Source organism: Stenotrophomonas sp. STK17_22, assembly GCF_051983905.1.
Taxonomy (GTDB): domain Bacteria; phylum Pseudomonadota; class Gammaproteobacteria; order Xanthomonadales; family Xanthomonadaceae; genus Stenotrophomonas; species Stenotrophomonas maltophilia_A.
The window spans coordinates 3,265,691-3,319,974 of record NZ_CP197010.1 but is presented as its reverse complement, the minus strand read 5'-3'; the positions used below and the strand labels follow the sequence as shown (position 1 = coordinate 3,319,974).

60 protein-coding genes, 1 tRNA gene and 1 pseudogene (2 of these 62 running past the window's edge) are annotated in these 54,284 nt (G+C 63.5%); 46 read left to right on the top strand and 16 right to left on the bottom strand.

Annotated elements, in window-relative coordinates:
• The 3 genes in view from hutG to hutI are tightly spaced (each overlapping or abutting the next) and all read right to left on the bottom strand, a layout consistent with a single transcriptional unit that may run on beyond the window.
• Positions 1 to 753: the 5' portion of an N-formylglutamate deformylase gene (gene hutG / locus ACSYS9_RS15590; RefSeq protein ID WP_071227496.1), read on the bottom strand. 102 nt of this gene lie to the left of the window's left edge; the window shows 753 of its 855 coding nt (coding positions 1–753); it begins with the start codon at positions 751 to 753; its stop codon lies beyond the left edge, outside the window.
• Positions 750 to 2,291: a histidine ammonia-lyase gene (gene hutH / locus ACSYS9_RS15585; protein ID WP_071227497.1), complete on the bottom strand. Its 1,542-nt coding sequence runs from the start codon at positions 2,289 to 2,291 to the stop codon at positions 750 to 752. The genes hutG and hutH overlap by 4 nt, the downstream gene beginning before the upstream one ends.
• Entirely contained in the window at positions 2,288 to 3,511 is a 1,224-nt protein-coding gene (gene hutI / locus ACSYS9_RS15580; protein WP_071227619.1) for an imidazolonepropionase, read from the bottom strand. Before hutI ends, hutH begins: the two co-directional genes overlap by 4 nt.
• Positions 3,512 to 3,578: 67 nt before the next feature.
• Between hutI and ACSYS9_RS15575 the strand changes: the two genes are divergently transcribed.
• From ACSYS9_RS15575 to ACSYS9_RS15560, 4 genes are all read left to right on the top strand, one after another.
• The gene (locus tag ACSYS9_RS15575; protein ID WP_071227498.1) at positions 3,579 to 4,949 is read left to right on the top strand and encodes a formimidoylglutamate deiminase; all 1,371 of its coding nucleotides are present in this window, start codon (positions 3,579 to 3,581) and stop codon (positions 4,947 to 4,949) included.
• Between the two features lie 28 nt (positions 4,950 to 4,977).
• Positions 4,978 to 5,706 carry a histidine utilization repressor gene (gene hutC, locus ACSYS9_RS15570; protein WP_071227499.1) on the top strand — a complete coding sequence of 243 codons (729 nt, stop codon included), beginning with the start codon at positions 4,978 to 4,980 and terminating at the stop codon, positions 5,704 to 5,706.
• A gap of 94 nt (positions 5,707 to 5,800) precedes the next feature.
• Positions 5,801 to 5,977, top strand: coding sequence for a type II toxin-antitoxin system HicA family toxin (locus tag ACSYS9_RS15565; RefSeq protein ID WP_081352248.1), 177 nt, complete (start codon positions 5,801 to 5,803; stop codon positions 5,975 to 5,977).
• Between the two features lie 13 nt (positions 5,978 to 5,990).
• Positions 5,991 to 6,383: a type II toxin-antitoxin system HicB family antitoxin gene (locus tag ACSYS9_RS15560; RefSeq protein WP_005410188.1), complete on the top strand. Its 393-nt coding sequence runs from the start codon at positions 5,991 to 5,993 to the stop codon at positions 6,381 to 6,383.
• A gap of 110 nt (positions 6,384 to 6,493) precedes the next feature.
• On the opposite strand, the gene ACSYS9_RS15555 is transcribed toward ACSYS9_RS15560, so the two are convergent.
• The 3 genes from ACSYS9_RS15555 to ACSYS9_RS15545 all read right to left on the bottom strand — a co-directional run bounded on the left by ACSYS9_RS15555 (position 6,494) and on the right by ACSYS9_RS15545 (position 8,587).
• Positions 6,494 to 7,504 carry a restriction endonuclease gene (locus tag ACSYS9_RS15555; protein ID WP_071227500.1) on the bottom strand — a complete coding sequence of 337 codons (1,011 nt, stop codon included), beginning with the start codon at positions 7,502 to 7,504 and terminating at the stop codon, positions 6,494 to 6,496.
• A 235-nt stretch (positions 7,505 to 7,739) separates the two neighbouring features.
• Positions 7,740 to 8,231: a phasin family protein gene (locus tag ACSYS9_RS15550; protein ID WP_071227501.1), complete on the bottom strand. Its 492-nt coding sequence runs from the start codon at positions 8,229 to 8,231 to the stop codon at positions 7,740 to 7,742.
• A gap of 80 nt (positions 8,232 to 8,311) precedes the next feature.
• The gene (locus tag ACSYS9_RS15545; protein WP_005417302.1) at positions 8,312 to 8,587 is read right to left on the bottom strand and encodes a polyhydroxyalkanoic acid system family protein; all 276 of its coding nucleotides are present in this window, start codon (positions 8,585 to 8,587) and stop codon (positions 8,312 to 8,314) included.
• Positions 8,588 to 8,712: 125 nt separating this feature from the next.
• Between ACSYS9_RS15545 and ACSYS9_RS15540 the strand changes: the two genes are divergently transcribed.
• The 4 genes from ACSYS9_RS15540 (at position 8,713) to aroA (ending at position 13,457) form a co-directional block, all read left to right on the top strand.
• Entirely contained in the window at positions 8,713 to 9,519 is an 807-nt protein-coding gene (locus ACSYS9_RS15540) for an FHA domain-containing protein (RefSeq protein WP_032127717.1), read from the top strand.
• Positions 9,520 to 9,736: 217 nt separating this feature from the next.
• Entirely contained in the window at positions 9,737 to 10,822 is a 1,086-nt protein-coding gene (gene serC / locus ACSYS9_RS15535) for a 3-phosphoserine/phosphohydroxythreonine transaminase (protein WP_071227502.1), read from the top strand.
• Between the two features lie 51 nt (positions 10,823 to 10,873).
• On the top strand, positions 10,874 to 12,073 hold the full coding sequence (gene pheA, locus ACSYS9_RS15530; protein WP_014037689.1) for a prephenate dehydratase: 1,200 nt from the start codon (positions 10,874 to 10,876) through the stop codon (positions 12,071 to 12,073).
• Between the two features lie 76 nt (positions 12,074 to 12,149).
• Complete coding sequence (aroA, locus tag ACSYS9_RS15525; RefSeq protein WP_071227503.1) at positions 12,150 to 13,457, top strand: 3-phosphoshikimate 1-carboxyvinyltransferase; 1,308 nt, start codon at positions 12,150 to 12,152, stop codon at positions 13,455 to 13,457.
• Between the two features lie 234 nt (positions 13,458 to 13,691).
• On the opposite strand, the gene ACSYS9_RS15520 is transcribed toward aroA, so the two are convergent.
• Both ACSYS9_RS15520 and ACSYS9_RS15515 read right to left on the bottom strand, forming a co-directional pair.
• On the bottom strand, positions 13,692 to 14,264 hold the full coding sequence (locus ACSYS9_RS15520) for an energy transducer TonB (protein WP_071227504.1): 573 nt from the start codon (positions 14,262 to 14,264) through the stop codon (positions 13,692 to 13,694).
• Between the two features lie 119 nt (positions 14,265 to 14,383).
• Positions 14,384 to 15,022 (bottom strand): energy transducer TonB, encoded by a 639-nt coding sequence (locus ACSYS9_RS15515; RefSeq protein ID WP_071227505.1) that lies wholly within the window; start codon positions 15,020 to 15,022, stop codon positions 14,384 to 14,386.
• A gap of 113 nt (positions 15,023 to 15,135) precedes the next feature.
• Between ACSYS9_RS15515 and serS the strand changes: the two genes are divergently transcribed.
• Positions 15,136 to 16,416 carry a serine--tRNA ligase gene (serS, locus tag ACSYS9_RS15510; protein WP_032129791.1) on the top strand — a complete coding sequence of 427 codons (1,281 nt, stop codon included), beginning with the start codon at positions 15,136 to 15,138 and terminating at the stop codon, positions 16,414 to 16,416.
• A 216-nt stretch (positions 16,417 to 16,632) separates the two neighbouring features.
• Here serS and ACSYS9_RS15505 read toward each other — a convergent pair whose 3' ends face one another.
• Positions 16,633 to 16,983 carry a ligand-binding protein SH3 gene (locus ACSYS9_RS15505; protein ID WP_071227506.1) on the bottom strand — a complete coding sequence of 117 codons (351 nt, stop codon included), beginning with the start codon at positions 16,981 to 16,983 and terminating at the stop codon, positions 16,633 to 16,635.
• Between the two features lie 222 nt (positions 16,984 to 17,205).
• The gene (locus ACSYS9_RS15500; RefSeq protein ID WP_071227507.1) at positions 17,206 to 17,793 is read right to left on the bottom strand and encodes an FMN-dependent NADH-azoreductase; all 588 of its coding nucleotides are present in this window, start codon (positions 17,791 to 17,793) and stop codon (positions 17,206 to 17,208) included.
• A 122-nt stretch (positions 17,794 to 17,915) separates the two neighbouring features.
• Between ACSYS9_RS15500 and ACSYS9_RS15495 the strand changes: the two genes are divergently transcribed.
• Positions 17,916 to 18,908, top strand: a complete 993-nt coding sequence (locus ACSYS9_RS15495) for a LysR family transcriptional regulator (RefSeq protein ID WP_005410175.1) — start codon at positions 17,916 to 17,918, stop codon at positions 18,906 to 18,908.
• A gap of 81 nt (positions 18,909 to 18,989) precedes the next feature.
• Here ACSYS9_RS15495 and ACSYS9_RS15490 read toward each other — a convergent pair whose 3' ends face one another.
• A complete protein-coding gene (locus ACSYS9_RS15490) occupies positions 18,990 to 20,060 on the bottom strand; it encodes a DUF4241 domain-containing protein (RefSeq protein WP_071227508.1) in 1,071 nt (356 codons plus the stop codon).
• 124 nt (positions 20,061 to 20,184) lie between these two features.
• Between ACSYS9_RS15490 and ACSYS9_RS15485 the strand changes: the two genes are divergently transcribed.
• The 11 genes from ACSYS9_RS15485 (at position 20,185) to ACSYS9_RS15435 (ending at position 28,779) form a co-directional block, all read left to right on the top strand.
• A tRNA-Ser gene (locus tag ACSYS9_RS15485) sits at positions 20,185 to 20,274 on the top strand.
• 137 nt (positions 20,275 to 20,411) lie between these two features.
• Positions 20,412 to 21,881, top strand: coding sequence for a site-specific integrase (locus tag ACSYS9_RS15480; protein ID WP_071227509.1), 1,470 nt, complete (start codon positions 20,412 to 20,414; stop codon positions 21,879 to 21,881).
• A complete protein-coding gene (locus ACSYS9_RS15475; protein WP_049430787.1) occupies positions 21,881 to 22,612 on the top strand; it encodes a hypothetical protein in 732 nt (243 codons plus the stop codon). The genes ACSYS9_RS15480 and ACSYS9_RS15475 overlap by 1 nt, the downstream gene beginning before the upstream one ends.
• A 105-nt stretch (positions 22,613 to 22,717) precedes the next feature.
• Positions 22,718 to 23,071, top strand: a complete 354-nt coding sequence (locus tag ACSYS9_RS15470; RefSeq protein WP_049430786.1) for a hypothetical protein — start codon at positions 22,718 to 22,720, stop codon at positions 23,069 to 23,071.
• Between the two features lie 108 nt (positions 23,072 to 23,179).
• Complete coding sequence (locus tag ACSYS9_RS15465) at positions 23,180 to 23,839, top strand: DNA N-6-adenine-methyltransferase (RefSeq protein ID WP_049430782.1); 660 nt, start codon at positions 23,180 to 23,182, stop codon at positions 23,837 to 23,839.
• Positions 23,832 to 24,674, top strand: coding sequence for a hypothetical protein (locus tag ACSYS9_RS15460; RefSeq protein ID WP_049430779.1), 843 nt, complete (start codon positions 23,832 to 23,834; stop codon positions 24,672 to 24,674). Before ACSYS9_RS15465 ends, ACSYS9_RS15460 begins: the two co-directional genes overlap by 8 nt.
• A gap of 542 nt (positions 24,675 to 25,216) precedes the next feature.
• Positions 25,217 to 25,477, top strand: a complete 261-nt coding sequence (locus tag ACSYS9_RS15455) for a hypothetical protein (RefSeq protein WP_143048153.1) — start codon at positions 25,217 to 25,219, stop codon at positions 25,475 to 25,477.
• Entirely contained in the window at positions 25,422 to 25,556 is a 135-nt protein-coding gene (locus ACSYS9_RS15450; RefSeq protein ID WP_223224649.1) for a ribbon-helix-helix protein, CopG family, read from the top strand. The genes ACSYS9_RS15455 and ACSYS9_RS15450 overlap by 56 nt, the downstream gene beginning before the upstream one ends.
• Positions 25,557 to 25,607: 51 nt before the next feature.
• Positions 25,608 to 27,290, top strand: a complete 1,683-nt coding sequence (locus tag ACSYS9_RS15445; protein ID WP_143048154.1) for a DNA primase family protein — start codon at positions 25,608 to 25,610, stop codon at positions 27,288 to 27,290.
• On the top strand, positions 27,287 to 27,685 hold the full coding sequence (locus ACSYS9_RS15440; protein WP_071227510.1) for a hypothetical protein: 399 nt from the start codon (positions 27,287 to 27,289) through the stop codon (positions 27,683 to 27,685). Before ACSYS9_RS15445 ends, ACSYS9_RS15440 begins: the two co-directional genes overlap by 4 nt.
• A 68-nt stretch (positions 27,686 to 27,753) precedes the next feature.
• Positions 27,754 to 28,779: an ArdC family protein gene (locus ACSYS9_RS15435; protein ID WP_071227511.1), complete on the top strand. Its 1,026-nt coding sequence runs from the start codon at positions 27,754 to 27,756 to the stop codon at positions 28,777 to 28,779.
• Between the two features lie 74 nt (positions 28,780 to 28,853).
• On the opposite strand, the gene ACSYS9_RS15430 is transcribed toward ACSYS9_RS15435, so the two are convergent.
• The gene (locus ACSYS9_RS15430) at positions 28,854 to 29,573 is read right to left on the bottom strand and encodes a hypothetical protein (RefSeq protein WP_071227512.1); all 720 of its coding nucleotides are present in this window, start codon (positions 29,571 to 29,573) and stop codon (positions 28,854 to 28,856) included.
• 256 nt (positions 29,574 to 29,829) lie between these two features.
• Here ACSYS9_RS15430 and ACSYS9_RS15425 point away from each other — a divergent pair, with 256 nt between their 5' ends.
• From ACSYS9_RS15425 to ACSYS9_RS15415, 3 genes are all read left to right on the top strand, one after another.
• Positions 29,830 to 30,441, top strand: coding sequence for a glycine zipper 2TM domain-containing protein (locus ACSYS9_RS15425; protein WP_071227513.1), 612 nt, complete (start codon positions 29,830 to 29,832; stop codon positions 30,439 to 30,441).
• Positions 30,442 to 30,820: 379 nt separating this feature from the next.
• Complete coding sequence (locus ACSYS9_RS15420; RefSeq protein ID WP_071227515.1) at positions 30,821 to 31,159, top strand: hypothetical protein; 339 nt, start codon at positions 30,821 to 30,823, stop codon at positions 31,157 to 31,159.
• Complete coding sequence (locus ACSYS9_RS15415) at positions 31,156 to 31,635, top strand: hypothetical protein (protein ID WP_440568145.1); 480 nt, start codon at positions 31,156 to 31,158, stop codon at positions 31,633 to 31,635. The genes ACSYS9_RS15420 and ACSYS9_RS15415 overlap by 4 nt, the downstream gene beginning before the upstream one ends.
• A 1-nt stretch (position 31,636) precedes the next feature.
• Here ACSYS9_RS15415 and ACSYS9_RS15410 read toward each other — a convergent pair whose 3' ends face one another.
• Together ACSYS9_RS15410 and ACSYS9_RS15405 are read right to left on the bottom strand one after the other, a co-directional pair.
• Complete coding sequence (locus ACSYS9_RS15410) at positions 31,637 to 32,452, bottom strand: AbiJ-NTD4 domain-containing protein (RefSeq protein ID WP_071227518.1); 816 nt, start codon at positions 32,450 to 32,452, stop codon at positions 31,637 to 31,639.
• A gap of 50 nt (positions 32,453 to 32,502) precedes the next feature.
• Positions 32,503 to 32,985, bottom strand: a complete 483-nt coding sequence (locus tag ACSYS9_RS15405; RefSeq protein WP_143048157.1) for a GNAT family N-acetyltransferase — start codon at positions 32,983 to 32,985, stop codon at positions 32,503 to 32,505.
• A 152-nt stretch (positions 32,986 to 33,137) separates the two neighbouring features.
• On the opposite strand from ACSYS9_RS15405, the gene ACSYS9_RS15400 reads away from it, so the two are divergent.
• From ACSYS9_RS15400 to ACSYS9_RS15340, 13 genes and pseudogenes are all read left to right on the top strand, one after another.
• Positions 33,138 to 33,611: a hypothetical protein gene (locus ACSYS9_RS15400; RefSeq protein ID WP_071227519.1), complete on the top strand. Its 474-nt coding sequence runs from the start codon at positions 33,138 to 33,140 to the stop codon at positions 33,609 to 33,611.
• Positions 33,601 to 34,062, top strand: coding sequence for a hypothetical protein (locus tag ACSYS9_RS15395; RefSeq protein WP_440568142.1), 462 nt, complete (start codon positions 33,601 to 33,603; stop codon positions 34,060 to 34,062). Before ACSYS9_RS15400 ends, ACSYS9_RS15395 begins: the two co-directional genes overlap by 11 nt.
• Before the next feature lie 112 nt (positions 34,063 to 34,174).
• Positions 34,175 to 34,675 (top strand): Csu type fimbrial protein, encoded by a 501-nt coding sequence (locus ACSYS9_RS15390; protein WP_071227521.1) that lies wholly within the window; start codon positions 34,175 to 34,177, stop codon positions 34,673 to 34,675.
• A 129-nt stretch (positions 34,676 to 34,804) separates the two neighbouring features.
• Positions 34,805 to 35,464 (top strand): fimbrial biogenesis chaperone, encoded by a 660-nt coding sequence (locus tag ACSYS9_RS15385; protein ID WP_071227522.1) that lies wholly within the window; start codon positions 34,805 to 34,807, stop codon positions 35,462 to 35,464.
• Between the two features lie 3 nt (positions 35,465 to 35,467).
• A complete protein-coding gene (locus ACSYS9_RS15380) occupies positions 35,468 to 37,663 on the top strand; it encodes a fimbria/pilus outer membrane usher protein (RefSeq protein ID WP_071227523.1) in 2,196 nt (731 codons plus the stop codon).
• Between the two features lie 198 nt (positions 37,664 to 37,861).
• A pseudogene (locus tag ACSYS9_RS15375) lies at positions 37,862 to 39,400 on the top strand (DNA methyltransferase); the annotation flags it as partial.
• A gap of 60 nt (positions 39,401 to 39,460) precedes the next feature.
• The gene (locus ACSYS9_RS15370; protein ID WP_440569388.1) at positions 39,461 to 40,429 is read left to right on the top strand and encodes an IS5 family transposase; all 969 of its coding nucleotides are present in this window, start codon (positions 39,461 to 39,463) and stop codon (positions 40,427 to 40,429) included.
• A 153-nt stretch (positions 40,430 to 40,582) separates the two neighbouring features.
• The gene (locus ACSYS9_RS15365) at positions 40,583 to 41,776 is read left to right on the top strand and encodes a type IIL restriction-modification enzyme MmeI (protein WP_440568139.1); all 1,194 of its coding nucleotides are present in this window, start codon (positions 40,583 to 40,585) and stop codon (positions 41,774 to 41,776) included.
• Positions 41,773 to 43,878: a DEAD/DEAH box helicase gene (locus ACSYS9_RS15360; protein WP_177179482.1), complete on the top strand. Its 2,106-nt coding sequence runs from the start codon at positions 41,773 to 41,775 to the stop codon at positions 43,876 to 43,878. Before ACSYS9_RS15365 ends, ACSYS9_RS15360 begins: the two co-directional genes overlap by 4 nt.
• Positions 43,871 to 45,064: a GIY-YIG nuclease family protein gene (locus ACSYS9_RS15355; RefSeq protein WP_071227526.1), complete on the top strand. Its 1,194-nt coding sequence runs from the start codon at positions 43,871 to 43,873 to the stop codon at positions 45,062 to 45,064. Before ACSYS9_RS15360 ends, ACSYS9_RS15355 begins: the two co-directional genes overlap by 8 nt.
• A gap of 44 nt (positions 45,065 to 45,108) precedes the next feature.
• A complete protein-coding gene (locus tag ACSYS9_RS15350; protein ID WP_239591830.1) occupies positions 45,109 to 46,347 on the top strand; it encodes an abortive infection family protein in 1,239 nt (412 codons plus the stop codon).
• A 140-nt stretch (positions 46,348 to 46,487) separates the two neighbouring features.
• Entirely contained in the window at positions 46,488 to 46,889 is a 402-nt protein-coding gene (locus ACSYS9_RS15345) for a hypothetical protein (protein WP_143048160.1), read from the top strand.
• Positions 46,886 to 47,692 carry a hypothetical protein gene (locus ACSYS9_RS15340; RefSeq protein WP_071227527.1) on the top strand — a complete coding sequence of 269 codons (807 nt, stop codon included), beginning with the start codon at positions 46,886 to 46,888 and terminating at the stop codon, positions 47,690 to 47,692. Before ACSYS9_RS15345 ends, ACSYS9_RS15340 begins: the two co-directional genes overlap by 4 nt.
• 55 nt (positions 47,693 to 47,747) lie before the next feature.
• Here ACSYS9_RS15340 and ACSYS9_RS15335 read toward each other — a convergent pair whose 3' ends face one another.
• The gene (locus ACSYS9_RS15335; RefSeq protein ID WP_071227528.1) at positions 47,748 to 48,224 is read right to left on the bottom strand and encodes a hypothetical protein; all 477 of its coding nucleotides are present in this window, start codon (positions 48,222 to 48,224) and stop codon (positions 47,748 to 47,750) included.
• Between the two features lie 113 nt (positions 48,225 to 48,337).
• Here ACSYS9_RS15335 and ACSYS9_RS15330 point away from each other — a divergent pair, with 113 nt between their 5' ends.
• The 3 genes from ACSYS9_RS15330 to ACSYS9_RS15320 are packed head-to-tail and all read left to right on the top strand — an operon-like array spanning position 48,338 to position 49,870.
• Complete coding sequence (locus ACSYS9_RS15330; protein WP_081352236.1) at positions 48,338 to 48,934, top strand: ankyrin repeat domain-containing protein; 597 nt, start codon at positions 48,338 to 48,340, stop codon at positions 48,932 to 48,934.
• A gap of 10 nt (positions 48,935 to 48,944) precedes the next feature.
• Positions 48,945 to 49,559, top strand: a complete 615-nt coding sequence (locus tag ACSYS9_RS15325; protein ID WP_071227530.1) for a relaxase domain-containing protein — start codon at positions 48,945 to 48,947, stop codon at positions 49,557 to 49,559.
• A 41-nt stretch (positions 49,560 to 49,600) separates the two neighbouring features.
• Positions 49,601 to 49,870: a ribbon-helix-helix protein, CopG family gene (locus ACSYS9_RS15320; RefSeq protein WP_440568134.1), complete on the top strand. Its 270-nt coding sequence runs from the start codon at positions 49,601 to 49,603 to the stop codon at positions 49,868 to 49,870.
• Here the strand turns inward: ACSYS9_RS15320 and ACSYS9_RS15315 are convergent.
• On the bottom strand, positions 49,836 to 50,210 hold the full coding sequence (locus ACSYS9_RS15315) for an HNH endonuclease (protein WP_081352237.1): 375 nt from the start codon (positions 50,208 to 50,210) through the stop codon (positions 49,836 to 49,838). The two genes, ACSYS9_RS15320 and ACSYS9_RS15315, sit on opposite strands and share 35 nt — an antisense overlap.
• Positions 50,211 to 50,450: 240 nt before the next feature.
• Here ACSYS9_RS15315 and ACSYS9_RS15310 point away from each other — a divergent pair, with 240 nt between their 5' ends.
• From ACSYS9_RS15310 to ACSYS9_RS15285, 6 genes are all read left to right on the top strand, one after another.
• Positions 50,451 to 51,185, top strand: a complete 735-nt coding sequence (locus tag ACSYS9_RS15310) for a DUF6988 family protein (protein ID WP_158230139.1) — start codon at positions 50,451 to 50,453, stop codon at positions 51,183 to 51,185.
• Between the two features lie 289 nt (positions 51,186 to 51,474).
• Positions 51,475 to 51,930, top strand: coding sequence for an H-NS family nucleoid-associated regulatory protein (locus tag ACSYS9_RS15305; protein WP_239591829.1), 456 nt, complete (start codon positions 51,475 to 51,477; stop codon positions 51,928 to 51,930).
• 2 nt (positions 51,931 to 51,932) lie between these two features.
• A complete protein-coding gene (locus ACSYS9_RS15300; RefSeq protein ID WP_049430716.1) occupies positions 51,933 to 52,136 on the top strand; it encodes a hypothetical protein in 204 nt (67 codons plus the stop codon).
• Between the two features lie 1,013 nt (positions 52,137 to 53,149).
• Entirely contained in the window at positions 53,150 to 53,584 is a 435-nt protein-coding gene (locus ACSYS9_RS15295; RefSeq protein ID WP_049430714.1) for a BLUF domain-containing protein, read from the top strand.
• A gap of 187 nt (positions 53,585 to 53,771) precedes the next feature.
• The gene (locus ACSYS9_RS15290; protein ID WP_138927470.1) at positions 53,772 to 53,954 is read left to right on the top strand and encodes a hypothetical protein; all 183 of its coding nucleotides are present in this window, start codon (positions 53,772 to 53,774) and stop codon (positions 53,952 to 53,954) included.
• A gap of 61 nt (positions 53,955 to 54,015) precedes the next feature.
• Positions 54,016 to 54,284: the 5' portion of a BLUF domain-containing protein gene (locus ACSYS9_RS15285; RefSeq protein WP_049396662.1), read on the top strand. 205 nt of this gene lie beyond the right edge of the window; 269 of the gene's 474 nt are visible here — the first part of the coding sequence; it begins with the start codon at positions 54,016 to 54,018; the stop codon falls past the right edge of the window.

The following is a 54,284-nucleotide window of genomic DNA, read 5'->3' as shown; positions in this document are numbered from 1 at the left end:
CCAGCTGTGTTCGTCCACCTGGTCCGGCAGGGGTTCGTGCATGTAGCCGCGGCAGGCCAGCTCCATCTGCAGGCTGTGCACGCCGCCGGCGACGTTGCTGTAGTGGCGGGTGATCCAGCCGCCCTTGAAGCGGCCGTTACGCACCTGGCTCATGCCACTGATCTTCAGCAGGTTCTCCACCACATCGCTCAGCGCGTTGTCGCAGGAGGTGTCCGGCGCGCCGGAGGGGCCGGCGGTACCGAGATTGAACTGCGGCAGTTCACCGTCGAACAGGTGCGGGATATGCGAGCGGATCGAATGCGCGTCGTACACCACCACGGTGCCGTGGCGTTCACGCAGGCGCGTGATCTGCGAAGCCAGCGCATCGTGGTAAGGCAGGAAATACGTGTCGCGGCGACGGGCTATTTCCGTTTCATCCGGCTCGCGGCCCGCGTGGTACAGCGGCTGGTTGTCGAAGGTGGTCAGCGGGCACAGGCCGGTGGTGTTCTGGCCCGGGTACAGCGACACGCCGCTGGGATCGCGGTTGAGGTCGATCACCGAACGCGAGATCGCCGAACGCACCGTGGTCGCGCCCATGCCGCGCACGAAGTCGTACAGTTCGTGCACCCACCAGTCGGCGTCGCGACGGGCCAGCCACGGCGAGTGGTAGTCGCCGATCAGGTCGTGCGGCAGCTCGCTGCCGGTATGCGGAAAGCTGACGATCAGCGGGGCATCGCGTTCGTGCACCGTCAGCCATTCGGGATGGACATTCATGCCTGCGGTTCCACGGTTGGCAGAAGCCCGGCCAAGCCCTGCGCCAGCGCGCCACTGCGCACCAGGTTGGTGGCGGTCACCATGTCCGGGTGGAAGTAGCGGTCTTCTTCCAGCGTCGGCACCTGCGCACGCAGGGTGGCGCGCACGGATTCGAGCGCGGCACTGGAGCGCAGCGGCGCGTGGAAGTCGCAGCCCTGCGCGGCGGCCAGCAGCTCGATGCCGATCACGTTGGCGGCGTTCTCGGCCATCTGCATCAGGCGGCGCGCACCGTGTGCGGCCATCGACACATGGTCTTCCTGATTGGCCGAGGTCGGGATCGAATCGACGCTGGCCGGGTAGGCGCGCTGCTTGTTTTCCGAGACCAGCGCGGCGGCGGTCACCTGCGGAATCATGAAGCCGGAATTCAGGCCCGGGCGTGGGGTCAGGAACGCCGGCAGGCCGGACAGCGCCGGGTCGACCAGCATCGCCAGGCGGCGCTCGCTGATCGAGCCGATCTCGCACACCGCCATCGCCAGCATGTCGGCGGCGAAGGCCACCGGTTCGGCGTGGAAGTTGCCGCCTGACAGTGCCTCGCCGGTATCGGTGAACACCAGCGGATTGTCGGACACGCCGTTGGCTTCGATTTCCAGCGTGGTCGCGGCCTGGCGCAGGATGTCCAGCGCTGCGCCCATCACCTGCGGCTGGCAGCGCAGGCAATACGGGTCCTGCACGCGCACGTCGTTGTCACGATGCGATTCGCGGATGTCCGAGCCCTGCATCAGCGTGCGCAGGGTGGCGGCCGTGGCGATCTGCCCGCGCTGGCCGCGGATGGCATGGATGCGCGGGTCGAACGGGGTATCCGAGCCCTTGGCCGCTTCCACCGACAGCGCGCCGGTGACCAACGCGGCCTGGAACACGGTTTCGATCTCGAACAGGCCGGCCAGCGCATAGGCGGTGGAGAACTGGGTGCCGTTGAGCAGCGCCAGGCCTTCCTTCGCGCCCAGCTCGATCGGTTGCAGGCCGGCACGTGCCAGTGCGTCGACCGCCGGTAGGCGTTCGTCACCGATGAAGGCTTCGCCGACGCCCAGCATCACGCTGGCCAGGTGCGAGAGCGGCGCCAGGTCACCCGAGGCACCCACCGAGCCCTGTGCGGGCACCACCGGCAGCACACCCTTGACCAGCATTGCTTCCAGCAGCAGCAGGGTTTCCTCGCGCACGCCCGAAGCGCCCTGCGCCAGGCTGACCAGCTTCAGCGCCATCATCAGTCGCACCACATTCGCCGGCATCGGCTCGCCCACACCGGCCGCATGCGAGAGCACGATGTTCCGCTGCAGGGTAGCCAGGTCCTCGCGCTCGATGCGCACGCTGGCCAGCTTGCCGAAGCCGGTGTTGATGCCATAGACCGGCGCGCCCTTGGCGACGATGGCGGCCACGGTCGCGGCACTGGCACGCACCACCGGCAGCGCGGCCGGGTCCAGTGCAAGCGGCGCACCGCGATAGACCTGCCGCCACTGGGCGAGGGTGACATGGCCGGGGCGAAGAACCAGGGTGTTGCTCATGTGTTGCTCCAGGAGGCAGGCAGGTCGGGCTGTCCGCGCACCACGCGCGCGTGCAGCGGGTTGAATCCAATGCGATAGACCAGGTCGGCGGGGGCGTCGATGTCCCAGATCGCCAGGTCGCAGTCCATGCCCACGGCGAGGCGGCCGATGCGCTCGCCATGGCCCAGTGCGCGCGCCGCTTCACGGGTGAAGCCGGCGATGCATTCGTCCACGGTCAGGCGGAACAGGGTGGCGCCCATGTTCATCGCCAGCAGCGGGCTGGTCAGCGGCGAAGTGCCCGGATTGCTGTCGGTGGCCAGCGCCAGCGGCACGCCGGCCGCACGCAGCGCAGCGATCGGCGGCAGGGTGGTATCGCGGGTGAAATAGAAGGCACCGGGCAACAGCACGGCGACGGTGCCGGCGGCGGCCATCGCGGCGATGCCGGCCTCGTCCAGATGTTCGATATGGTCGGCCGAGAGGGCACCGAAGCTGGCGGCCAGTTCAGCACCATGCTGGTTGCTCAGCTGCTCGGCATGGATCTTTACCGCCAGCCCGTTAGCGCGCGCCGCTTCTAAGACCTGCCGCGCCTGTGCCGGCGAGAAGGCGATGTTCTCGCAGAACACGTCCACCGCTTCGGCCAGGCCTTCGGCGGCGATGGCCGGAATCATCACATTGCACACCTCGTCGGTGTATTCCTGTGCTTCGCGGCCCGGCGGAATCGCGTGTGCGCCGAGGAAGGTGGTCACCACGTTGACCCGGCATTCCTCGCCCAGCGCACGCGCCACCTGCAGCTGCTTGCGCTCGTCGGGCAGGGTCAGGCCGTAGCCGGACTTGATCTCGAGGGTGGTCACGCCCTCGGCGCGCATCGCCAGCAGGCGCGGCCGGCTTTCGTGCGCCAGCTGTTCCGGTGTGGCGGCGCGGGTGGCGCGCACGGTGGAGACGATGCCGCCGCCGGCACGGGCGATGTCGGCATAGCTGACGCCCTGCAGGCGCTGCTCGAATTCGTTGGCGCGGTTGCCGGCGTAGACCAGGTGGGTGTGGCAGTCGATCAGGCCGGGCGAAATCCAGCGGCCTTCGCCGTCGATGCGGGTGGTCGGCTGCAGGTGGGCATCGCTGCCGGCCGCGCCGACATGGACGATGCGGCCGTTGGCGCAGGCCAGTACGCCATCGCGGATGACACCCAGCCCCTCGCCATCGAGGGTGATCAGGTGAACGTTGGACCAGAGGGTATCGACGTGCATGGCATCCACAACGCGGCTGTGCTTATATGTCTATACAATATAGGCGTCCATTTCGGGTTGTCCAGCCATGTCCGATTCGCGTTCCCCGCACAGTTTCCATGCCGCCCACGCCCTGCTGGCCGACGGCTGGGCCCGTGATGTCCGCCTGCAGGTGCAGGACGGCCGCATCACGGCGATCCACATGGGGCAGGGCGCCCAGCACGGCGACACCTGCGTCGGCATCCTGGTGCCGGGCCTGCCCAACCTGCACAGCCACGCCTTCCAGCGCGGCATGGCCGGGCTGACCGAGATCGGCGGCGGCGACGGTGACAGCTTCTGGAGCTGGCGCGAGCTGATGTACCGCTTCCTGGCCCATCTGCGCCCGGACGCAGTGCAGGCCATCGCCGCCCAGGCCTACATGGAAATGCTGGAAAGCGGCTTCACCCGCGTCGGCGAATTCCACTACCTGCACCACGATGCTGACGGCCGGCCGTATGCCGACCGTGCCGAGATGAGCGCGCGGATTGCGGCGGCGGCCGACCAGACCGGCATCGGCCTGACCCTGCTGCCGGTGTTCTATGCGCACGCCGATTTCGGCGGTGCGGCGCCGAATCCCGCGCAGCGTCGCTTGATCCACGATGTGGACGGTTTCGCGCAGCTGTTGGATGCCGCCAGGCCGGCATTGGCCGCGCTGCCCGATGCGGTGCTCGGCATTGCCCCGCACAGCCTGCGTGCGGTCACCGGAGAGGAACTGAGTGCCCTGCTGCCGCTGACCGACGGCCCGGTGCACATCCACATCGCCGAACAGGTGCGCGAGGTGGAGGCCTGCCTGGCCTGGAGCGGCCAGCGCCCGGTGCAGTGGCTGTACAACCATGCGCCGGTGGATGCGCGCTGGTGCCTGGTGCATGCCACCCACATCACCGATGACGAGCGCGCGGCCATCGTCGCCAGCCACGCCGTGGCTGGCCTGTGCCCGATCACCGAGGCCAACCTGGGCGACGGCCTGTTCCCGATGCAGGCGTTCGCGCGCGAAGGCGGTCGCTTCGGTGTCGGCTCCGATTCCAATGTGCTGATCGACGCGGCTGAAGAACTGCGCCTGCTTGAATACGGTCAGCGCCTGACCCTGCGCGGGCGCAATGTGCTGGCTCCGGATGCCACCCGCAGCACCGGCCGCTTCCTGTTCGAGGGCGCACTGCAAGGCGGTGCACAGGCCCTGGGTGTGGCCGCCGGCCTGCAGGTCGGCGCCAGTGCCGACCTGGTCGAGCTGGATGCCGCACACCCCGCGCTACAGGCGCGGCAGGATGACGCATGGCTTGACAGCTGGGTGTTCGCCGCACGTAATGGCGCGCTGCGATCGGTCTGGCGTCATGGCCGCCAGTGCGTGGCCGACGGCCGCCACCTGCAGCGCGAGGCGATCACCACCGCCTTCGCTGCCGCCCTGCGTGGCGTGCTGGGCTGATCGCCTCCCGCCACCGAGACCCCATCACGTGAAGGCCAGCAAGTCCGCCACGCTCAACCAGCGTATCCGCAGCGATCTGGAAAGCCGCATCCTCAGCGGAGAGTGGGCGCCGGGCTTCCGTATTCCGTACGAGCACGAGCTGATGGAGCAGTACGGCTGCTCGCGGATGACGGTGAACAAGGTGCTGACCGCGCTGGCCGAGAGCGGCATGATCGAGCGGCGCCGCCGCGCCGGTTCGTTCGTGGCGCGGCAGCCCCCACACCTGGAGCAGGTGGCGCTGGAGATTCCCGATATCGCGATGGAGGTCGGCTCGCGCGGCCATCAGTACGCCTATCGTCTGCTGCAGCGCGAGCTACGCCTGGCCGACGCTGGCAATGCCGGTGAAGTGGAGCTGGCCGGCCAGGAGACGCTGCTGGCGATGCGCTGCCTGCACCTGGCCGATGGCCGTCCGTTGGCGCTGGAGCACCGCCTGATCAGCCCGGTGGGCGTGCCCGAGGTGCTGGAGGTCGATTTCAGTACCACCGCGCCGGGCAGCTGGCTGCTGCAGAACGTGTCGTGGACCCGTGCCCAGCACCGCATCAGTGCCTGGGGCGCGGACACCGCCACCGCCAAGCTGCTGGAGGTGAAGCCCGGCACCGCCTGTCTGGTGATCGAGCGCCTGACCTGGCGCGGCGAACAGCCGATCACCCGTGTGCGCCAGGTGTTCCTGGGGGATGCCTGGGATCTGGTGGCGCGCTTCGCGCCGGGCGCGCGATAGGGATTCCATCCACGCATGGCGTGGATCTACTGGGCCGGAACGACTGTCGCCTTGAACTCTGTCGGGGCGTGTGTGCGATGTGTATCGTCCCTGCATGAAGAGCAGGGACCCCATCCGGGATCTGGAAGCGGCAGGTTGGATCTGTCGTCGAATCCGCGGATCCCATAATGTATTCGTGCACCCGCAGCACCCTCACATCATCACCGTTCCTCACCCAAGGAAGGATCTGGGGAAGGGCTGGTGCAGGCGATGCGGATGCTCGCAGGACTGACGTAGGAGGGCCCATGCGATATCCAGTCTTGATCGAGGCAGGCGATGAGCGCACCGCGTGGGGTGTGGTCGTTCCGGATCTGCCGGGGTGCTTCTCGGCGGCCGATACGCTTGATGATGCGCTCAGCGCTGCCGAGGAAGCTGCACTCGCCTGGATTGATGCGGCCCTGGATGAGGGGCGTTCGATTCCGACACCTTCCGCGCCGCAGAAGATCGCCGCCGAGGCATCCAAGGACATCCGTTGGATTCTTGCGTACATCTGCATTGATCCGGCCCTGCTGGACGACACCATCGAGCGGGTCAACATCAGCCTGCCACGCCGGATCCTGGCGAGGCTGGATGCGCAGGCCAGAGCGGCAGGTGAATCGCGCTCCAGTTACATCGCCCATCTCGCGGCATTGGGCTGAGCAGGCGCCATGTAGAGCCGAGCCATGCTCGGCTGCTGTTGGCGCGATGCGCGATGAGTCGAGCGTGGCTCGACTCTACAAGGGCACCCACGCATCTACGGACATCCCAATCAATACGTGGCGCACTGCCGCCAGCGCACCGGCTCATCCACGCCGGGGCGGGCGTTGAGCTGGATGCGCACGTTGCGCAGGGCGGGGTAGTGCAGCACTTCCTCGCAGACCTGTGGCCACACCGCGTCCAGCTCGCCCGTGCGGTTGATCGCCAGCGTCTGCCGGGTCAGCCAGACCCCGCTGGCGATACCGGGCTTGCCGGCCAAGGCGCGGGAAAGATCGGCCTGGAAGCGCTCCAGCGTGGCGGCATCCGGGTTGGGGTTGCTGCGCGCGTCGGCTGAGGGCGCGGCCGGTGCAGGCGCAGCGGCCGGCGGCGTGGTGGCGGGGGCCGGCGCCGGTTCGGGCACCGCTTCAACCGCAGGCGCAACCGGCGCGGGGGTGTCCGCCACCTCGGCAACAGGCGCGGCGTCCTGCACATGCAGCCCTTGCAGGCTCAACCCCACCAGCAGGCCCAGCGTGACCGCGCCGAGCGCGGCAATGGCGATCCGGCGCAGGGCTTCATGGCGGGCGCTGGCGCGCACACGGGTTTCGATTTCCGCCGGCAGGTAGGGCTGCAGCAGCGGCCACAGGCGTGGACCGTCCAGCACCTCGACCGCCTGCTTCTCGGCAGCGCTGCGGCCGTCGCGTTCCATCCGGCCTTCGGTCAGCAGCACGCCGCCCTTGGCGCCGGCCAGGCGCGCAGCAGCCCCCAGCTCGTTCACTGCGGCGGTGCCGATACGGTAGGCAAGGCCATGCTTGCAGGACACCAGCCACTGGTTGGGGCCGTCGCTGAGCAGGAAGTCGCTGCTTGGCTCGCGGGACTCCTCCGCCGGGTCATTCAGTTCACGCAGGCCGCGCTGTTCGCGCAGCATGCGCTTGACCAGTACCGAGAACTCGCGCCAGTGCATGCCGGCCAGGGCTTGCAGGCCGAGTTGCATCTCCTTCTGCCGCCGCTTGATCCACCACAGATAGACAACAGCCAGGGAACAGGTAAGCAGGGCCGACAGCAGGGCCAGGATCCAAGGGAGCATGCAGGAGGTGCGCGGAAGGGGCGAATGCGAGGACGACAGTGTAAAGGTCGTGCCGCATCGCTGGGTCAGGAGGTTCCTGACAGGAAACGTGATGGCGCGCGCAGATCGGTATACGGCGGACACGAAAAACCCGCCAATCCTGAAGCCGTGAGGGGAGGGAACAAACGGCAGCCGAAGCGATTGGCGGGTTGCTCGCGATTGTCAATCAAAATTTATTGCATTGCAACAATGGCATTCAGGGCACGCTGTCGGGCGACTGATGGCTGCCCGGGACGGGAGCATCGGCGCCCGAAGCGGCACGGTTCTCCAGCTTGGCCAGGCGCGCATGCAGGGCGTCGATGCGGGCTTCCAGCGCGGTCACCTCGTCCGCAGTGGGGACATGCAGGCGCTTGAGCACGCCCTGCACTTGGTCATCGAAGGCCTTTTCGACCTTGTTCCAGGTGCCAGAGGCCTTCTCGCGGGCCTCATCCAGCGAGGATTCCACGTTGTCGCGCCAGCCCGGGCCCTGTTCGCCGTGGCGTTCACGGCGGCGGGCCTCCCAGGCTTCGCCTTCCTTCACCAGGCCGTCGAAGAAGCGGCTGCCTTCGGCCTGTGCACGGCCCAGGGCGCCCAGGCCGGCCAGCCAGACCTGCTGCGCCGAGTCACTCAGCTTGCGCGAGAAGCGCTCGGCCTGGTCACCGAACGAGGCGTCGTCGTTGCGGCGGTCATCGTTTTCGTACTGGTTCATCGCACTTCCCGTGGGAGTTGGGCCTGCCCCGAGAGTAGCGCGCGATGGCGTTGCACGGCCGTGACGGCCGCCGCCGGGGTTCAGCCCAGCTTTTCCTTCAGCACGCGCTGGATCTCGCCCTCGACCATGCCCTTCATCGCCGACAGCAGGAAGCCCAGCTTGGCCGTCACGCGCACGGCGCCCGGCTGCAGCTCGATCGCACCGTCCACGCCGCTGCCAGAGAAGTTCAGCACGTCGGCGGTCCAGGACGACTTCAGGCCGAAGCGCTCGGACAGCTTGGCGGCGACCTGTTCGATCGCGGCGCGTGCCTGTGCGTCGGGCAGGGCGTGGGCGTGGCGGACATCGATGGTGGACATGCAGGCTCCTGGCGCAGGGCGGGGATGATCAATGAGGGCGAGCATTGTGCGCATCGAGGGCCGTCGCGCCAAGCACTCATCGCAGGTTCTTCTTCGTTGGCGGCCAACCTGCTAGGCTGCGCCGCGTGCAGAACCTGCTTGTTCACTTCAGCCAACAACAACAGCCCGACCAGCCGCTGCGGCCCGGGGTGCAACGCATCGTGCGCCAGGCCAATGGCAGTGTGAGGCTCGGCGACGCCGGCCATGGTGCCCTGCTGCTGGCGCAGTTCTGCGTGGATGATCGCGGCCTCTGGCTGCAGGTCGGCAACGGTATCCGCGGCATTCATGTGAACGGTCGCCCGGTGCGGCGCATGGCGCTGCTGCGTGCGGGCGATGCGGTGTATGTGGACGGCGTGGAAATGGTCCTGCAGGGCGAGGTGGAGAGCCTGCTGCAGGCCCCCGCACCGAACAGCGGTGACGGCACCAATGAGCAGCAGCGCCTGCTGCGCGGTGTCGGTGGCCTGCACCATGGCCGCAGTTTCACGCTGTCGCGGTCCCGCCTGATCGGCCGCGGTGGCGACGCTGACATCGAGATCAATGAGCCGGCCTTCGCCGAACAGCACGCCCGCGTGGAAGTGCATGGCGAGCGCGTGCTGTTGCGTGACCTGGGCAGTGCCGATGGCACACGGGTCAATGGCGTGGCCGTGCGCCACTGCTGGCTGCAGGCAGGCGACCAGGTGGTGTTCGATGGCCAGCACCGGTTCGTGCTGGAAGTGCCGCATGACCCGCGCCGGCGCCCGCTGCCGGATGAAGACGAGTCCAGCCAGGACGCCGAGCAGGCGCCGGTGCTGCCGGCCGCGCCGCGCAAGGTCCGGCGCTGGCCGTGGCTGCTGGTGAGTGCGCTGCTGCTGGCCGCACTGCTCAGCCTGCTGCTCTGGTTCGGCGCGCGCTGATCTGAACCGGCCGTATCCGCTCTGGTAGGTGCCGACCTTGGTCGGCACGCTCCTTCGGCGGGGATGACGCCTGACGGCGTACGCCGACCAAGGTCGGCGACTACCGGGGCAATGCTGCTGGCCAATGGATTCCAATGAAACCAAATTTCCCTTGCCGCACAAGGCCGCAAGGCTGGTGCACTGCGGCATACTAGGGGTCTTGCCCCACAGGTGTGACATGACGCGCGCGTTCAACTTCAGTGCCGGCCCTGCAACCTTGCCGGAATCGGTCCTGCGCCAGGCGCAGGCGGAAATGCTGGACTGGCACGGTACCGGTGCTTCGATCGTGGAAATGAGCCATCGCGGCGCGGAGTTCATGTCCGTGGCCGCCGAGGCCGAGGCCGACCTGCGTCGCCTGCTCGACATCCCCGACGACTATGCGGTGCTGTTCCTGTCCGGTGGCGCCACCACCCAGCAGGCGCTGATCCCGCTCAACTTCGCCAGCCCCGGCCAGCGTGCCGACTACGTGGTCAGTGGTCACTGGGGCAAGACCGCGGTCAAGCAGGCCGGGGTCTACGTCGACGTCAACATCGCCGCCAGCAGCGAGGCCAACGGCTACCGCGAGCTGCCGGCGCGTGCCGACTGGCAGCTGTCGCGCGATGCCGCCTACGTGCACATCACCGCCAACGAGACCATCCACGGCGTCGAGTTCCGTGATGTGCCCGACACCGGCAACGTCCCGCTGATCGCCGACTTCAGCTCGTCCATCGCCAGCGAACCGCTGGACGTGCGCCGTTATGGCGTGATCTACGCCGGCGCGCAGAAGAACCTCGGCCCGGTCGGCATTGCGGTGATGATCATCCGCCGCGACCTGCTTGAACGCAGCGGACAACCGCGTGCGGACATTTTCGATTACCGCTCGCACGTCGCCCGTGATTCGATGCTCAACACGCCGCCGACCTGGAACTGGTATCTGGCCGGCCTGGTGTTCAAGTGGATGCTGGCCGAGGGCGGCGTGGCCGAGTTCGCCAAGCGCAATGCCGCCAAGGCAGCGCTGGTGTACGGCGCCATCGACGGCTCCGGCGGCTTCTACCGCAACGAGGTCGCACACGCGGCCCGTTCGCGGATGAACATCCCGTTCTTCCTGCCTGATGCCGAGCTTGATGCCCGCTTCGTCGCCGAAGCCAAGGCCGCCGGCCTGCTGGCGCTGAAGGGCCACAAGGTAGTGGGTGGCATCCGCGCCTCGCTGTACAACGCCATGCCGCTGGCCGGGGCCGAGGCGCTGGTCGCCTTCATGGCCGATTTCCAGCAGCGTCACGGCTGAGCAATGAACGGCGCGCACCGTCGGGTGCGGGCCCCGTAACAAGGAACTCCGATGGCAAGCAGCAAATCCAGCAAGAAGGCGCCAAAGAAGGCCGAACCGGCCAAGGACAGCGCGCCCACCAAGGCGAAGGGCAAGGCCAAGGCCGCGTCGAACCCGGCCCCCACCCTGGCGCCGCTGGCGCTGGCCGATGTGCGCTCGAAGATCGACCAGATCGACCGCGACATCCAGAGCCTGATCGCCGAGCGCGCGCGCTTCGCCCACCAGGTCGGCAAGGCCAAGGGCAAGCTTGCCGCCGCCGTCGACTACTACCGCCCCGAGCGCGAAGCGCAGGTGCTGCGCATGGTGGTGGACCGTAACGAAGGCCCGCTCAGCGATGAGCTGCTGGTGCACGTCTACCGCGAGATCATGTCGGCCTGCCTGGCCCAGCAGGAGCCGCTGAAGATCGGCTACCTCGGCCCGGAAGGCACCTTCAGCCAGCAGGCGGTGCTCAAGCACTTCGGCCGCTCGGCGCTGGGCCTGCCGATGGCCAGCATCGAAGAAGTGTTCCAGGAAGTGGAAGCGGGCAACGCCGATTTCGGCGTGGTGCCGGTGGAAAATTCGGGGCAGGGCACCATCCAGATCACCCTGGACATGTTCCTGACCTCCAACCTGAAGATCTGTGGCGAGGTGGAACTGCGCGTGCAGCAGTACCTGATGTCGCGCAGCGGCCGCATCGAGGACATCGAGCGCATCTACGCGCATCCGCAGTCGTTCATGCAGACCTCGGCGTGGCTGCGCGCCAACCTGCCGAAGGCCGAGAAGATTCCGGTATCCAGCAACGCCGAAGGTGCGCGCCGCGCCCGCAATGCCGACGATGCCGCCGCCATCGGTGGCGAGAGTGCCGGCCATGTTTACGGCCTGAAGAAGGTGGTCACCAAGCCGATCCAGAACGATGCCGACAACACCACCCGCTTCCTGGTGGTGGGCCGGAATATCTTCCCGACCTCCGGCCACGACCGCACCTCGGTGCTGGTGTTCATCCATGACAAGCCCGGTGCGCTGTTCGACGTGCTCAGTCCGTTCGCCCGCCACGGCATCAGCATGAACCGCATCGAGTCGCGGCCGTCGCACCACGGCAAGTGGGAATACGGCTTCTTCATCGACCTGGCCGGCCACATCGACGATGCGCCGATGCAGGCCGCGCTGGCCGAACTGGAAGCGCACTCGGCACAGATCAAGGTACTCGGCTCCTATCCGGTGGCCGTGCCCTGAGTGCTGCGGCGGCGGCCACGGCCGCCGCTCCCTGATGCATCGCCGGCGCTGCCGGCGTTTACGGAACGATCGAACGATGAGCAACGCGCAACACTGGATCGCCCGCAAGGGCCAGCCGCTGCAGGGCAGCCTGACCATTCCCGGCGACAAGTCGGTCTCGCACCGCTCGGTGATGTTCGCCGCGCTGGCCGATGGCACCTCGCATATCGAAGGTTTCCTGGAAGGCGAGGACACCCGCGCCACTGCGCGCATCTTCAGCCAGCTGGGCGTGCGCATCGAAACCCCCAGCCCGTCGCAGCGCATCGTGCACGGCGTCGGTATCGACGGCCTGAAGGCGCCGGATGCGCCGCTGGACTGCGGCAACGCCGGTACCGGCATGCGCCTGTTGGCCGGCCTGCTGGCGGGCCAGGCGTTCGACTGCACGCTGATCGGCGATGAGTCGCTGTCCGGCCGCCCGATGCGCCGCGTGACCGGCCCGCTGTCGCAGATGGGCGCGAAGATCGACACTGAAAGCGATGGCACGCCGCCGTTGCACGTGCATGGCGGCCAGTCGCTGCACGGCATCGACTTCGCCTCGCCGGTGGCCAGCGCGCAGATCAAGTCGGCGGTGCTGCTGGCCGGCCTGTACGCGCAGGGCGAAACCCAGGTGACCGAACCGCACCCGACCCGTGACTACACCGAGCGCATGCTGTCCGCGTTCGGCGTGGACATCGAATTCTCGCCCGGCAAGGCACGCCTGCGTGGTGGCCAGCGCTTGCGCGCTACTGACATCGTGGTGCCGGCCGACTTCTCCTCGGCCGCGTTCTATCTGGTGGCTGCCAGCATCATTCCCGGTTCCGAGCTGCGCCTGAAGCAGGTCGGCCTGAACCCGCGTCGCACCGGCCTGCTGCACGCGCTGCGCCTGATGGGGGCGGACATCACCGAAGAAAATCCGGCCGAGCAGGGCGGTGAACCGGTGGCGGATCTGGTGGTGCGCTACGCCCCGCTGAAGGGCGCACGCATTCCGGAAGCACTGGTGCCGGACATGATCGACGAGTTCCCGGCGCTGTTCGTGGCCGCTGCGGCCGCCGAAGGCCAGACCGTGGTCAGCGGGGCCGCCGAACTGCGGGTAAAGGAATCCGATCGTCTCGCCGCGATGGCGACCGGCCTGCGCGCGCTGGGCATGCAGGTGGACGAAACTGAAGACGGTGCCACCCTGCATGGTGGCGTGCGCCTGGGCAGCGGCACCATCGAAAGCCACGGCGACCACCGCATCGCCATGGCGTTCGCCATTGCCGGCCAGATCAGTGACGGCGAGGTGCGCATCAACGATATCGCCAACGTCGCCACGTCCTTCCCGGACTTCGACGGCCTGGCCCGCAGCGCCGGATTCAATCTGGCCTGAAAGGCCACGCCCGGCGGATGACGTAACCCGGTAGGTGCCAACTTTGGTTGGCACGCTCACATCACCCGGTAGGTGCCGACCTTGGTCGGCACGCTCACATCACTCGGTAGGTGCCGACCTTGGTCGGCACGCTCACATCACCCGGTAGGTGCCAACCTTGGTTGGCACGCCTTTCCGCATAAAAAGACGGAGGCCGAAGCCTCCGTCGAAACATCACGAACCCCTCGTCCGCGATCAACGCTGCTCGGTACGGAAATCCACCGGGACCCGCACCACGCTTGCTACTGCGCGGCCGTCATGCACCGCAGGCTGGAACTTCCAGTTCTGCACGGTGTTCAGCACCGCACGGTCCAGGTCGCGGCTGCGCTCGCCGCTGCGCGAAACGATCGCAGCGTTGGCGACATTGCCACGGGTATCAACATTCAGGCTGGCGATCACGCTGCCCTGCACGCCACTGCGCAGTGCGGCAGCGGGGTAGGTGGGCATGCGGTTGCTGGCCAGCGGGCGTGCTTCGCGATTACGCGCGACCGGTGCGGCCTTGTGCTGGCGGGAGGCCGGGGCAGCCTGGCGCGTTGCAGGTGCTGCTGCATCGGTCACCGCAGCCTGCTCAGCGGCGGGCAACATGCGCTCACCGACCGGCGCCGGCGCCACATCCTCCTGGTTGGAATGGCGCAGCCACAGCAGGGCGGCCGCAAACATCGCCACAATCAGCGCGATCCACATCCAGGGCGACGTGGGCTTGTGCTGCACGCTCGAATCCTGCTGCAGCTGCGGCGAATGAAGGTCTTCGTGGGTGGTGGCAGTCATCGCAAACTCCTTCCGTCAACTGACGACGTGGGAAGTGTTGCCCGAGCCATGGACGGGAAGTGTCAGCGCTGCGTCAACGCCACCGGCAGGGTTCAGTTTGCCTGCCGGGAAGCGTTCAGTTACTGCGTCTTGAAGTCGAACGGTACTTCAATGCTGCCGGGCACGGCCTGGCCATTGCTCTGCGCCGGGGTGAAACGCCAGCGGCGCACCGCGTCGGTGGCGGCACGGTCGAGGTCGCGTGAACCACTGCGCTGGATCACTGTGGTGTTGTTGGGATAGCCGGTGGCGTCCACGTCCACGCGTACCACCACGGTGCCGGTTTCGCCGGCGCGCAGGGCGGCGGCGGGGTACGACGGCGGCGGCGACTGGCCGGCAATCGGCATCGGCTGGCTGTTGCTGGTCGCAGCCGGCGCAGCGCCCGGGGCGGCCGGGGCCGGCTCGGCGATCGGGGCGGGTGGCGGCGGAGCGGTTTCGACCAGCTTCGGCGCTTCCTCCTCCACCGGTGCCGGCTTGGCGTCAGGCATGTCGCTGGAACCGGCTGCAGCGGCCAAGGGTTCCGGCAGGGGCTCGACCTGGGCGGTTTCCTGCGGGGTCTGTGCGGCCGGGTCGGCGCGGAAGAACTCCTTGTCACGGCCGGTCAGCCAGACCAGCACGAACAGCAGCACGCCCACGCCGAAGGCGATGCCGGCGATCTTCAGGGCGTTGCGCGGGATATGCACAGTGAACGACTTGGCGGACGACGAGCGGGGTGCAGACATGGACCGGACCAGTACGGAATAGCCCGATTCTGCCACGCCGGGAATGAACCGGGCGGCAGAAATCCGTATAACAAGCGATAATCCCATCCCTGATACCCACCACGACACCTGCCATGCTTGATCCAGCCCTGCTCCGCCACCAGCCCGCCGACCTCGCCGAACGCCTGCGCACCAGCCGCGGCTTCGAGCTCGACGTGTCTGCCCTGGAGTCCCTGGAGGCTGATCGCAAGCGCATCCAGGTGCGGACCCAGGAGCTGCAGAGCCTGCGCAACAGCCGTTCCAAGGCCATCGGCCAGGCCAAGGCCAAGGGCGAGGACGTCTCGGCCATCATGGCCGAGGTCGCTGCCTTCGCCGATGAGCTGAAGGCCTCGGAAGTGGCGCTGGACGAGCTGCGCGAGAAGATCGACGCCATCTCGATGGGCATTCCGAACCTGCCGGCCGATGACGTGCCGGCCGGTGCCGACGAGAACGACAACGTCGAGCAGGCGCGCTGGGGAACCCCGCGCCAGTTCGACTTCAAGGTGCTCGATCACGTCGAACTGGGCGCCCGCAACGGTTGGCTGGACGGCGAAACCGCCGCCAAGCTGTCCGGTTCGCGCTTCACCGTGCTGCGCGGCCCGATTGCGCGCCTGCACCGTGCGCTGGCGCAGTTCATGGTCGACCTGCACACCGGTGAGCACGGCTACGAGGAAACCAACGTGCCGCTGCTGGTCAACGCCGACTCGCTGCGCGGTACCAGCCAGCTGCCGAAGTTCGAGGACGACCTGTTCAAGACCGCCGTGGGCGATTCCACGCGCTACCTGATCCCGACCTCGGAAGTACCGCTGACCAACATCGTGCGCGATGAGATCGTCGATGCCGAACGCCTGCCGCTGCGCATGACCGCCCACTCGATGTGCTTCCGTGCCGAGGCCGGCAGCGGTGGCCGCGACGTGCGCGGCATGATCCGCCAGCACCAGTTCGAGAAGGTCGAGCTGGTCTCGATCAGCCGCCCGGAAGACAGCGATGCCGAACACCAGCGCATGACCCGCTGCGCCGAAGTGGTGCTGGAAAAGCTGGGCCTGCCGTACCGCAAGGTGCTGCTGTGCACCGGCGACATGGGCTTCTCGGCGGTGAAGACCTACGACCTGGAAGTCTGGCTGCCGTCGCAGGAGACCTACCGCGAGATCTCCTCGTGCTCGAACTGTGGTGACTTCCAGGCCCGCCGCATGCAGGCCCGCTGGCGCAACCCGGCCACCGGCAAGCCGGAGCTGGCGCACACGCTGAACGGCTCGGGCGTGGCGGTGGGCCGCGCGATGATCGCGGTGATGGAGAACTACCAGAACGCCGACGGCAGCATCACCGTGCCGGAGGCGCTGCGCCCGTACATGGGTGGCCTGGAAACCATCGGCTGATAGCCTGATGGGGTGGGTGCCATGCTTGCATGGCACTGCTCTGGCTCTGGTGGGTGCCATGCTTGCATGGCACTGCTGCGGCTCTGGTGGGTGCCATGCTTGCATGGCACTGCTGCGGCTCTGGTGGGTGCCATGCTTGCATGGCACCGTATCCACGCATGGCGTGGATCTACAATGCGGGCTACATCCACGCCATGCGTGGATGAACCACCGTGATCACTCCACAACCCGCACCTTCTCCAACGGCACCCAGCCCGGTTCGCCCGTCTCCGGCACGCACCACGCCCAGCCATTGAGCGTGCGCTCGCCACGCAGCAGCTGCCCGGGATCCACATCCAGTTCGCGCGCACAGTAGTCTTCCGTGGCAAATGCGCAACCCTGCGCGTCGCGGCCGATCACCGGCGCGGGCACGAATCCCGGCTGCTGGCCCTCTGCCTCGCACAGGAACCAGTCTTCCCAGCCTTCAGGCCCTTCATAACGTTCGCCCACCACCAGCGCCTGGCCACGGCGCAGGGTGATCGGGTGCGGAAATTCGCTGCGGTGTGCAGTGGTCACGATGTAGTTCATGGCCCCAGCCTAACGTTCTGGTGAGCGTCGCGCATGGCAGCGTATCCACGCGCACGTGCGGTAGAGCCACGCCATGCGTGGATGACGTAGCGCTCAGTCCATACGCCACAAAAAAACGGCCCCGCAAAGCGGGGCCGCCAGGGTGGGCCGGGATGGGGGAGGGGATCCCGGCCCGCGTTCAGCGCCCAGACGAGGAGAGAGCGGCGCCGAACGCTGGAACGCTTATGCAGCAGCGGCCGCGGCCGCTTCGTGCGACGGCAGCGCAGCCAGTGCGCCAGCAATGGCGTCTTCGCGGTGCTGCGGCGAGTAGGCGATGCCTTCGGCGCGTACGAACTCGACATCGTTGATGCCCCAGAAGGCAAACGTCTGGCGCAGGAAGGGCTCCTGGAAGTCCGCGGGCGAATCGGTGTAGATGCCGCCACGGCTGCTGGCGATGATCACCCGCTTGCCACCGGCCAGGCCGACCGGACCGTTCTCGGTGTACTTGAAGGTGCGCCCGGCCACGGCCACGCGGTCGATCCAGGCCTTCAGGGTGGACGGAATGCTGAAGTTGTACATCGGCGCGCCGATCACCACGATATCGGCCGAAAGGAACTGCTCGAGTACCTGTTCAGCATCGGCGGCTTCGGCAGCGTCGGTCCTGGCAAGCGATCCGCTGCGCAGATGCGGTACCGGATTGGCGTCAAGATCGCGATAATCAACCTGCAGGCCGTCGATCTGCTGCGTGAACTGGGCCACCACGGCGGCGGTCAGGTGGCGGGAGACGGAGTTGTCGCCAAGCACGCTGGCGTCGATGTGCAGAAGCTTCATGGCAGTACCTATGTTCGGGAGAGGTGGCGGGCTTGCCGCCGACGGAGAGAACGATAGGTTGTTGCAAAGGCGGGATAAAGGTGGTTGAATGCCACGTATTGTTCTAGATATGGAACTCGGGCATGCATGACCTGAATGATCTGTACTACTTCGCGATGGTGGTCGACCATGGCGGATTCGCCGCCGCCGAGCGCGCACTGGGTATCCCCAAGTCGCGCCTGAGCCGCCGCATCAGCCAGCTGGAAACCGACTTGGGCGTTCGCCTGCTGCAGCGCTCCACGCGTCGTTTCGCCGTCACCGATGTCGGCACCAGCGTGCACCGCCACGCGCAGACGATGCTGGCCGAGGCACAGGCCGCACGCGAAGTGGTGGACCGCCTCAGCGCGGAACCGCGCGGCGTGGTGCGCGCCAGCGTGCCGGTATCGCTGGCGCAGATGCAGCTGCCCAAGCTGCTGCCCAAGTTCCTTGAGCAGTACCCGAAGGTGCGCCTGCAGTTGAACATCAGCAACCGCCGCGTGGACATCATCAACGAAGGCTACGACGTGGCCCTGCGCGTGCGCTCGCGCCTGGACGACGATGGCAGCCTGGTGATGCGCAGCTTCGGACAGGTGCAGGAACTGCTGGTGGCCAGCCCGAAGTACCTGGATCGCGCCGGCCGGCCGAAGGATCCTGAAGAGCTGACCCAGCACGTCACCCTCAGCATCAGCGAAGACGAGGCCCGCCAGCGCTGGGAGCTGCACGGCCCGGAAGGCGAAGTGCGCCGGGTCGACCTGCAGCCGCGCGTGGCCGGTTTCGACTTCCCGCTGCTGCAGAGCATGGTGAAGGACGGTTTCGGCATCACCATGCTGCCGGAAACCGTGTGCGCCGATGCCGTGCGCAACGGCGAACTGGAAGTGGTGCTGCCGGACTGGTCGCTGCCGCAGGGCGTGTGCCATGCCGTGTTCGCCTCGCGCCGCGGCCTGCTGCCGGCGGTGCGCGTGTTCATCGACTTCCTGGCCGAGCACCTGCCGCCGCAGCTGGAGGCCTCGCGCCTGGATTGCGGTGGCGCCTGTGAAAAGGCCAAGGAGCGGATCAAGGCCAGTGCGCTGGGCGCGTTGGCGGTGGATGCGGGCTGAGGCACCTGGCCGCAACCGCACCGCCAATCTGTGAAACGGTAGCGCCGGGCCATGCCCGGCGTTGCTGCTTTCCGGCCCCGGTCACTTCCGGCCGAACAGCCGGTCCCAGAAGCTGCGCCGCGGCGGTGCGGCTGGCCTGGGCTCGGCAATGACCGGTGCTTCCAGCACCGCCATCAGTTCCGCGCTGCGTGGCTTCTTCAGGAAGCGCGCGTAATCCAGATAGCTTGTCACCTTGCTCATGTGCAGGCGCTCGGGCATTGCGGGCAACGGTCCGCCCTGCAGCAGCACCTGCAGTGCCTGTGGGCGGTCCAGGCGGATCGCCTCGAACAGGGCGGTGCCGCCGCAACCGGGTTCGATCTGGTTGGCGCGTTGTGGCGCATCCTTCAACAGCTCTCGCAGCGCATCCGGGTCGTCGCGGTCCACGGCGGCAACCAGCCGTGCCAGCGCTTCAGCTTCTTCGGGTGGAAGACTGTCGCGATAGGCCTGGTCGGCGATCTCGCGCTCGTCGCGCCCGTCACCGCCCTGGATGCACAGGAAGTCGGTGACCAGGGCGACCGGAATGCCGGAGGTATCCAGCGCCCAGTAGCTCGGATAGACGCCGTCGCCCCAGCCGCTGGTGAATACGATCAGGCCGTGTGGAGAGTCCTCGCCCCAGGGGCGGTACTCGGCGCCTTCATCCAGGCCGTCATGGTCGATCAGCGCATCCGACCATTCGCTGTCTTCGTCGCCATCGGTCTGTTCGATCAGGGCCAGCAGTGCCTGCTGAGTGTTGGTATCCATGAAGCAGCCGATGCCGGCGTCGACCGGATAGCCAATGAAACTGTCCTCATCCAGGCCGGTCAGGTCCTGCGTGGTCCAGCGTGCCATCTGCCAGTGCAGGGCAGACGCAGTGAGGGCTTCGCGGGGCTTGAACCAGACCACGGCCAGCGCCGGGCGGCCGCTGTGCACGATGATTTCGACCGGATGTCGGCCTAGGGGGGCGGTGTAGTCGGCCAGCGCGGGCGCCTCGGCCTGGACCAGCGGATCGCAGACCACCAGATGCCCAGTGCTGACCGGCAGGTGCCCGGCGAACGTGCGGTGCAGGGCCACTGCGGCCAGCTGGGTGTCGTCCAGCAGGGTGGTGCGCAGGTTGGCCAGATCGAGGTGGGCCATGGGGGCTCCGATTGCAGTGAAGGCCCCACCGTGCCGGATGCGAAGGGCGGGGGCAAGGGTGGTCTTGGGCAAATGCCCTTCACGTGCGAGAATACGCCGCTGCCCGGGCGACCGGGACCCGATTGGAGAGATGGCCGAGCGGTTTAAGGCACCGGTCTTGAAAACCGGCGAAGGGTTAAACCTTCCGTGGGTTCGAATCCCACTCTCTCCGCCAATCCTTAGTAAGTGTTTGTTTTTAAACAACATTTTTTAGGGTCTTGAAGGGCGGCTTGGGGCACAAATCGGGGCACAACTCCGATGCGATTACCAAGCTATCTCACTCGCTCTTCCACTGGTCGTTACCAGTTTCGCATGCGCGTTCCGACGGACATGCGCGGCATCCTCGGCAAACCCTTCGTCAAGCATCCCCTAGGCATCCACCTGCATAGCGCAAGGGTGGCTGCCTTGGCCATCGCACAGCGTTATGCTCAAGCATTCGATGCCATCAGGGATGGGTGCATGACCAAGAAGGGACTCACGGTTGAGGATGTTCTGCGCAGCGTCGCGGAGAACGGCTCCCGGCGTTATGAAATTGACTTGCCGGGCTTCCGTCTTCGGACCACGGATGCGGCCGACCATGCTCGAGCAATGGAGGCGCTGGAAGAAATCGGCAAGTTCCACTTCCGTGATGCGGGGGCAGTTCCGGCGGCAGCTGGGCCCAAACTGTTGGAATCAGTGGCGGCGCAGCCCCTGCCAGCTGAGACGATCAGCCTGATCGATGCGAAGCGAATCTGGCAGGACAAAGTCGCCGCCGAGGACATTGAGGTCAAAACGGTCGGCATCAAACTGCTTCCCGTGACAGAGCTGATCGAGTTCTTGGGCGCCGAGCGCGAGCTGCACACCATCACGCGGCCTGAGATGGCCCGCTTCTACGACCATTTGGCCAAGCGCGGTTTAACGCGTTCTACGCTCAACAATCGCCAGAGCTACCTCGCAGGAAAGAGAGGATTCTTCACTTGGGCAATGGCTTCAGGCTATGTGCTAAAGGGAGACAACGTCGCCGCAGGTCACGTCAGCGTTTCGATGGCCGAGAAGCGCAAGCGTAGAAAATTTGGCTTCCAGGCCTTTACCTTGGACCAGGTCCATCAACTCTTCGCACCCGATAGCTTCAGGCAGCTTTCAACGGGAGCGCGCTGGGCGGCTTTGTTGGGCCTGTATACGGGAGCCCGGGCGGGTGAGGTGGGGCAGCTGTTCACCCTCGACGTCAAGGAGGAGGAGGGGATCCCGTGCATACGGTTTACCGATGAGGGGGAGGATCAGCGGTTGAAGACCGATGTTTCCAATCGGGTCGTCCCGTTGCATCCCGACCTGATCAAGCTCGGTTTCTTGGACTACGTCGCCGAACGAAGGGAGAGCGGGGACTGGCGATTGTTTCCGCAGGCTGACAGTAAGGCGAAGAATGGTGCGGGGAACTGGATATCGAAGGCGTTCAGCTACTACCTCCAAAAGCACAGTGGTGGGTGGCCGAAAGCGAAGCGTGGTTTCCATAGTCTCCGAAAGACCGTGATTCAGGAGATGCAGGGCAGCGGTGTGGCCTCTGAGATGCGAGCCCAAATCGTCGGCCACGAATTGGACGACGAACACCACGCGACTTACAGCAGGCCCTTTACGGTGAGTGAGAAGCTCAACGGTGCCGGAGGAACGCCAGCTTTGGGTGTCCTAAATTACGGAATCGACCTGGAGGCGCTGCGCACCCTGCCGGCACGCAAGGTCGGGCGGCGCAGCAGCAATACCTCTGCACGCCCTACGAAGGTCAGTGGTAAGGGGAGGGAGCGAAACTAATGGCCCTCACTGCCGCTGATGCTTACCGCCGAGCCATCGATCGCTTTCTCGGCAAACTCTCTGGCTCCGAAAGCGTGGGCCAGATGGAGAAGAAGGTTGCAGACCATTTGCGCCTAGCGAAGCAGCGCCCCACGGTGGACGTGGAGCTGAGCTTCAATGAGGCCGCCGGGGTGTTGGCGATCAGCACGGCCCAGTTGCAACACCTCTTGAAGGAACACCCCCCAACGGGGACGCTGTTCACGGTGAAGGGAACTCGCAAGCGCTCGACCACCCTTGTCCCGTTGATGGCCTGGGCAGCCGAGCTCAAGGCTAAGGGCCTGTGGAAGCCGTTGAGCGAACGGGGCGTTGCGGTCGACACCCTCCTAACTGCAGAACTGCCGTTTCTGGTGGCCAAAGGGTCCAAGGCTAAGCAGTTCTTCCTGGAGCCACTGACTGACCAACCGATCACCGGTGCGCTAATTCGCCGGCTCCAAGCATTGGGCGCGCAGATCGGGCTTGGGATTCGGGTCTGCACGCTGGCCGAGGCATTCGCCCAGCCTTGGCAGAACCCTGACGTAAAGCGCCAGTGGGTGGACGCATTCAACAACGCAGCCCAAGCCCAGGCCAGCCGTCTGCGAGACCTGGCGCAGCAGCTCGACGCCTCGCGAGCTAGGGTGATCGAACAAGCGCTGGACGAACGCCTGCAGCCAACGCCTCCAAAGATGCCCGACAAGCGCAATGGGCGAATGTAACGGCCGCTAACGGATATTGGAGGCCTCCAATATCCGTATCGATGGAAGCTCTCAGTTCGGATGATTACTCCAACGCCTCGGTGGTCGGGGCGATGGAGCAAGCCGATGGGCCTCGATATGTATGCGGTCAAGACCCGCACTGATGTGCGAGATCGCACTCAAGAACTATTTTTCTACTGGCGAAAGCATCCAAACCTTCACGGGTGGATGTGCAAGTTGCACAGTGCTAGGACGGGGCAGGTTGATCCCTTCGACTTCAACCAAGTTCCCGTATTCCTTGGATTGGACGATCTTGATGCGTTGGAACTGGCTGTCCTGAACGATGATTTGCCTTATACCCAAGGCTTCTTCTTCGGTGAATCGGATGCCGATCGAGCTGAAGAAGATCTGGACTTCATTGCGCAGGCCCGCGCACTGATCAACGAGGGTTGGAACGTGTTCTACGACTCTTGGTGGTAACCCGCCGTCAGTAGCGCCTCTCGGGCTAGTTCAAGCCCAACTCCCAAAACCCATTCCTTCAACGCGGCAACGCAGCCGTGCTGGCGGAGCATTGCCTGGAGAATCCTCATGCAGCCCAAGTCCAACGTTCTGCCGTTCAACGCAGCAACCCGCTCCAAGCGCCTTCTGGCACAGAAACCCACCCGGCTCACCTCCGTTTGCTACAAGGCAAGCGACAAGGCCCACACGAGCGTGGATTGGTATACCCCGCCTGCCATCGTCAAGGCGCTCGGGGGCAAGCGCGGCTTTGACCTCGACCCTTGCACGCCCGAAGACCCGTCGCGGCTGCCGGCGCCCACGGCCCGCCGGATGATCCCGCCGAGTCAGGACGGCTTGGCTACGCCGTGGCCCAAGCAGGCATTCGTGTGGATGAATCCGCCTTACGGAAAAGGGATTGAGAAGTGGTTGAGCAAGCTGGCCAACCACCCCGGCGGCGGTATCGCCCTGGTACCGGTCAGCATGGAGACGGGATGGATGCACGACTGCGTGCTTTCCCACCCCAGCGCGACGGCGATTCTGTTCACCCGTGGGAGGCTGAGGTTTGTGCGTCCAGACGGAACCACCGGCACGGCAGCGCCGTCGGGATCGTTGGTGGTGGCTTACGGCAAGCGCGCCGCCGGTCACCTTCAGCAAGCGCAGGCAAGCGGTGTGTTGCGCGGGAAGTTCTTTGCCATCCAGCGGGTGGCGCAGGTGGCCACTGCGAACCAGGGGAGTGCGAACGATGAGTAACCAAACCAAGGCAGCCCTCCATATCCTGCAGAGGATGAGCGATATGGAAGGCAGGATTGAGGGTCGCGATGGCCCAGTCAATGTTGCGAAGGCATGGGAGGAACGCGAACTTCAAAAGAAGGCGCAGGCTTACAAGCGGCTGGTGAAGGCCGTCAACTGTATTCCTGCCCTCTCGCCTCGCGAACGCATGTCCAAATTCGTGGCATACGGTCTTAGGGCGGCCGTTCACAAGCAGCTGGAAAAGCGCAAGAACGGGGTGGGGGTATCGGTCTTGCCTTGGATGGACGTGGGCCTGCTCAGCGACGTGGATCTTGAAGACGGGGATTGGGGGGCAGAGGTGGCCGACGCCTACATCGCCGCCATCGAAAGCGCTGAGCCGTTTGAGTGCATCCTGGGGTGGGTGTTCAACGAGCTGGCGGGATCGGGTCAGAAGAAAAGGGATTGCCAGGACTTCACCCCGTGGGCCCTTGCTCGGGGCGCGATGAGGTTTCTTCCCAGGGGTTTGGGCGATGGGTGTCAGGAACCGCTGTTCAACGATTTCACCTGCGGTGCTGGAACGCTGCTTCTGGCCCGTGTCCATGCCCTTCTTTGGAGCCAATCCAACGATCCGGACGCGTTGATGGACCTGGTGGTGTCGGCCAACGACAGGGATCCGCTCTGCGCTGCAATGACCGCTCTCCAGCTGTTGATCAATCAGTTGGTCTGGGAGCGCCCCATCGGAGCCGTTCACGTGGAATGCAAAGACATCATCGCTCAGCGTCACCTGTTGGTGCCGGTGTTTGCGTCGGAGTGTCGCGAGGATTGCCCCTTCGAACTCGTGCGGGACGATTTGTAGCAAGCAAATGGTTGCGGATAGGGGCAGTGTCCCAGTCAAAGCTGCCGTGCGGTTCGCCCAGGGCTCAACCCTTGCCGGGTGCCAGTGACGGTTAACGCCGGTGGTGCCCACCCGGGCCTATCGCTATCGCGCCGAAGGCGGAGTTATTCACTTCCAAACGGGCTTTTAGATTTTAGAAGCCGGCGCGAAGCGACCGGCAGCTGCGTGCGGGTGTGCGGAAATTTCTTTGTCATCCGCGAGTGAAGCCGATGGCGAAGAGTGATCTTCTCGGAGACGTAACAAGCACCCGTTACACCCGTCACAAGTGCTTGTTACGGCAGTTTGTCCAATGGATTCAATGGCTTTGCAGAGTCGAAGGCGCGTGTAACGGGTGTAACGGGTGGGTAGGTATTACTTGCAGCTGCATCAGAGATTTTGGCGTCAAGGCCAATCACTTTTTTCAAACCAATGGATCTACTTGTTACACCTGTTACACCCGTGACAACCCTTGTCTGGTCAGGGTTTCAGCCGTAACAAGGGGTGTAACAAGCACCTGTTACACCTTGGCTGAAAAGCGTGAATTGCCTCTCGTTTATGCAAAAAATGCTGTTGAAGCAACAGATATTGGTTTTAGTCAAGAAGTCGGTCTGGACAAGTTCGTGAGCTCTGTTTGGATGGGGTTGTGGCCACAACGGGACCACATCAACCAGGAAACGAGCAATGACGAACTCCCCCACATCGAAGAAGGCGACGCAACCGCGAGACGAAATGCTGAAGGCGCGGGTGAGTCGAGCGTTCAAGCGGCGGCTTCAAGCGGCGGCTGATGCCCAGGGCAAGACTTCATCGGAAGCCATGCGTCAAGCGCTGGTGGAATGGATGAGTCGCGTCCAGCAGGCCGCGTAATCAACAAAAAACCCCGGCGCCAACCGGGGTTCGAAAATGGACATCACACACATGAACGATACAACACCAACCTCGGGTGTCAACGGGCGCCCCAGCAACGTCCTTTCCTTCCGTGGGAGTGCGGCCCCCAAGGCGGCTTTTGGAGCACCAGCGCCTAAGGCAACCTTGAGCGATCAAGCATTCGAGGCCGATTTTGCCGATCACCTGAAAGCGACGGAGGAGTATGCGATCGGCGGCAAGTTGCCGGATGGCGACGACGACTGCAGCTTCTTCCGCTGGCTTCCTGAGCAGGGCTACTGGGACCGTTGCTCGGAGAAGGACATGGCAGCCAAGGCGCTTTCCTGGCTTCGATTGGAGCGCAAGGACAAGGCGAACGCAGGTCATGCAACCAGCTGCATCAACACAGCGGTGCTTGAGCTGATGGGGGATCGGAAATGCTGGTTGCCCAAGAAGTCCGATCGCAGGGCCATCGTTCCCCTCAAGGGGGGCTACCTTGAGATCGTCAAGCCTGACGAGCCGCGTTGCGCTCGCGCAGCGGCGGATGGGGAAGAGGTCGTTGATCAGGACGTTTTCTCTGCGACCTATGGACAGGCTTTGGGCCCGCGGCAAGCACTCCTGTTTCAAAACGACGAGACGCCGTCTAGGACGCGCATTCGGGTCCTGGCGGCCACCAAGGAGCATGGAATCACTTACCAGGTCCCTGCCACGCTGCGGATGGACCAGGTTGACGGCGATGGCTACTACACTCCCAAGCCGCTGGATCCCAACTCGAAGTTCGGTCAATACCTGGATCTCTTTCAGCCCGACCTGGAGGTGCGTGCACTCCTTCAGGAGGCGGTGGCCAGCTCGTTGATGTCGATCTGCTTTGAGAAGGCCTTCTTCCTGGTTGGGTCGGGCAGCAATGGCAAATCCACGTTCCTCCACATCCTGCGCGCCCTTCACCCCCGCAACGTGTCGCTGCGTCTGGAGAAGTTGGACGGAACCTTCGCCATGGCCCCGCTGGTGGGCAAGAGCGCCTACATTGTCACGGAGACGCCAAAGGTCCTTGCCGCATCCATCCAGGAAGTCCTGAAAGCGCTCATTTCCCGTGACCCGATCCAAGTCGAGGCCAAGCGCAAAGACGCATACACCACGCTCCCGATCGGCACCCTGTTCGCCAGCGTCAACGCCTGGTTCACGGTTTCCGGGCATGAGCACGGGTTCTGGCGAAAGGTCCTGGCCATCCCCTTCAATGTTCGGATGGGCGAGAAGACCCACGACGACGCGAAGGGTGGAAATGGAAAGAAGCGTGAGCCTGACTTCCACCTTCAGATCACCGAAAGCGAGGAGGAAATGGCCCAGGTGCTGGACTGGGTGCTGGAAGGAGCGCTGCGCCTCATGGAGCGTGGCGGGTTTTCCGAGAAGCTGCCCGACGCCGTGCTGGCGCTGGCCGAGCAAAACCGAATGGAATCGGACACGACCATGGCCTACATGGCGGACCGCGACGCTTCCTACGACAGCGGTGTTTGCACCGACAAGACGGCCATTTACGCCGACTACCGCCAATACGTGTTGGAAGAACTGGGCAAGAAGCCTGTCAACGCGGAGGACTTCTGGAAGCGCGTTCGCGAGAAGTTCCCCGAGGCCGGCATCTACCAAATCTCCCATGGGGGCAAGAAGCCACGTGTGGCCGAGATTCGGATTGCTGGCATCAAGCCGCTGCGGGACATGGCAGATTTGGAAACGCCTGTGTGAGCCAGTTCCACAACAACCGTTTTGCGGTTGGCTGGCTTGTAGAGAGGCTGGGGCTCAATGCCGTCAACCGCAGGCGGAAGCAGTGGTCCCATTTCTCATCCAGCCCTAGAGGCGCCCTGTCAGCAGGTGAGGTCGTGGCGGGGGCTTGCCAAATCCTTATCCTGTCGCATGCTGACACCATGACCCCTTCCGATGCCTTTGTAGACGACAGCATGGACCGCCAGGACGCCCTGGCGGCCTCCCTCCGTTTCACCGTGCACCGAACCCCCGAGGGCATCCGGGTGCAGCTCCAGGAGGGCGACACAGACCCCGGCACCGGTTTGGCCATCGGCCGGGCCTTGGCGTTGCTGGAGAACTTGTTGGAGCAGGGACGCGCCGTCACCATTCACGATTGAAGTTTCCAGCCTAACCCCCTTGGCGTTGCCGACAGGCGCCTTTCCTTGCCTTTCAGGAGAGCCTGTCCGTGTCCGATGCCACCCCCAACGAAAGCTTCCTTCAGCGCCACTCCCGCGACGTCGTCGAACGCCTGATTCGGCAAATGGAGGAGGGCACCGGTCCCTTCCTCAAGCCGTGGGACGCCCGAGTGGACCTCGGGTTGCCGATGAACCCGACTACCGGCAAAAACTACCGGGGCGGTAACTTGCTCCACCTGTGGGCCCTTCAGAGCGCCTGGGACACCCAGGACAACCGGTGGATGACTTACAAGCAAGCCGCGGCCGTGGGCGCTCAGGTTCGCAAAGGCGAGAAAGCCAGCGTTATCGAATACTGGGATTGGTCCCCGGTCGAAGAGGCAAAGAAGAGCGGGGACCCAGAGCTCATCGCCAAGGCCCACCCCAAGGTCTTCTTCCCCCGGGTGTTCAACGCGATGCAGATCGATGGGTTGCCGGCGTTGGTCCTGCCACCCCCGCGCGCAGAGCCCGATATCCATCAGGCCTGCGAAGCGGTGCTCAAGGGCAGCGGGGCTGAGATCCACCACGACGGGGGCAACCAGGCGTTCTACCGGCCGATGACGGACAGCATCCATTTGCCCCAGCGCAACACCTTTCACTCGGCCAGCGGTTACTACGCCACCGCGTTGCACGAACTGGGCCACTGGACCGGCTTTCCCACCCGCCTCAACCGCGATCAGAAGGGGGCCTTTGGGAGCATCGACTACGCCAAGGAAGAACTGGTCGCGGAGGTGTCGTCAATGCTGATGGGCGAACGCCTGGGCATTGGCCACGATCCAACCCAGCACGCGGCTTACGTGAAGTCCTGGATCCAAATCCTCCGAGACGATCCCCGGGAGCTCTTCCGAGCCGCGGCGGCGGCCGAGCGGGTGGTGGAGTTCCTGAAGGTGCCCGAGTTGGTTCGCGAGCCGCTCCAGAAGGTTGAGCAGGAGCGGCAGTCAGTGGCGGCCAATCTGCAGGAGGTCGAAAAACATGCCGCCAACGACCAGCCGCGACCGCGCTTCAAGGCAAGAGGGGGGCGTCTGAACCTGGCAGTTTGACCCGCGAACAAGCGACTGAACGCGCACCCGCCTGTCGGGAGGAAGGGTGCGCGACAGTGGCTGACAAATTCTGGTTACTTATTCTTCGACAGCACGTCCATACGCAGGAGCATTTGCTTGAGAACGTCGATGACGGAAACCTCGTCAGCATCCTTGGCCGGAGTCAATGCAAGTGCCCAGTTGCGGACCGAAGGGCTCAAGTCCTCTCCGAGTTCCACCACCAAGTCCTGAAGGTCATCCAACGGCAGATAGGCCGTCGCAGCCAGGATCTCATCGAGCTTTCCCGACAAGTTTTCTTCGTGTGCTTTCCGAAGGTCTCGCGCGGTGGCTCGGCGCTTTCTAAGCTCGGCGGCGTGCTCTACCTTGATCTCTTCAATCTTTGCTTTCGCTGATTTGCTCTTCTTGCGAACGGCGCCGCGAACAATGTCGCGCACCAGCTTGGCGTCGTGCGTGTCTGTGAGACTGGCAATCAGTGTGTCACTCTTAACGCGCGCCGGTCGGTAGATACGGACCTTGCTGACCTCATCCCCCAGCACTCGCTGCGTCCACTTTTCCATCGTCTCCTTTGCCTTCTTTTGACCGGTTAGAGGCGACGGAACGTTCTTGAGGCGTGGTTTACCTTCGAAGTCCACCAGCAGGCCATAAGTCTTGAGGATGCGGTGGCTGTAGGTCGTGTCGGACATCCAATTTCCCCCTGTGAGTGATCCTGCAATTTTGCCACTTTCGTAGACGGTTTGGCAGGTTGAGGGAGAGCGTTCCCACATCATCACAGGTTGAATGTCGATCAGGAACATTGCACGACAGGAGAGCTTGCCGGTTTCAGATTCCTTGCCAGACGCGGAGGGGGAGAGAGAAAGGGGAAGAAATGGCCAGTCTGATCTACGTGCAGTAACAGCAATTCCGATCCGTGCGCTGCCTCATTTTTGTCGCTTTTCCGTCAATTTAATGACGCGGACTGCAGTTTGTGTAACCGCGCTCCGAAGCCCCCCTTGCGCATTCCCAGAATCGATCTATGCATAGGTGAACCTACTCACGAAATGGAGGTGCACCTTGAAACCCATCGTTCTGGCCCTTGCATTGGCGTTGTCTGCTCCGGCCGCCTTTGCCGGCGATTCCACCTCCGCTCGCCGTTACGGTTCGTCCGAGGCCCTATCCGTCCAGGACGCCCGACTGGGCGAGGTCCTGATGGTTCGCACGCTTCAACTGAAGTCCGACCAGCGTCTGAACGCCGGCTCCGCCATCGGGGCGGCCGTTGGTTATGGGGCTGCTAACCAGGTCAAGAACCGGGACTGCCGCAATGCTGCCCGCGTGGCCGGTGGCGTCATCGGTGGGGTTGCCGGAACCGCGGTTCAAAACGGCCTCAGCGGCCGGCGTGCGGTGGAGATCTACGTGCGCGATCTGTCCGATCGCCGCCAGCGCGTCCTGGCGGTAGTCCAAGACGCCGACGTGGACGTGCGCGAAGGTGATCGGGTCTTCTTGGTGGGGAAGGGTAAGAAAACCCGGGTGGTGCCGCTTGATGCTTCGCCGGAGCGCATTGGCGATTACTCCCGGGCGGTGCCGCTTGATGCTTCGCCGGTGCGCATTGGCGATTATTCGTGCGGAAGCCCTTGTGCCATAGGCATCAATGCCCGGTCGGATAACAGCGCTCGCGTGGGGCCGTAAGGATGCACGAAAGCGAACACCTTGGTGGAGGCGTGTATTGCGAAGGCACGGCTTGCGGGCTTGTGGTTGAGCTCATGAAGCGGCCATCCGTTGCCCACCGCCGCTCCAAAGTCGCCCGGATGTTCCGAGAGGGACACGGCCGCGCCGCCATCGCCCAAGCCCTGGGCGTTCCGTCGCCCGTGGTGAGCGCCGACCTCGCTCACCTGGGGTTGCGTCAAAAGCCCCGGCGCCCACTGGCTGACCAACACGCCCTGGTGGTGGGCCTTCTGGAGCAGGGGAGCAACGGCCCTGCAATTGCCAAGCGCCTCGGCGTGACCCGACAGGCAGTCCACGCTTACCTGCAGGCCCATGGCCTGCTCCCAACCCAGAGGAGGATCCCATGACCGTTATTCTGGTGGTCGTGCTGTTTGAGCTCGCCATGTTTGCGATCACCTTCGGAATCGCGTGGCTGTGCGCCTCCAAAGCCCGCAGCGCACGCAGGGGCTGGGAGGCGTTTCAGGTCGGCCGAGAAGACGCCCCATCCGTGGCTGCGTTGCTGTGGCGGTTGGCCCTGTTCTACGCGTGCTTGGCATTGCTGGCCTACCAACTTCAGCACCTAGTGGCCGTGGTCTGGTTGGATCCTTCCAACCCATACCTGTCATCTTCGCTGGCTCTTGTCGTCTATTCGATCACGTGCGGGATGCTTCACGGCAGCGGACTGGCACGGAGGCGAGCATGAATACCAGCCACGGGCGGTTACGCCAAGACCCCGTCGACGCCCGCCCTCGCCACGACAGGCTGTTCCAGGGCGAAGGCACGGGCGAAGAGGTTCACCAAGTGCGCGACCCGTTGCTTCAGGCGCTTTACACCGAATCGCTCCATGCCCGCGGGGACGTGGACGCCATTGATCGCATGCTGGATGCCCACCGGGAGGCGTTTGGGGAGCCCGAGCAAGTCGCCTATGCCCGTCAACAAGACGAACGCCATGATCGGGCGTTGCCTTTGCCGAGCGGTGGCTTGCCGTTGAAGCCGTCCATGGGGCGCTACCTTGAGGAGCATCGGTCGTGGAACCCTCCGACCGCCAAAGAGGCCGCCATCGCACGTTCCAGAGGTCCCACCATGGTGCTCGAAGGGAGGGCATGGCGTGCTGCAGACGACGTTGTCGAGGTTTCCCTGGAGGCGCCCAAGGACGCCCCATGGCAGCGGATGCGCTGAGTTAAGGACGGCGGACTTTGTGTCCCAAGTAGCGGCAAAGCACCCCTGACAAGCCCACGATCAGTTCGGCCTCTTCCAACGACGGATCACCGCCCTCCTTAAGGTGGCGCCCGTTGTTAGACGCGAATCCATAGACTTTGGAAACTGCTTCTCCAAGAGGCGAGGGGAACAGGCTGGGGTTGTTTTTCACCAACGCCCCCAGCGTCTCCTTGTCACCACCCGTTAAATCCTTTGCCAAGCATTCCAACGCAGCCATTCCGTGTTGAATGGCGCCGGTGAGCTCGGGGTTGGGGCGACGAGACAGGTCGCGCAAAGCCTCGTGCAGTTCATTTGCCGTCGTGTTTTTCCCAGCGCTTCGCAACTCGCTGGTGCCCTTCCTGATAGCAATTTCAAACGCTTCTGAACCGCGAAACTCAATGCGGTTGCCCAACAGCTGCCAACCGATTCCGTTCTTCCGAAAGACCTTGTTGATTCCGTCCGAGAAGACGTCCGAAGGTGCTTTGGGCTGCCCATAGGCAGGTGGGCGACCTTGAAGGGACGCTGCTATGCTTTCGATGACGTCATACACCTCAAACCATTCGCACTCTTCCAGGTGATGCTGCACCTCCGCGATCACGTTGGGTTCGCTCCAGTTGCCCCGGGTGTCTGGTGCCACGCCAAGCGCACCGCAGACTTCCTTGCGCAGGGTTTCGTATCCAATCCCCGCTTTGCCAGCGATGGCAACAACGGCTCCGCGCAACACCTCGGGCGCATCTTCACGAATGGTGATGTCTGCATCGGGCGAGCTGTAGTTGTGGCGTTCTGAGAACGTGCTCATGTGCTTTCCTTGCTGTATGTAGGGTCCAAAGTAGGCGCGGGCGTTGCCGTCTACTTGCCGGTTGGGAACAGTTTTGCGTAGCGAAGGGCGGGCTCGTCCGAATGGTTGTCCACGATTGGCTCAGGTTCGCCGCCCAGAACCTCTTGGGCCACGTTCTGCGAAGCGGGGTTGTTCACGCTCACCACCGCTTCGATGTAGAAGGGCGGATGCCCGCGAAAGCCGTTTTGGAGCTCTGCAATGCCCGTCGCAAGGATGGCTTTGGCGCGCCCCTGGTTTCGATAACGCTCGGGAACCGCGTAGCCAACCGCTAGGTTCGCATGGCCTTCAAAGGTTCCATTGGGAACGAAATTGGCAAAAGCCGTGACGGTCTTCCCGTCCATCTGAACGTAAGGGAATCGCGGCTTGCCTTGGAGGTGATCCACGTGCAGGTAGACCGTTGGATCGATGCGGCCCCGCTCCAGCCGAAGGCCGCCCGCAGCCAGGGCTTCTTGGAAAGAGATTAGGGCTTGATTGGGATCGGCCATGTTGGACATAGGGGCCTTCGTGAGAGGACAGGTCGTCCCATCGTCGCTGTTCCGACCGAAGCTCTCAAGTTCCCGATGGCTGGCCCACTTGGGAGCAAAGGCCAGTGCCGGAAGCCGCCGCCGGCCGCTGCGCGCCGGCATCTGAAAAAGCATCCGCATGGATGGCAAGCACCAACGCCTTCGGCGCGATAAGTGATGTTAGGAAAAACTGCGGCCTAGCTCCGCAGTTTTTACTTTTAGTCAAAGTTTTGTCCGCTACAGACGTGGACAAATTTTCAGCGCGATCTACCTTGGATTCAGGGGTAGGCACTGCCGCCGACCAAGACAAGAGGTGGCAAATGAGCGGAACCTTCACAGTCCACGAAACCAAGATGATCGCGTTGGGATTGAATCCCGGCTTGTTTGAAGATTATGCAGCGGTCTCGTTGGAGCCCGTCAGCTTTGAAGAAGAGGACAGCCTGGGCTGGGCGACCACTTGGAGTGCGGTTCATGCCGTCGAGCTCCACAACGGCGGGAAGGTCTACGTTAACGGCCGATCCTTCCACGTCACCCAAGCCAAGTCCGGTTACAAACACTTGCTCAAGTGCTGGCGAGAAGAGCAGGGGCGGCGAGCGGAACTGGCTAATGATGGGTGACGTCACCCCTCGAATGAACGGTCATTGGGGAGACGGCGAGCTCGGAAAGAGTGAGAGGGCGACCGTGCTTCACGGCATCCATTTCATCAGTCCCTCGGTGGGTTGCCCGCTATTCAACACGGTGTGGCTTCCCACGCTGGCCGACTTGCGGGCGCTGCTCACTGACGCCGAGCTCTGCAAGGCAGCCGAAACCGAGGTGGGCGCGTTCATTGACACGCGCGTTGATCCGTTGCCTCCTGAGATCGATGAGGTCATTTACAAGCCATCGATAAGGCAGATTTCCAGCCTGCCGGATAACTATGGGATCGGCGTGGGCGTTTTTGTGACTGACGCTTTTGCGTTTGTCCTCCAGCGCATGATTAAGGAGGCAATGGCTCAGCACCGGGCGCGTGAGCTGGATCGGGTATGGGAACAGTCAGCCACCGCAGGTGGCAAACGACCCAGGCTCTGACCGCTGGCTCAATGGCCCCCTTGCGCGTTTTCAGATTCGAGGTATCGGTAAGGGGATGGCCCTTTTGGGGGCTACTCATCCCCACTCAATCCCTCTCAAGGAGACGATACCCATGACACGCAAGACCTTCCTTCGCGCCCTTCTGCCCATCGCCTTGGCTTCGCTGGCAGTGCCCGCGTTCGCCGCCGACACCACCGCGGATCTGACGATTCAGGGCACCTTGACCAACACCTGCCAGCTGTCCGTGACCTCCATCGAAGGGATGGACTGGTCGGGCATCTCTGAAGCTGCCGCCCGCACCTCCGGGCTGAGCATCGTGTGCAACGCGGGCACGACTTACTCCATTTCGCCGGGCCAGGGGCAGAACTTCGGCCTGCTGTCCGGGTATGAGACCTACCGGGCTGTGACCAACGGCGCCGGAGCTTACATCCCCTACGGCTTCTTCAAGGACCCGCAGGGAAGCCAAGTATGGGGGGATGACGCCGACGCGTTCACCGGCGTTGGCGACGGCACTGTCCAAAGTTACAACTACGCGGTGCGCTTCTTGGCCCTCAAGCAGGCCGTGGGCGGCAACTACACCGACACGGTCACCGTCACCGCCACTTACAACTGATCCCCTCGGTTGTCCCGAAGCCCCCGGCTTGCCCCCGGGGGCTTTTTTGTTGTCGAAAAGGTGAGTAGGTATGGGTTGACGGAATTGCATTCCGATCTAGCTTGAATGGAGACCCCCAAAGGAGATCCCATGACCCATTCCCAACGTTTTTTGGCCGTGGCCGCCGCGTCCTTGCTGTCCTTTTCGGCGTCCGCCGGTTCCATCTCCGTGGGCCCCACCACCCTGATGGCCGATACCTCGGCCAAGCACGTCGCCGTGACGCTGCACAACAGCGGGGACGCCTCGGTGCGTTACCAGGTGAAAGCGGTGGGGTGGGATCAGGCCACGGGGCAGAAAGTGTTTTCACCCACCACGGAGATCGTGGGGGCGCCGACCTTCGTGGACGTCCCGCCCCAATCCAAGCGCACCGCCCGGTTGATGAGGGTGGGCGCGCTGGGCGAGCGGCGCTACTACCGCGTGCTGCTGATGCAGCTCAAAGACCCCAACGCCCAAGGCGTCCAGTTGTTGGTCAACCAGGACTTGCCCGTGGCCTTTGAAGCCACCAACGCACCCATCCCCCAGGTGACCGTCCAAGCGGTGGCCAAGGGCTACCGTCTGACCAACCACGGCCAAACCGCGGCCCGCGTTTCGTCCATCGGCCCGGCCGGTGGGAAGCCGTGGCGCGACGGTGCATTGGGTTGGACGCTACCGGGGGCCTCGATGACTTACGAGACCCAGCCTGGCCAGCGTGCCGAAGTGCTTTCGATCACCGTCAACGGCCAGTCCGTCACCGTCCCCGTGGGGCGGTGATCCATGCGTGGCCGGGCCCTGGCCTTGGTGTTGCTGGCTGCTTCGTCGGCCAGCGCAGCGGTGCCCGACGGCGTGGCACCCGCGCTCCTGGTGCCGGTTATCGGCGGCAAGGCCAAGGCGGATCCGCTCACGTTCTGGCAGCAAGGCGGTCAGTGGTTCGCCGACCCGGTCACCTGGCGCGAGGTCGGGCTCCAACTTCCCGCCGGTCAAACGGAGCCGATGAGCGCCCAGGCGCTGGGCGTGGGCTTTGCCGTGGACGAGGCCACCGCCACGGTCGCCCTGGATCTGCCGGGCGATCGGCTCAAGGCCCAACGCGTGGCCCGTGATCGCACCGAGCGCGGGCCCATCGCGCCGCCCGCTCCCGGAATGCTGGTGAACTACAGCGTGGCCGGCATGGTGTCCGAGCAACAGCAGGCGCTCTCGTTGGGCCACGAGGTCCGCAAGGCGGGGCGCTGGGGCGTTGTCAGCACCAGCGGGCAGGTCAACACCGACGCGTCCGGCACCGGCTACGTTCGCGGCGTGACGCGCTGGCAGAAAGACGATCCCAACCGCTTGGTGACCTACCAGGCCGGCGATGTGTTCGCTGGTCCGTGGTCCTCGCCGGTCAACTTGGGCGGGGTGCGCGTGGCCAAGGACCCGCGGGCTTTGGACCCGCTGACGCCCACGTATCCGGTCCCGGTGCTCGGCGGCGTGGCGCTCGATCCGGCGACGGTCGAAGTCCTGGCCAACCGCGCCCGCGTGCTGCAAGGCCGGGTGGGGAAAGGGCCGTTCACCGCCGATGGCGGCGCCTTGGGCACCGGAGCACAGCAAACCCAAGTGGTCGTGCGAGACCCTTACGGCCGCGAAACGGTGGTGAGCGATCAGCGCTTCTACGTCGCCCCCACGTTGCTCCGCAAAGGGCTCACCACCTGGGAGGTCGCGGCAGGCCGGGTGCGCCAAGGAGAGAGCGATTACGGGACGTTGGGCGCGACCGGGTCGGCGGCTTGGGGCCTCAACGACCGGTGGACCCTGCGCAGCACCGCCCAAACCTCAACGGATGGGAAGGCCAACGTGGCTTTGGGGGCCACCACGGTGCTTGGCACCTACGGCACGTTCGATCTGGAATTGGGCACTTCCACGCAAGGCGGCCAACGGCAGGCCGTGGCCTACGACTACCGCGGCCCGAGGTTTGGCGTGCGCCTGGAGCACCAGCGCCAACAGGACTACTGGCGCCTGCGCGCCCCCAGTGCGGTGGAGGTGGAGCAGCGCACCCGAGGTTCGGTGTTCTGGCGGCCCACGCCCCAGTGGTCCCTTCGGGCCAGCTATTCGGACGTGCGCACGCCACGCTTTCGCACCGCTTACGCCGACGCCGGGCTGACTTGGCGTGGCAACGGGCACACCGTGGCCGTCTCCGCCTTGCGGGACCTTGAGCTCAAGGAAACCCGGGTGGAGGTGGGCTACAGCTACGATTTCGGTCGGGGCAAGGGCGTGAGCGTTCGGGCCCGGCAAGCCCCGGATGCCACCGCCTGGGCCGTCCAAGGACGCGCCCGCCCCACGGTGTTGGGAACCCCGGTCGGCTTGTCCGCTTCGGTGGACGAGGGAGCGGCTGGCCAGACGGCCAGGGCCAACGCCAACTGGACCACCCGGGCAGGGTGGGCCCAGATCAACGCCGAGCACGGGCCCAGCGGCACCTGGGCTTCCGGTTCGATGGCCGGTGCCGTTCACCTGGACCGCCAGGGCGTGACGTTCCTAGGTCCGGCCGAATCCTTCGCCGTGGTGGACGTGCCCGGCCAAGCCGGGGTGCCGGTGAGGGTGGGCGGCAGATTGGTAGGGAAGACCAACGCCCAGGGCCGCCTGGTGGTGGGCGAGGTGACCCCAATGGTGCCCACCGAGGTCCGCGTAGACGATCGGGCGCTGCCACTGGGCACCCAGTTGGCCGAGATCGAGCAAACCGCCACCGCTGGCCGCCAAGCCGGCATGCACCTCACCTTCCCAGTCCTGACCGAGACCGCACGAACCTTCCGCCTCACTGGCCCGGCCATCGAAGCGGGCACGGTGGCCAAGACGGCGACCGAGACCACCCAGGTGGGTTACGACGGGGTGCTCTACCTGGAGCAGCCGCGACCCGGCCTGACGGTGGACGTGGAAGGGGTCTGCAAGGCCCAGCTGCCCGCGGACCTTGGGGCTGCGCAAACGGTGGCCGAGGTGGCTTGCCGCTGATGGGGAGGGCCTTTGGAAACAAAGGCTTGCTACGTCGCAGGTGCCGCGAAAGTGGCCCTCTACCATGGGGCTGAACGATACTTGGGACCTGCCTTTTGAGAGTTGCCGGATGTCATTGCTTCAACGTTACGTGGACTGCTCCCATCCTCCCTTCCGCCGTGCCTGTCACGGCGGGGCTTCGTCGTGGATCTTGGCCGTATGAACGCGGTGGAAATCGAAGAGGCCATCTACGAGCTGGCCCAGGCTCCCTTTGATTCTGCAGAGTTCCCCTTCCAGTTCTTGGCGGCGTTTGGCAACAACGAGGTCACCCTCAAGCGCCTGAGAAAAGTCGGGTCCGGCGGGACGAATCTTTCCGACGTTCCAGGGGCCATTCTTCAACGCAACCACATCCACTTGGCAGTGTGCGAACGAGGAAAGGTGCGTGAGACGTTCGAAGCGTTGAAGGCCAGCGCCAAGAACTCGACGTATCGGATCAAGCTCGTCCTTGCCACCGACGGTGAATCCCTTGAGGCGGAGTATCTGGCCACAGGGGAGCCTTTGGCATGCCCCTATGCCGAGCTGGCCGAGCACTTTGGCTATTTCCTGCCCTTCGCTGGCATCACCACCGTTCAGGAGATCAAGGAAAACCCGATCGATGTCCGGGCGACGGGCCGTCTGAACAAGCTTTACGTGGAGCTGCTGACCCACAACCCGGACTGGGACACCGACGAGCGGCGATCGGACATGAATCACTTCATGGCCCGACTGATCTTCTGCTTCTTCGCCGAGGACACGGACATTTTCCACGGAGATAGCTTGTTCACGCGCACCGTGGACCGGATGTCGGCTCCTGACGGATCGAACACGGACGCCGTGCTCGGAACGCTGTTCACGGCGATGAACTTGAAATCCGATGATCGTCCCAGCGCGGGCCTTCACGGTTGGGCGCTGGCATTTCCCTATGTCAATGGCGGGTTGTTCTCAGGCAGCACAGAAGTTCCGCGGTTCACCCGGGCTGCACGCTCGTATCTGCTCCGGATCGGTGAACTGAACTGGCGCCAGATCAACCCAGACATCTTTGGGTCCATGATTCAGGCGGTGGCCGACAAGGAGGAGCGCGGATCGTTGGGCATGCACTACACCAACGTGCCGAACATTCTGAAGGTGCTGAACCCGCTCTTCTTGGATGACCTGAGATCGCATCTGGAATCCGCGGAGGACAACAAGGCCAAGCTGCTCAACCTGCGCAAGCGGATGGCGCACATCCGTGTGTTCGATCCGGCGTGCGGGTCCGGCAATTTCCTGGTTATCGCCTACAAGGAAATGCGCAAGATTGAGGCGGAGATCAACCGGCGGCGCGGCGAGGAGGATCGGAAGTCCGACATCCCGATCAACAATTTCCGTGGCATTGAACTCAACGACTTCCCCGCCGAGATTGCCCGGCTGGCGCTCATCATCGCCGAGTTTCAGTGCGACGTGCTTTACCGCGGGCAGCAGCAGGCGTTGGCTACCGTCCTTCCGCTCGACAGCAAGAACTGGATCACCTGCGGCAACGCCTTGCGCATCGATTGGCTCTCCGTTTGCCCGCCGACAGGAACCGAGGTCAACCTCCAGGGCGACGACTTGTTCACTGCTCCCGCCGATCAGTCCGAAATCGACTTTGAAAACGAGGGGGGAGAAACCTACATTTGCGGAAATCCACCGTATGTGGGAGATAAGTTCCAGACAGACTCTCAAAAGGCTGATTTGAAATCTGTGCTAGGGATGCTCTGAACAATTCCTCGGCGACAATAGCGCAAGGTTCGACGGATGACGACGATGCAGCTGAGCTTCGGGGACGCGGAACACACGGGCAAGCGGAAGAAGACGCGACGCGAGATCTTCCTGGCGGAGATGGAGCAGGTGGTGCCGTGGAACGTATTGCTGGCGCTGATCGCACCGCACTACCCGAAGATGGGCCAGCGTGGCCGGCAACCGTACGCGCTGGCGACGATGCTGCGCATCCACTTTCTGCAGCAGTGGTACGCGCTGAGCGACCCGGGCATGGAAGAGGCGCTGTACGAGATGCCGGTGATGCGCCGCTTTGCCCGCCTGAGCGGGCTGGACAACATTCCGGACGAGACCACGATCCTCAACTTCCGCCGGCTGCTGGAGACGCATGATCTGGCGCCGCAGCTCCTGGAGCGCGTGAACGCGCACCTGGCGCGCAAGGGCCAGAGCTTGAAGGCCGGCACGATCGTCGATGCCACGATCATTGCGGCACCGAGCTCTACCAAGAACAGGGACGGCAAGCGCGACCCGGAGATGCACCAGACGAAGAAGGGCAACCAGTGGCACTTCGGGATGAAGGCGCACATTGGCGTGGACGAGGAATCGGGCCTGGTGCATCACGTGGAGTGCACAGCGGCGAACGTGAATGACGTGACGCAGGTGCACAAGCTGCTGCACGGCAAGGAAGATACGATCTGCGGCGACAGCGGCTACACCGGCGCGGACAAGCGCGAGGAGCTGCAAGACGTGGAGGCTGCGTTCTGGATCGCGGAGAAGCCCTCGAAGTTGCGAGCGCTGAAGAACAAGCGCGAGCGCAAGTACGCCGAGCGCTGGGAGCACTTCAAGGCCAGCCTGCGGGCGAAGGTGGAGCACCCGTTCCGGGTGGTGAAGCGCCAGTTCGGCTACACCAAGGTGCGCTACCGCGGCTTGGCGAAGAACACGGCGCAGGTGCTGACGCTGTTCGCGCTGTCGAATCTGTGGATGGCGCGGCGACGTCTGTTGCTGCCGACGGGGTAAATCCGTCTGTTGGACGGGGAAACCCGTCGAAAAGCGTCAGAAACGGCGCAAAATCGATCATATCGAGGTCGACTTGGCGCCTTGACGCTGAAATCCAAGTATCAGAGCGCTTTGATCAGACCTTCCCTAGGGCCTAGGAGCAAACACAAAGCAATGGACTACATTGCCGGATGGTTCTGGAAGGCATCTCAATATATCGAAAGGGGCGGGGCATTTGCGTTCGTATCAACGAATTCAATTTGCCAGGGGGTTCAGGTTCCCATCATTTGGCCTCAAATTTTTGCTAGGGGTCAGGAAATATTTTTCGCCCATAAGGACTTTTATTGGTCCAATAATGCAAGCAACAACGCGAACGTAATTTGTGTGGTTGTTGGGGTTTCGAGTGGGCGGGTTGGTGACAAATGCATTTACAGGGATTCTCAGCGGCAGGTCGTTGGGAATATCAATGCTTATTTGGTGAATGGCCCAAATGTCATCGTGGAAAAGCACTCGCAGTCTATTTCAGGCCTGCCTGAGATGGTTGCGGGAAATATTCCTCGGGATCTTGGTAACTTCATGCTTAGTTCTAATGAAAAGGAAGAGTTGCTCCAAGGTCATCCGGAGGCTGCGGTTCTCGTAAGGAAAATTCTTGGCTCCATGGAGTTCATCAATGGGATTGAGCGTTATTGCCTTTGGATCGATGACGATAAGGCGGCTTTGGCGAACTCGATCCCATTCATCAAGAAACGGTTGGACGCGATTGCTGCCTATAGAGAGGGTGGTAGCGAGCGGGGCAAATTAGGGGTTGATACGCCACATCGCTTTGAGCGCACGATCACGGCTAAGGCCACTTCGATAATTGTTCCGCGCGTTTCATCGGAAAAGCGGCCGCACATTCCGGTTGGCCTGCTGGGTAATGATGTTGTGATATCCGACGCTGCCCAAGCTATCTATGATGCGCCGCTGTATGTGTTGTCGCTGATTTGTTCTCGAATGCATCTTGCTTGGGTGTCGTTGACTGCGGGGCGAATGAAATCAGATCTTCGCTACTCATCGGGCGTCTGCTACAACAGCTTTCCTGTTCCGCTGTTAACGGATCAGAATCGAATAGATCTAATGACCTGTGCCCAAGAGATTTTGCTGGCGAGAGAGGCGCACTATCCATCCACCATCGCGGATTTGTATGTCGCTGATCAAATGCCGGAGGATCTGCGCCAAGCTCATGAACGGAACGATGATGTGATCGATCGAATCTACATCGGTCGCAGATTCCGAAACGACACTGAGCGGCTGGAAAAGTTGTTCGATCTCTACACCAAGATGACGGCCAGGCCGGCCAAGCCCAAGAAGGGGGGAAGGGCGAAATGACCATGGAAACCAATCCGACCAATCGGCACACCGTGCCGTCCGTCTCCATCACGGCCGCTCGCACCGGTGAGTCGAACAAGGTCAATGCGCTGGGCATGCGGCCCATGCAGGAACGAGCTTACGCCTCGCGGGGTGAGCAGTTTTTGCTCATCAAGTCGCCTCCGGCCTCGGGCAAGTCACGAGCCCTGATGTTCATTGCGTTGGACAAGCTGGAGAACCAAGGGCTCAAGCAGGCCCTCATCGTGGTGCCCGAACGTTCGATCGGGGGCAGCTTTGCCGACGAAGAGCTGAGCAAGCACGGGTTCTGGAGCGATTGGGTGGTTCGGCCACAGTGGAATTTGTGCAACGCACCGGGCGAAGACAACGGGAAGGTCGCCAAGTCCAAGATCAAGGCCGTTGGCGAGTTTTTGTCCAGCGATGATCGGGTGCTGGTGTGCACCCATGCGACCTTCCGCTTCGCGGTGGACGAGTTCGGTATCGAGGCCTTCGACAACCGTTTGATCGCCATCGATGAGTTCCATCACGTCAGCAGCAACCCGGACAACAAGCTGGGCAGTCAGCTGGGTCAGCTCATCGCGCATGGACAGGTCCACGTGGTGGCGATGACCGGTTCCTACTTCCGTGGAGACACCGTGGCGGTGCTCTCGCCCTCGGACGAGGCACGCTTTGAAACGGTGACCTACACCTACTACGAACAGCTCAACGGCTACACCTACCTCAAGTCCCTGGACATCGGCTATTTCTTCTACACGGGCCGCTACCTGGACGCGATCATGAAGGTGCTGGATCCTGGCCTGAAAACCATCGTCCACATCCCCAACGTCAATGCCCGGGAGAGCCTCAAGGACAAGCACCGCGAGGTCGAGGAAATCATGTCCCGCTTAGGCACTTGGAAGGGATTGGACCCGGCCACGGGGTTCCATCAGGTCGAGCTGGCCGACGGACGCGTGCTTAAGGTTGCCGACCTGGTGGACGACACCGACGCTGCACAGCGCACCAAGGTCCTGTCGGCGCTGAAGGATCCGGCGCACAAGGACGACCGAGACCACGTCGACATCATCATTGCCTTAGGGATGGCCAAGGAAGGGTTCGACTGGATTTGGTGCGAACACGCGCTGACCATCGGCTACCGCAGCAGTTTGACCGAAATCGTTCAGATCATCGGCCGCGCCACCCGCGATGCACCCGGCAAGGAGCGTTCCCGCTTCACCAACCTCATCGCCGAACCCGCTGCCGACGAGGCCGCGGTCGTGGACGCCGTCAACGACACCCTGAAGGCCATCGCGGCCAGCTTGCTCATGGAGCAGGTCCTGGCCCCGCGGTTCGAGTTCACGCCCAAGAACGCCGGCAAGATGGACGGCTTTGACTACGGCGAGGACGGCTACCAAGAGGACGGTCCCAACGTGGGTGTCAATCCGACCACCGGCCAAGTTCACGTGGAGATTGGGGGGCTGGCCATGCCGACCTCGCCCGAAGCGGCACGGATCTGCCGCGAGGATTTGAACGAGGTGATCACCACCTTCATTCAAGACAAGACGGCGGTGGAACGTGGGCTGTTCGACAAGGAAAACACCCTGCCCGAAGACCTGACCCAGGTTCAGCTCGGCAAGATCGTGCGTGACCGATACCCTGACCTGACCGCGGAAGATCAAGAGGCTATCCGTCAGCACGCCATCGCCGCGCTCAACGTGACCCAACAGGCCAAGCAGCGGCTGGCAGAAGACGATGCCCAAGGGGAGCAGGGCAACACCTCGCTCATCGACGGGGTGCGAAAGTTCGTCAACGTGCGGGACTTGAACATTGACCTCATCGACCGGATCAACCCGTTCGATGCCGCCTACGCGGTGTTGGCCAAGGCCATGGATGAGAAGATTCTCCGTCAGGTCCAGGCCAGCATTTCAGCCAAGCGCGTGGCCATTCCTTACGACGAGGCCAAGGCGTTGGCCCTGCGAGCCCGCGCGTTCAAGGCAGAAAAGCAGCGCGCCCCCGACATCAACTCGCCAGACCCGTGGGAGCGAAAAATGGCCGAAGGCGTGGTGGCCTTGGCCAAGCACGTCCAGCAACGCAAGGCGGCCGAGGCCCGAGGTAGCGATCATGGCTGATTGGGACCAAGACGAGGCCTTGTTGGCCGAACTGGGGCAAGATCTGGCCCCGATCAAGGCCGCTGCGCGAACGCCCCAGGAAGAACGGCTGATCGCCGGTTTCGAAGAAATCCTCCGGTTCGTGGACGAGCATGGGCGTTCTCCGCAGCATGGAGAGGAACGCGACATCTTTGAACGCCTGTTCGCCGTGCGCCTGGACCGCCTGCGGTCGCTTGCCGATGCGCATCCGTTGCTCATGCCCTTGGATACGCACGGACTGCTCCAAGAAGCCCCCACCCTTGCTGCCACCGGGCGAGGTGAATCGGTAGACGATGACGCCCTGCTGGCCGACTTGGGTGTGAGCGAAGGAGGATCCGAGGACGACATCACCCAGTTGCGTCACGTTCGGTCCTATGAAGAACGCAAGGCGTTGGAAGACATTGCCAGCCGCACGCCTTGCGCAGACTTTGAACGCTTTGTGCCGCTCTTTGAGCGCGTGGAAGGGGATCTCAAGTCGGGGCTCCGGAAAACCTTGCGGTTTGGCCGCGACGCCAGCGTGGAGAAGGGCAACTTCTTCATTCTCGGCGGGCAGATGGCTTACGTCGCCGAGGTGGGCGAGCCGGTGCGCACACCCAATGGAGAATCCAACGCCAGGCTGCGGGTGATCTATTCCAACGGCACCGAGAGCGATTTGCTCGAGCGCTCCTTGCAGCGGGCGCTCTACAAGGACGATACCGGCCGACGCATCACCGACGATGATCATGGCCCTTTGTTTGGAGACACCCTAGAGCCCAATGACATCGTCAATGGGACCATTTACGTCCTGCGTAGCCTGTCCAACAATTCCTACGTGGTCGAGCACCGCGAGCTGATTCACAAGATCGGCATTACCGGCGGCAGGGTCGAGGCCCGCGTCGGCAACGCCGAGAAGGATCCCACATACATGCTGGCCAAGGTCGAGGTGGTGGCGACCTACAAGCTGTCCAACCTCAATCGTGCACGCCTGGAGAACCTGTTCCACCGAATTTTCCAAGACGTGAGGTTGGATCTGACGATCGAGGATCGTTTCGGCAACCCCGTGAAACCTCGCGAGTGGTTCTTGGTTCCTCTTCCTGTGATTGACGAGGCCGTCAAGCGCATCCAAGACGGGAGCATCACCGACTACGTCTACGACCCTGCCCAAGCGATGCTGGTTCGCCGGAGCTGATAGTGCTGACGAGCCCTCTCGATGATCAGGTGTTGGAGCGGTGCTTGGGCGCCGCTTACGTGCTGCTCCAAGAGAGCGGGCACACCGACGCGGCAGATCTTCTTCGCACCGCGACCGCAGTGATCCAGCACGATACCTCTGACAACTGGAACGGGGGAACGAACTACTGGAACGTCCTGCTGGAGGTGCCAGCGCCGGAGTTTGCGCGCTTGCGGCCCAAGCTCAAGGACGTTTGCGAACAGATCACCGAGGCATTGACGGAAGCCATTCCCCCGAATGGCCACGACTTGTTCGCCGCCCGGTTGATTCCCATCGTGGGCCAGAACGAAGACTGGCGCTCCTCCTCTCCAGTTGTCATTCCCCGTGCCGTTCGTCGGAACATTTTTGATGGGCTCCGATTGGAGCAGGTGAACGTGTTCGGCGCGTTGGACGACACCGAGTTTCTAAGCCGCATCTACGAGCTGCGGCGGTTGCCATCCACCGATTCGCGCTACAAGGACGCCGCGGGGGACATCTACCAGCACCGGGTCAACAATTTTGACTGGGACGATTACTGGATCTTCGACGACGACCGATTTCCGTTGCTGGATGGTCCGGCCGATACCTTCCTACGGTTCCTGGCGGAAATGGTCCACCCGGTGGTGAGGCCTGACCGGGAGGAGGCCGCCACCATCGTTGAGCACCTCAACGACCAATTGCGGCAAGCGGGTTGGCACTTGGTCGAAGTCGAGCGGATCGCAGGAAGGGCCCGGTATGAACCCCGCCCATTGACCTCCAATGGTCACCGATCCTTTGAGAGGGGAAGGTCTGCCGCCGATTCCTTGGACGCGGGCGCCATCGCCAAGCAGATACAGCGCATGGAATACGCGGTCGAGAAAGATCCCGAGCTGGCCATCGGCAGCGCGAAGGAGCTGGTGGAATCGTGCTGCAAGACCATCCTGGGCAAGATGGGGGTGGAGATAGGCAAGAGCGATGACATGAACGACCTGGCTAAGAAACTGGCCAAGAGCTTGGACCTGGTGCCCGAAGGGATCGATGACCAAGCCAAGGGTGCCGAGTGCATCAAGCGCATCCTGAGCAACCTGAACCAAATCGCCGGTAACTTGGCCAACCTTCGCAGCCTCTACGGCACCGGCCATGGCAAGGACGGCAAGCACCGTGGGCTTCAGCCCCGGCATGCGCGCTTGGCGGTGGCGTCTGCCGTGGCGTTTGTGGACTTCGTCACCGAGACCTACCGGGACCGCACGCAAGCACGGCCGCCCAAATCGGAGGTGGATAAGTGACACCTCGATCGGCAAGGAAGCCGAAGTCGGCGCAGCCTTCGGGTAAGAAGGGTCCTGTTGGGCGTTCCCCCAAAAAGCGGGTGTCTAAGAAGGGGCAGCCCAACGGGCCGATTGTTCTGACCCCAGCGCAAGAGAGGTTCTTGGAAACGATCATCGTCGAGGGAATGACACGCATGGGGTGGTCGCGTGCCTATGCGGAGCGCCGTGCGCGCATTTTTCTCCGCAAGGCCAATTCACCTTCGAAACTGCGCATGGTGGCTGCCAAGCTTGGCATGCTCGACGAAGCGCCGCCTGCACCGAAACCGAGGCCGCTTGAGAAGAAAGTGACGGGGAAGACAGAGCTTCCCAAGAATCGGTTCAAGCCCTCGACCAAAATGACCAAGGCTGAGATAGCCAAGCTACCGTCCATTGATGCCAGGCCAGCGCCCAAGACAGCGCTGCAGCGTCTAGAGCGTGCGCTGGGTCCGGACGATGGGAGGCGGCGGCGAGGTGGCAGCCCCGTGGTGCAAGGTGGCAGTCCGGGGCTGGGGAGGCGCCGATGAACGCTACTTTCAACCAAATTCTCATCGTGGATTCCCTCCCGGAAGGCCAACTCAACACCGCAGCCCGCCTGTTCGCGGATGCCCAAGACTGGGCGCGGGTGATCGGCGACGTTCCTCACATCGCCAGCGTTCGTGTTCCTTCCAGCGGGGCTTTTCTCGATCTGTTGGCCCAGCTTGCTCAGCAAGCATCCAGGGAGCCCTACGTGCCGTTGCTTCACATCGAGTGCCACGGTGGAGAGGACGGGCTGGAGTTCGCTGACGGGTCTTGGTTGACGTGGGATGACATGAAGCCGGCGTTCGTAAACCTCAACGTGGCCACGCGCTTGAACCTCATCACGGTGGTGGCCGCATGCCATGGGGGCGCCATCGCCAATTTTGTTCGTGCTGAGCATCGGGCGCCGTTCTGGGCATTCTTGGCCCCCAAACGGCAGATATCGGCTGGGGATCTGGAGACGGCGCTGTCTGCGTTCTATCAAGCCCTGCTGATGACCCGGTCCTCGGAGCGGGCCATGAGTGCCCTTCGGGCAACGCAAGCTGGCCACGAGTTCTGGCAGTTGAGCGTGCAGACCATCTACCGATTGATCGTGGAAGGCTACGCGGAACACCACCTGACGGACGAGGCCGTGGGACAGCAGGCTGAACGTCTCCAGGCCCGCGCTGCGGAACATGGCGCTGTTTGGACGCACGCGCAAATCGAGGCCATGATCCGTGACCCAGGAATCTTTGAAGGGTTCCGCCGGGAGTTCTTCATGATCGACCTGTATCCGGAACACGAAGAGCGTTTCCCGCCCGTCGCGCTCTAGTCATCCCCTCGATTCTCCAGTGCCTACGTCCGTCCCCCGGAGGCGTCATATCCCTTCACGGGGCCAATCCCGATCTGAGCGTTCCATGGTTCAGCAGGTGAAGCAGGCACTCGGCCACGTCCAGTGCGGCGGCGGCCCATTCGTCATCATCGCCCAAATGCGGCTCTTCCTTGCCCCCGTGGAAGAGGTTGTTGCGCACGCGGCGTGCCGCTTCGAGCAATGCACCGGCATTGGATTGCTGAAGGGGCAGGCGCTGGAAGACAGCGTGGTTGAGGCCGTTGATCACCGCCACCTCCTGGACCATCCGGCGATCACGTGGAGGTGTGAGGATTTGCTCGTGCGTGCTGTCCGACACCCGATCGAAGAAGAGTGAATCGTCCAGCCGTGACACCGCCTCATCCACCGCGGGCCAGTTCACCTGGGCCATTCGGTAGGGACCGGCGCGAAGAAAGCCTGGATCGTTCTTGAGGCGAAACTCCAACTGCGCGAACGCCCGCAGCAGGTCGAACGCGAGGGGATCAGAGACGGGCATGGGCGCCTTCAAGGTCGGTGGAGGACGTGGGCTTTTGAATCTGTCGGCCAGAGGCCGCAGATTCTGAGTTTAGCCGTCCCGAAGCACTGGACACCGCGCCGGTCTCTGTTTGCATGGGGGAGAAGGAATGCAAACGTATTCCATGGGAGATGGGTATGGGATTCGAAGGAAGCGGGCTTCTTTCTCGAAAGGACGTCCTCCTCTACACCCTAACGGCCCCTATCTGGTTTCCTCGAAATTGGGTTGTGGGCAAGGTCCGGCGATGGCGGGACGACTTGCGGACGCCGCCGATCATTAGGTTGCTTGAAAGCTGGGAACGCGAACCTGCTCTGGGTGCCTTGAGGCATTTGATCGCAGAAGGCGCCGACGTGAACGCTCGGCGCAAGCAAGATCAGGAGACTCCGCTGCTCATGGCTGCGAGGCGTGGATGGGTCGAGGCCTGCCGCGTGCTGTGTGCAGCGGGGGCTGATCCGAATTCTCAACGGCACGATGGGTGGGTGGCTCTCTACTCGGCTGATCTCTACAGACATGTTCCATTGCTCACTGTGTTGCTCGAAGCTGGGGCAGACCCGGATGCCTTGGCAAGCACTGGGTCGCCAGAGATCAGAAATGGCATCGACGAATGGAAAGCGAAGCGGGCCGCCGCACATTTGAAAGTATCCCTCCCTGGCACTGATGAGCCCGTTCGGACGAGCAAGCTGCAGCTATGAGGCTGATCCCATGAACCTGCAACTCACATGCATCTGCCGGGAGGACGTGTTCGCCGATGGGTTTTCCTTCGCAGAACTGCTGGACGCGCCCTTGGCCGCGTTGCGCTGGGGTGGTGCGTGGTTGACCCAGTTGAAGCCCGGTGGGCCGGTGACCGAGGACGCCATGCGGCGCTTTGCTATGGGCCAGGAGCTCGATGGGCAACAGCGGTTGTGGGAAGGCGAAGACCACCACACCTGTGCGGCGGGCTACCGAGTCTCGTTGCGCCTGCCCAAAGGGTTCGCGGCGTTACTGGACGCCGACGGCGAGGAGAGGGCACGGCTACAGGCTGCCCACCGCCACGCCGTTGACCATGCGCTGTCGTCCCTGCCGTTCCAGCGTGATCACCGGGTGCTCTTCGTTGCATCCGATCGGTTGGAGGATGACTGGACGCACCACTGGTTGTTCGCCATCGCATGCGCACCGAACGGAAAGTGGGAACGGCTTGCGCTGAGCTTGCGGTTGGCGGCCAGCGAGGACGCTTACACCCACGCCATGGGTGCCTTCATGGAAGCGTTGCTGGAGACCAAACGATTGGAGCGCTTCTTCCGCCCAGCCCCTGTGGGCCGACCGAGGCAGAGGCTGTGACGCTGACGCCCAAGCCTCCCTTGACGGCCGTGCTGCCGAAAGTGTCCCTTTCTTCAACCTTGCGCCAGGCATTGGCCGCACGCGCTAGAGCAGCCGGGGTGAGCGAGAGCGAAGCCGTGCGCCAATGGCTCACCGCCTACCTGGCGCGCCCCCAGCTGCTGCGCTCTCCCGTCGCCGGCCCCAGGGACGACCGCTTGTCGCCTATCCAGGCTTCCCGAGACCTGGCCGACCGCGTCCGCCGCGAGGCGCAGCGGCAGCACGTGAGCGTGGCGGAACTCATCCGTCGGGTGGTGGCGTTCCAGGTGCTTTGACACGTAGTCTGGCCACCACCGGCGGGTGCCACTTCCCCTTCGCCAGGCGCTTCTGCACGAAGGCATGGTAGGCCTCGGGGGAGGGCGGCGATTTGCGTTTGTGCCGGCGTGTGTTGCAGAGCCAGCAGGCGGCAGCGATGTTGCCGGCCACGTCCTTGCCGCCCTCTTGCTGGGCGACCAGGTGCTCGGCGGTGCAACGGAGCGGCGTGGCCGTTTTGGCGCGCAGGCCGAACGGCTTTAGTTCATCGGGAGAGGCGTTCCACATCGGCACGCTGCAATAGCAGCACCGGCCCTTCTGGGCGAGGAAAGCCTCGGTTCTCAACCGTTGGAGTTTGGGCATGCTTAGATCTCAAAAGACAGGAAAAACCATCCCGTCGTCGCTAGTGCGATCGAATCGGGAACCTGTTGCCTTGAGCTAAGCAGGCAATACGCCGGGGGCATTTCCCCTCGCGGCAAGGGAGTTATCGCGCCCCAGGGTAGTGGGTGTCAAGATGGGCCATGACCACCTTTGACCAAACCAATGATCTGCTCGACGCCTCGGTAACGTTGTGTCCGGTTCCGGCCAGCGGGGAGGAGACCGATGCCTGAGGGCGGAGCAGCACCGGACGCATGGCCCGTTTGGTTGAAAGAGCCGCGCGTGCAGCGGGCACTGGAGTGGGCCGACCACGTGCGGCGTTGGAACGAGGAGCAACTCTATGGATTGATCCTGCATGGGCCGGAGCCAGACCACATGGCGGTCGTGGCTTTCGCGGTGGTGCACGAGCACCAATCGTCAGCCATGCTCCTGGTCAAACATGGGTTGTTGGGCTCTGCGACGGCATTGATGCGGCCTGCCTTTGAGGCGTTCGTGCGCGGGCTGTGGCTGCAATGGGCCGATGACCAAGAGCTGGCGCGGTTCCAGAAGGGCCATGACACTGCAACCCCAGAGAAGATGATCCGCAGGGTGATCCAGCGTTCCGGTGAAAAGCGTTACGCGGATTTGTTGGATACCTGGGAGCAGTCTCAAAAGACGATGCACGGCTACGTCCACCATGGCTACCAGTCCCTGATCCGTCGTTCCGGCGTCATCGACACGTCCCCTGACGAGGTGGTGGACCTGCTGGGATTCAGCGCGTCCATGGCGCTCCATGCTTCTCTCGAAACCGTGGAACTCGCCGGAAAGCGGGTGCCAGAGGAAGAAATGGCTACCCGGCCGCAGTGGGTTGCGGAGAAGAAACTCGAGATCGTCACCATGCTGCGCGACATGGGCTTGGTTCAGGTGTTGGGTGAAACGGCGCCTGCCCCACCGACCTTTGACGGTGGAGGGAAGGCGTAGTGTAGGGTGTTTCAGCGCGCATAATTGGTCGGAACCTTTTCTCGATCCAGGAGCATCCTTGCTGCAAGAGTTGCCGTTCTTGCAGCAGCCAACGGAAGCTTCAACTGTGAGAGCTGTAACCCTCACAGCGTTTAATTTGCAGAGAAGGGCTTGCCCGGCGCCCGTTCGAGTGGCCATGCCAGGGTCGATGGGCTATAACCTTTGAATTCCCTAATGGGGCGCTCCCTCGGCCCTGACCACCCTGAAGTCTCTCAACGCCGAAAGCAAACAGCTCGAAGCCTAGAAAAAGGTGGTCGAGAAGCGCGACGGTGAGGTGCCCAAAGCCCTGGCGGTCCTCCAGAAGTATGCGAAGGTCCTCAGTCCGGCCCAGCGGCGGCAGGTGGCCAAGCTCATCGGGGAAACGATCGACGCCAAGCCGGCGCGTGCCGCCAAGGCTGCCGCGGGTCCCCTCGAAGGGCGCAAGCCCGGGAAGGTGGCGCCGAAGTATCGCCTTTCAACCGGTGAGACCTGGGCAGGTCGCGGCTTGGCTCCCAAGGTCTTCACGCAATGGGGCAAGTCCGCACAGGGCAAGGCGTGGGCTCAGGCCAACCCCGGTGCGAAGTTGCCCTCGGCTGGTGGCACGGTGAGGAAGGCACACGCCAAGGTTGCCAAGAAGGCGGGCAAGACGGTGAAGAAGGCCGTCCAGAAGGCCGTCAAGAAACTTTCGAAGAAAGCCGTCGCCAAGAAGGCCAGCAAGAAGGCCTGATCATGCGCGGCCTGTTCCCCAAGAAGAAGAGCCGGCTCTCGCCGCAAGGCAACGCCATCGCGGCCGCCCACGTGCTGCTGGACAGTGCCGAGGGGCGATTGGACGAGAAGCCCGCAGGCAGGCGCTTGCGCGAGGAAGTGTGCCTAATGGCCCTACCTGACCTGCATCCAATGCCTGTCAGGGCAAGAAGCCTTGGTGGCCATTGAATCGCTGCCCAAAGGGTGGCAGGACAACGGGCGCACCCAGGTGCACCTGTTGGGGGCTGCGGTCATGGCTGCGCACACGGGGGCCAACCTGCGTCCGGACGGCAGCTCGCTATGCGCCAGCTACTTGCGATCGCCACACGACTTTCACGCCACTGTCACGCGGTTATGGCGATCTTCACCCCAAGCGAACAGGAGATTGCTGAGCGCCAATGGCCCGGGCGCCTTGACTTGCTGCCACCCGCGGGCCTGTAGGATCCCATCATGGAACTACTTTTGCGTCTTGCTATGGTTATCTTGGCCTGCGCAACTGGTCTGGCGCTGCTCCAGCTTGTGATCGCGCTCTTCAAGCCGCCGTCCTGCCGGGAATGGTTGCGCCGTAGGAGAGCGAGATGATGCGTTCGTTTCACTACGCCTACCGGAAGGCTCGCGATTGGCACAGCTCCGTAGCGACATCGATTTGGGCCGGAGTCCGCTATTCGTTTACGGGCGACACCGGCTATTTCAAGTCGCACGGTGGCTGGCGTCTGTCTCGCGTGCACCGGGGGCCTGAATCGGCGGAGCAATGATCGCTTCGGCTGAGCCTGGCGGGCCGCCAAAGGATTTAAGCCCTACACAACCCGCTCGGTTTGTTTCGCTTACAGATCGGCCGTTTGTGGTGCGGTGAGCCCATCTACCCGGACGGCCGAAATGACGGGCGGCGCGCAGGCGTTGCTCTCACCGCTGCCGCTGTCGGATACTGATCCTGTCCATCGTTCGTAGCTCGCAGTTCGCGCCGCCCACGGAGCCACAAGAGGGACGAAAGCCGCGGTTCTCGCGCACCTCGGGGCCGTGATCCCTAGCGAGGTCATCGCTCTTGCAGCCAACTTGAGTCGGGGACGGGGCTAGCCATGGAGCACTCTTAAAGGTTCAGGAATAGCGCAACTGAAAACTGAAATTCAAGCTGGCCTGCGTTTTGTACACAGCTGATCCACGTTGGCCGGCTTGCACTGGTGCCGAGTGAAAGGTAGCCCGTAATGTCTAAGTGTGCGGTGGTGTTCGTAAGCGCGGCTGTGGAAGAGATCGGTGAGGAGCGCTTGCCCGAAGTCATGCGTGCAGGCCGAGAGTTCAATGCCAAGTGCGGCTCGCGTGCAGTTGTATGCTTCGACGGCAGCAGGTTTTTAACGTATTTGGAAGGCACAGCGAGTGCGGTGGCTGCGAGCTCCGTTTACACCCAGTCCTTCACCCTGCATACCGAAATCGTTGAGCTGGCGCGGGGCTCCATCCAGCAGTTGCGGTTCCCTGCGCATGCGTTGCTCTTCCTGCCAGTGTCGGAGGCCGAGATGAAAGGGTTGATGAGGTCGGACTGGGTTAACTTCTCCCAGCGCTTCGGTGGGAAGTTCGTGCCTGAAACGGGAATGGAACGGCTTGCCGAATTGGTCAACAGTCGGATGAATGACATCCCGCGATGACGGGGTAGCGGACTTGCCTGTAGGTCCCGCGGTTGAGATCGGACAAGCGGAAGCACGGGCGTTGGCAATTTGGCACAGTCGATAGGGGCCTGCCATGCGGTTGGAATTCACTCACAGCCACATCTACCCTGGGGCCGCAGCGACCCTGAACGGAGAGCAGGCCGAATCGGGCGAGGGAACCACGTGCTTGGTCGAGCTCAGCGATGGCGTGGTCCTTTCGACCAATTGTCTGGTTCAAGACGGTGAGATCATTCTTTCCATGCCGAGCTACCTGACCGCCCGTGGTGCAAAGATTCCCGCTAAGGATTGGGTGCTGCGGAAGGACTTGGAAACCGGCGCTTGGAAGGCAAAATCAAAGGGTGCCGAGTAGCGCGTGTCGCTCTCCACGACCCGGCAGTTTTTTTGGTCTGAAGCAGTCATTGGAGCATGTTATGCCAAATCGTGCGGTGGTCTTTGTGAGCGAGGCCAGCCCCTACCTCTCCGCTGGCCGACTGGTTGAGTTGATGGCCGATGCTGAGCGGTTCAACAGGCAAGCCGGGGTGACTGGTGTGACCCTCTACGACGGGGCCCGCTTCCTGTCCTACATGGAAGGCGCACCGGACGGCCTTCGCGTTGCATACGCCAGGGCATCCGAAGCGCGCAGCCACCTGAACTTGATTGAGTTGGCACGCGGACGTGTCTCGCAACGCCGGCTGCCGCG

Bases quoted from the DNA above. Each gene is read 5' to 3' on its own strand.
- hutH (WP_071227497.1), bottom strand. From the start codon at position 2,291: ATGAGCAACACCCTGGTTCTTCGCCCCGGCCATGTCACCCTCGCCCAG.
- hutI (WP_071227619.1), bottom strand. From the start codon at position 3,511: ATGCACGTCGATACCCTCTGGTCCAACGTTCACCTGATCACCCTCGAT.
- ACSYS9_RS15575 (WP_071227498.1), top strand. From the start codon at position 3,579: ATGTCCGATTCGCGTTCCCCGCACAGTTTCCATGCCGCCCACGCCCTG.
- ACSYS9_RS15565 (WP_081352248.1), top strand. From the start codon at position 5,801: ATGAAGAGCAGGGACCCCATCCGGGATCTGGAAGCGGCAGGTTGGATC.
- ACSYS9_RS15560 (WP_005410188.1), top strand. From the start codon at position 5,991: ATGCGATATCCAGTCTTGATCGAGGCAGGCGATGAGCGCACCGCGTGG.
- ACSYS9_RS15555 (WP_071227500.1), bottom strand. From the start codon at position 7,504: ATGCTCCCTTGGATCCTGGCCCTGCTGTCGGCCCTGCTTACCTGTTCC.
- ACSYS9_RS15550 (WP_071227501.1), bottom strand. From the start codon at position 8,231: ATGAACCAGTACGAAAACGATGACCGCCGCAACGACGACGCCTCGTTC.
- ACSYS9_RS15545 (WP_005417302.1), bottom strand. From the start codon at position 8,587: ATGTCCACCATCGATGTCCGCCACGCCCACGCCCTGCCCGACGCACAG.
- serC (WP_071227502.1), top strand. From the start codon at position 9,737: ATGACGCGCGCGTTCAACTTCAGTGCCGGCCCTGCAACCTTGCCGGAA.
- pheA (WP_014037689.1), top strand. From the start codon at position 10,874: ATGGCAAGCAGCAAATCCAGCAAGAAGGCGCCAAAGAAGGCCGAACCG.
- aroA (WP_071227503.1), top strand. From the start codon at position 12,150: ATGAGCAACGCGCAACACTGGATCGCCCGCAAGGGCCAGCCGCTGCAG.
- ACSYS9_RS15520 (WP_071227504.1), bottom strand. From the start codon at position 14,264: ATGACTGCCACCACCCACGAAGACCTTCATTCGCCGCAGCTGCAGCAG.
- ACSYS9_RS15515 (WP_071227505.1), bottom strand. From the start codon at position 15,022: ATGTCTGCACCCCGCTCGTCGTCCGCCAAGTCGTTCACTGTGCATATC.
- serS (WP_032129791.1), top strand. From the start codon at position 15,136: ATGCTTGATCCAGCCCTGCTCCGCCACCAGCCCGCCGACCTCGCCGAA.
- ACSYS9_RS15505 (WP_071227506.1), bottom strand. From the start codon at position 16,983: ATGAACTACATCGTGACCACTGCACACCGCAGCGAATTTCCGCACCCG.
- ACSYS9_RS15500 (WP_071227507.1), bottom strand. From the start codon at position 17,793: ATGAAGCTTCTGCACATCGACGCCAGCGTGCTTGGCGACAACTCCGTC.
- ACSYS9_RS15495 (WP_005410175.1), top strand. From the start codon at position 17,916: ATGCATGACCTGAATGATCTGTACTACTTCGCGATGGTGGTCGACCAT.
- ACSYS9_RS15490 (WP_071227508.1), bottom strand. From the start codon at position 20,060: ATGGCCCACCTCGATCTGGCCAACCTGCGCACCACCCTGCTGGACGAC.
- ACSYS9_RS15480 (WP_071227509.1), top strand. From the start codon at position 20,412: ATGCGCGTTCCGACGGACATGCGCGGCATCCTCGGCAAACCCTTCGTC.
- ACSYS9_RS15475 (WP_049430787.1), top strand. From the start codon at position 21,881: ATGGCCCTCACTGCCGCTGATGCTTACCGCCGAGCCATCGATCGCTTT.
- ACSYS9_RS15470 (WP_049430786.1), top strand. From the start codon at position 22,718: ATGGGCCTCGATATGTATGCGGTCAAGACCCGCACTGATGTGCGAGAT.
- ACSYS9_RS15465 (WP_049430782.1), top strand. From the start codon at position 23,180: ATGCAGCCCAAGTCCAACGTTCTGCCGTTCAACGCAGCAACCCGCTCC.
- ACSYS9_RS15460 (WP_049430779.1), top strand. From the start codon at position 23,832: ATGAGTAACCAAACCAAGGCAGCCCTCCATATCCTGCAGAGGATGAGC.
- ACSYS9_RS15450 (WP_223224649.1), top strand. From the start codon at position 25,422: ATGCTGAAGGCGCGGGTGAGTCGAGCGTTCAAGCGGCGGCTTCAAGCG.
- ACSYS9_RS15445 (WP_143048154.1), top strand. From the start codon at position 25,608: ATGAACGATACAACACCAACCTCGGGTGTCAACGGGCGCCCCAGCAAC.
- ACSYS9_RS15430 (WP_071227512.1), bottom strand. From the start codon at position 29,573: ATGTTCCTGATCGACATTCAACCTGTGATGATGTGGGAACGCTCTCCC.
- ACSYS9_RS15420 (WP_071227515.1), top strand. From the start codon at position 30,821: ATGACCGTTATTCTGGTGGTCGTGCTGTTTGAGCTCGCCATGTTTGCG.
- ACSYS9_RS15415 (WP_440568145.1), top strand. From the start codon at position 31,156: ATGAATACCAGCCACGGGCGGTTACGCCAAGACCCCGTCGACGCCCGC.
- ACSYS9_RS15410 (WP_071227518.1), bottom strand. From the start codon at position 32,452: ATGAGCACGTTCTCAGAACGCCACAACTACAGCTCGCCCGATGCAGAC.
- ACSYS9_RS15405 (WP_143048157.1), bottom strand. From the start codon at position 32,985: ATGTCCAACATGGCCGATCCCAATCAAGCCCTAATCTCTTTCCAAGAA.
- ACSYS9_RS15400 (WP_071227519.1), top strand. From the start codon at position 33,138: ATGGCAAGCACCAACGCCTTCGGCGCGATAAGTGATGTTAGGAAAAAC.
- ACSYS9_RS15395 (WP_440568142.1), top strand. From the start codon at position 33,601: ATGATGGGTGACGTCACCCCTCGAATGAACGGTCATTGGGGAGACGGC.
- ACSYS9_RS15390 (WP_071227521.1), top strand. From the start codon at position 34,175: ATGACACGCAAGACCTTCCTTCGCGCCCTTCTGCCCATCGCCTTGGCT.
- ACSYS9_RS15385 (WP_071227522.1), top strand. From the start codon at position 34,805: ATGACCCATTCCCAACGTTTTTTGGCCGTGGCCGCCGCGTCCTTGCTG.
- ACSYS9_RS15380 (WP_071227523.1), top strand. From the start codon at position 35,468: ATGCGTGGCCGGGCCCTGGCCTTGGTGTTGCTGGCTGCTTCGTCGGCC.
- ACSYS9_RS15370 (WP_440569388.1), top strand. From the start codon at position 39,461: ATGCAGCTGAGCTTCGGGGACGCGGAACACACGGGCAAGCGGAAGAAG.
- ACSYS9_RS15365 (WP_440568139.1), top strand. From the start codon at position 40,583: ATGGACTACATTGCCGGATGGTTCTGGAAGGCATCTCAATATATCGAA.
- ACSYS9_RS15360 (WP_177179482.1), top strand. From the start codon at position 41,773: ATGACCATGGAAACCAATCCGACCAATCGGCACACCGTGCCGTCCGTC.
- ACSYS9_RS15355 (WP_071227526.1), top strand. From the start codon at position 43,871: ATGGCTGATTGGGACCAAGACGAGGCCTTGTTGGCCGAACTGGGGCAA.
- ACSYS9_RS15340 (WP_071227527.1), top strand. From the start codon at position 46,886: ATGAACGCTACTTTCAACCAAATTCTCATCGTGGATTCCCTCCCGGAA.
- ACSYS9_RS15335 (WP_071227528.1), bottom strand. From the start codon at position 48,224: ATGCCCGTCTCTGATCCCCTCGCGTTCGACCTGCTGCGGGCGTTCGCG.
- ACSYS9_RS15330 (WP_081352236.1), top strand. From the start codon at position 48,338: ATGGGGGAGAAGGAATGCAAACGTATTCCATGGGAGATGGGTATGGGA.
- ACSYS9_RS15325 (WP_071227530.1), top strand. From the start codon at position 48,945: ATGAACCTGCAACTCACATGCATCTGCCGGGAGGACGTGTTCGCCGAT.
- ACSYS9_RS15315 (WP_081352237.1), bottom strand. From the start codon at position 50,210: ATGCCCAAACTCCAACGGTTGAGAACCGAGGCTTTCCTCGCCCAGAAG.
- ACSYS9_RS15310 (WP_158230139.1), top strand. From the start codon at position 50,451: ATGCCTGAGGGCGGAGCAGCACCGGACGCATGGCCCGTTTGGTTGAAA.
- ACSYS9_RS15300 (WP_049430716.1), top strand. From the start codon at position 51,933: ATGCGCGGCCTGTTCCCCAAGAAGAAGAGCCGGCTCTCGCCGCAAGGC.
- ACSYS9_RS15295 (WP_049430714.1), top strand. From the start codon at position 53,150: ATGTCTAAGTGTGCGGTGGTGTTCGTAAGCGCGGCTGTGGAAGAGATC.